This window comes from Gammaproteobacteria bacterium, from assembly GCA_029862005.1.
Lineage (GTDB): Bacteria > Pseudomonadota > Gammaproteobacteria.
In genome coordinates this window covers 1-41,057 of record JAOTYD010000029.1, presented here as the reverse complement: position 1 = coordinate 41,057, position 41,057 = coordinate 1, and the positions used below count along the sequence as shown (strand labels likewise).

The 41,057-nt window shown below is 54.2% G+C and carries 47 protein-coding genes and 1 riboswitch; of the genes, 27 read left to right on the top strand and 20 right to left on the bottom strand.

Annotated elements, in window-relative coordinates:
• The 14 genes from OES20_15150 to ubiB all read left to right on the top strand — a co-directional run.
• The coding region (locus OES20_15150) for a DUF3830 family protein (GenBank protein ID MDH3636037.1) at positions 1-159 on the top strand (159 nt) is incomplete at its 5' end.
• Entirely contained in the window at positions 156-647 is a 492-nt protein-coding gene (locus tag OES20_15145; protein MDH3636036.1) for a DUF402 domain-containing protein, read from the top strand. The genes OES20_15150 and OES20_15145, both read left to right, overlap by 4 nt.
• Positions 648-649: 2 nt before the next feature.
• Positions 650-1,288: a LysE family translocator gene (locus OES20_15140; GenBank protein MDH3636035.1), complete on the top strand. Its 639-nt coding sequence runs from the start codon at positions 650-652 to the stop codon at positions 1,286-1,288.
• Positions 1,285-1,416, top strand: coding sequence for a lipoprotein (locus tag OES20_15135; protein MDH3636034.1), 132 nt, complete (start codon positions 1,285-1,287; stop codon positions 1,414-1,416). Before OES20_15140 ends, OES20_15135 begins: the two co-directional genes overlap by 4 nt.
• A 2-nt stretch (positions 1,417-1,418) precedes the next feature.
• Positions 1,419-2,666: a diaminopimelate decarboxylase gene (lysA, locus tag OES20_15130; protein ID MDH3636033.1), complete on the top strand. Its 1,248-nt coding sequence runs from the start codon at positions 1,419-1,421 to the stop codon at positions 2,664-2,666.
• Positions 2,663-3,496, top strand: coding sequence for a diaminopimelate epimerase (gene dapF, locus OES20_15125; GenBank protein ID MDH3636032.1), 834 nt, complete (start codon positions 2,663-2,665; stop codon positions 3,494-3,496). The genes lysA and dapF overlap by 4 nt, the downstream gene beginning before the upstream one ends.
• Positions 3,489-4,193, top strand: a complete 705-nt coding sequence (locus OES20_15120; protein ID MDH3636031.1) for a DUF484 family protein — start codon at positions 3,489-3,491, stop codon at positions 4,191-4,193. The genes dapF and OES20_15120 overlap by 8 nt, the downstream gene beginning before the upstream one ends.
• 5 nt (positions 4,194-4,198) lie before the next feature.
• Positions 4,199-5,092 (top strand): tyrosine recombinase XerC, encoded by an 894-nt coding sequence (xerC, locus tag OES20_15115; protein ID MDH3636030.1) that lies wholly within the window; start codon positions 4,199-4,201, stop codon positions 5,090-5,092.
• A 104-nt stretch (positions 5,093-5,196) separates the two neighbouring features.
• Positions 5,197-5,736 carry an ATP-dependent protease subunit HslV gene (hslV, locus tag OES20_15110; GenBank protein ID MDH3636029.1) on the top strand — a complete coding sequence of 180 codons (540 nt, stop codon included), beginning with the start codon at positions 5,197-5,199 and terminating at the stop codon, positions 5,734-5,736.
• A 9-nt stretch (positions 5,737-5,745) separates the two neighbouring features.
• Entirely contained in the window at positions 5,746-7,092 is a 1,347-nt protein-coding gene (gene hslU, locus OES20_15105) for an ATP-dependent protease ATPase subunit HslU (protein ID MDH3636028.1), read from the top strand.
• Positions 7,092-7,448, top strand: coding sequence for a DUF971 domain-containing protein (locus tag OES20_15100; GenBank protein ID MDH3636027.1), 357 nt, complete (start codon positions 7,092-7,094; stop codon positions 7,446-7,448). The genes hslU and OES20_15100 overlap by 1 nt, the downstream gene beginning before the upstream one ends.
• A 144-nt stretch (positions 7,449-7,592) precedes the next feature.
• On the top strand, positions 7,593-8,345 hold the full coding sequence (ubiE, locus tag OES20_15095) for a bifunctional demethylmenaquinone methyltransferase/2-methoxy-6-polyprenyl-1,4-benzoquinol methylase UbiE (protein ID MDH3636026.1): 753 nt from the start codon (positions 7,593-7,595) through the stop codon (positions 8,343-8,345).
• 14 nt (positions 8,346-8,359) lie between these two features.
• Positions 8,360-9,019 (top strand): SCP2 sterol-binding domain-containing protein, encoded by a 660-nt coding sequence (locus OES20_15090; protein ID MDH3636025.1) that lies wholly within the window; start codon positions 8,360-8,362, stop codon positions 9,017-9,019.
• Positions 9,019-10,686: a ubiquinone biosynthesis regulatory protein kinase UbiB gene (gene ubiB, locus OES20_15085; GenBank protein MDH3636024.1), complete on the top strand. Its 1,668-nt coding sequence runs from the start codon at positions 9,019-9,021 to the stop codon at positions 10,684-10,686. The genes OES20_15090 and ubiB overlap by 1 nt, the downstream gene beginning before the upstream one ends.
• Here ubiB and OES20_15080 read toward each other — a convergent pair.
• Positions 10,683-11,411 carry a hypothetical protein gene (locus OES20_15080; protein MDH3636023.1) on the bottom strand — a complete coding sequence of 243 codons (729 nt, stop codon included), beginning with the start codon at positions 11,409-11,411 and terminating at the stop codon, positions 10,683-10,685. The genes ubiB and OES20_15080 overlap by 4 nt on opposite strands.
• A gap of 290 nt (positions 11,412-11,701) precedes the next feature.
• Here OES20_15080 and rimO point away from each other — a divergent pair, with 290 nt between their 5' ends.
• Positions 11,702-13,021 (top strand): 30S ribosomal protein S12 methylthiotransferase RimO, encoded by a 1,320-nt coding sequence (gene rimO / locus OES20_15075; GenBank protein MDH3636022.1) that lies wholly within the window; start codon positions 11,702-11,704, stop codon positions 13,019-13,021.
• Here the strand turns inward: rimO and OES20_15070 are convergent.
• Positions 13,000-13,344: a Rieske 2Fe-2S domain-containing protein gene (locus OES20_15070; GenBank protein ID MDH3636021.1), complete on the bottom strand. Its 345-nt coding sequence runs from the start codon at positions 13,342-13,344 to the stop codon at positions 13,000-13,002. The two genes, rimO and OES20_15070, sit on opposite strands and share 22 nt — an antisense overlap.
• A gap of 113 nt (positions 13,345-13,457) precedes the next feature.
• On the opposite strand from OES20_15070, the gene OES20_15065 reads away from it, so the two are divergent.
• The gene (locus OES20_15065; protein ID MDH3636020.1) at positions 13,458-15,155 is read left to right on the top strand and encodes a diguanylate cyclase; all 1,698 of its coding nucleotides are present in this window, start codon (positions 13,458-13,460) and stop codon (positions 15,153-15,155) included.
• Here OES20_15065 and OES20_15060 read toward each other — a convergent pair.
• Positions 15,152-15,382 (bottom strand): BolA/IbaG family iron-sulfur metabolism protein, encoded by a 231-nt coding sequence (locus OES20_15060; protein MDH3636019.1) that lies wholly within the window; start codon positions 15,380-15,382, stop codon positions 15,152-15,154. The genes OES20_15065 and OES20_15060 overlap by 4 nt on opposite strands.
• A gap of 65 nt (positions 15,383-15,447) precedes the next feature.
• On the opposite strand from OES20_15060, the gene OES20_15055 reads away from it, so the two are divergent.
• On the top strand, positions 15,448-15,852 hold the full coding sequence (locus OES20_15055; protein ID MDH3636018.1) for a flagellar basal body-associated FliL family protein: 405 nt from the start codon (positions 15,448-15,450) through the stop codon (positions 15,850-15,852).
• Positions 15,853-15,984: 132 nt separating this feature from the next.
• Here OES20_15055 and rnd read toward each other — a convergent pair whose 3' ends face one another.
• From rnd to OES20_15035, 4 genes are read right to left on the bottom strand one after another with little or no spacing between them, the layout of a single operon-like run.
• Positions 15,985-17,145, bottom strand: coding sequence for a ribonuclease D (gene rnd, locus OES20_15050; GenBank protein MDH3636017.1), 1,161 nt, complete (start codon positions 17,143-17,145; stop codon positions 15,985-15,987).
• 6 nt (positions 17,146-17,151) lie between these two features.
• On the bottom strand, positions 17,152-17,631 hold the full coding sequence (gene mreD, locus OES20_15045; GenBank protein ID MDH3636016.1) for a rod shape-determining protein MreD: 480 nt from the start codon (positions 17,629-17,631) through the stop codon (positions 17,152-17,154).
• A gap of 1 nt (position 17,632) precedes the next feature.
• The gene (gene mreC, locus OES20_15040) at positions 17,633-18,451 is read right to left on the bottom strand and encodes a rod shape-determining protein MreC (protein MDH3636015.1); all 819 of its coding nucleotides are present in this window, start codon (positions 18,449-18,451) and stop codon (positions 17,633-17,635) included.
• A gap of 22 nt (positions 18,452-18,473) precedes the next feature.
• The gene (locus OES20_15035; GenBank protein ID MDH3636014.1) at positions 18,474-19,520 is read right to left on the bottom strand and encodes a rod shape-determining protein; all 1,047 of its coding nucleotides are present in this window, start codon (positions 19,518-19,520) and stop codon (positions 18,474-18,476) included.
• A gap of 212 nt (positions 19,521-19,732) precedes the next feature.
• On the opposite strand from OES20_15035, the gene gatC reads away from it, so the two are divergent.
• From gatC to OES20_15005, 6 genes are read left to right on the top strand one after another with little or no spacing between them, the layout of a single operon-like run.
• Positions 19,733-20,020, top strand: coding sequence for an Asp-tRNA(Asn)/Glu-tRNA(Gln) amidotransferase subunit GatC (gene gatC / locus OES20_15030; GenBank protein ID MDH3636013.1), 288 nt, complete (start codon positions 19,733-19,735; stop codon positions 20,018-20,020).
• A complete protein-coding gene (gene gatA, locus OES20_15025; GenBank protein MDH3636012.1) occupies positions 20,020-21,471 on the top strand; it encodes an Asp-tRNA(Asn)/Glu-tRNA(Gln) amidotransferase subunit GatA in 1,452 nt (483 codons plus the stop codon). Before gatC ends, gatA begins: the two co-directional genes overlap by 1 nt.
• Positions 21,468-22,904 carry an Asp-tRNA(Asn)/Glu-tRNA(Gln) amidotransferase subunit GatB gene (gene gatB, locus OES20_15020; protein ID MDH3636011.1) on the top strand — a complete coding sequence of 479 codons (1,437 nt, stop codon included), beginning with the start codon at positions 21,468-21,470 and terminating at the stop codon, positions 22,902-22,904. Before gatA ends, gatB begins: the two co-directional genes overlap by 4 nt.
• Before the next feature lie 6 nt (positions 22,905-22,910).
• Positions 22,911-23,243, top strand: coding sequence for a hypothetical protein (locus OES20_15015; GenBank protein MDH3636010.1), 333 nt, complete (start codon positions 22,911-22,913; stop codon positions 23,241-23,243).
• 42 nt (positions 23,244-23,285) lie between these two features.
• A complete protein-coding gene (locus OES20_15010) occupies positions 23,286-24,032 on the top strand; it encodes an SDR family oxidoreductase (GenBank protein ID MDH3636009.1) in 747 nt (248 codons plus the stop codon).
• A 3-nt stretch (positions 24,033-24,035) separates the two neighbouring features.
• Positions 24,036-26,138 (top strand): DUF294 nucleotidyltransferase-like domain-containing protein, encoded by a 2,103-nt coding sequence (locus OES20_15005; protein MDH3636008.1) that lies wholly within the window; start codon positions 24,036-24,038, stop codon positions 26,136-26,138.
• Here OES20_15005 and OES20_15000 read toward each other — a convergent pair.
• From OES20_15000 to ylqF, 7 genes are all read right to left on the bottom strand, one after another.
• Complete coding sequence (locus tag OES20_15000; protein ID MDH3636007.1) at positions 26,135-27,013, bottom strand: DMT family transporter; 879 nt, start codon at positions 27,011-27,013, stop codon at positions 26,135-26,137. The two genes, OES20_15005 and OES20_15000, sit on opposite strands and share 4 nt — an antisense overlap.
• An 11-nt stretch (positions 27,014-27,024) precedes the next feature.
• The gene (locus OES20_14995) at positions 27,025-27,816 is read right to left on the bottom strand and encodes a phosphotransferase family protein (GenBank protein MDH3636006.1); all 792 of its coding nucleotides are present in this window, start codon (positions 27,814-27,816) and stop codon (positions 27,025-27,027) included.
• Positions 27,813-28,523, bottom strand: coding sequence for an ATP-binding cassette domain-containing protein (locus tag OES20_14990; protein MDH3636005.1), 711 nt, complete (start codon positions 28,521-28,523; stop codon positions 27,813-27,815). Before OES20_14990 ends, OES20_14995 begins: the two co-directional genes overlap by 4 nt.
• A complete protein-coding gene (gene thiP / locus OES20_14985; GenBank protein ID MDH3636004.1) occupies positions 28,516-30,090 on the bottom strand; it encodes a thiamine/thiamine pyrophosphate ABC transporter permease in 1,575 nt (524 codons plus the stop codon). The genes OES20_14990 and thiP overlap by 8 nt, the downstream gene beginning before the upstream one ends.
• A 4-nt stretch (positions 30,091-30,094) precedes the next feature.
• Positions 30,095-31,096, bottom strand: coding sequence for a thiamine ABC transporter substrate binding subunit (thiB, locus tag OES20_14980; protein MDH3636003.1), 1,002 nt, complete (start codon positions 31,094-31,096; stop codon positions 30,095-30,097).
• Between the two features lie 45 nt (positions 31,097-31,141).
• Positions 31,142-31,248: riboswitch (TPP riboswitch) on the bottom strand.
• 69 nt (positions 31,249-31,317) lie between these two features.
• Positions 31,318-31,785, bottom strand: a complete 468-nt coding sequence (locus OES20_14975) for a GNAT family N-acetyltransferase (GenBank protein MDH3636002.1) — start codon at positions 31,783-31,785, stop codon at positions 31,318-31,320.
• Positions 31,786-31,798: 13 nt separating this feature from the next.
• Positions 31,799-32,710, bottom strand: a complete 912-nt coding sequence (gene ylqF / locus OES20_14970) for a ribosome biogenesis GTPase YlqF (protein ID MDH3636001.1) — start codon at positions 32,708-32,710, stop codon at positions 31,799-31,801.
• Positions 32,711-32,788: 78 nt separating this feature from the next.
• Here ylqF and OES20_14965 point away from each other — a divergent pair, with 78 nt between their 5' ends.
• The 3 genes from OES20_14965 (at position 32,789) to OES20_14955 (ending at position 34,568) form a co-directional block, all read left to right on the top strand.
• Positions 32,789-33,232 (top strand): SRPBCC domain-containing protein, encoded by a 444-nt coding sequence (locus OES20_14965; GenBank protein ID MDH3636000.1) that lies wholly within the window; start codon positions 32,789-32,791, stop codon positions 33,230-33,232.
• Position 33,233: 1 nt separating this feature from the next.
• Positions 33,234-33,470 carry an RNA-binding S4 domain-containing protein gene (locus tag OES20_14960; protein MDH3635999.1) on the top strand — a complete coding sequence of 79 codons (237 nt, stop codon included), beginning with the start codon at positions 33,234-33,236 and terminating at the stop codon, positions 33,468-33,470.
• Positions 33,471-33,584: 114 nt separating this feature from the next.
• On the top strand, positions 33,585-34,568 hold the full coding sequence (locus OES20_14955) for a rhodanese-related sulfurtransferase (GenBank protein ID MDH3635998.1): 984 nt from the start codon (positions 33,585-33,587) through the stop codon (positions 34,566-34,568).
• Here OES20_14955 and OES20_14950 read toward each other — a convergent pair.
• Positions 34,565-34,783, bottom strand: a complete 219-nt coding sequence (locus OES20_14950) for a DUF2835 domain-containing protein (GenBank protein MDH3635997.1) — start codon at positions 34,781-34,783, stop codon at positions 34,565-34,567. The genes OES20_14955 and OES20_14950 overlap by 4 nt on opposite strands.
• A gap of 44 nt (positions 34,784-34,827) precedes the next feature.
• On the opposite strand from OES20_14950, the gene OES20_14945 reads away from it, so the two are divergent.
• A complete protein-coding gene (locus tag OES20_14945) occupies positions 34,828-35,526 on the top strand; it encodes an aspartate/glutamate racemase family protein (GenBank protein ID MDH3635996.1) in 699 nt (232 codons plus the stop codon).
• A 303-nt stretch (positions 35,527-35,829) separates the two neighbouring features.
• On the opposite strand, the gene OES20_14940 is transcribed toward OES20_14945, so the two are convergent.
• From OES20_14940 to OES20_14920, 5 genes are all read right to left on the bottom strand, one after another.
• On the bottom strand, positions 35,830-36,474 hold the full coding sequence (locus tag OES20_14940) for a ParA family protein (protein ID MDH3635995.1): 645 nt from the start codon (positions 36,472-36,474) through the stop codon (positions 35,830-35,832).
• 74 nt (positions 36,475-36,548) lie between these two features.
• Positions 36,549-38,015 carry a 4-hydroxy-3-polyprenylbenzoate decarboxylase gene (gene ubiD / locus OES20_14935; protein MDH3635994.1) on the bottom strand — a complete coding sequence of 489 codons (1,467 nt, stop codon included), beginning with the start codon at positions 38,013-38,015 and terminating at the stop codon, positions 36,549-36,551.
• Complete coding sequence (locus tag OES20_14930) at positions 38,016-38,684, bottom strand: SH3 domain-containing protein (protein MDH3635993.1); 669 nt, start codon at positions 38,682-38,684, stop codon at positions 38,016-38,018.
• A gap of 3 nt (positions 38,685-38,687) precedes the next feature.
• Positions 38,688-40,724 carry a M3 family metallopeptidase gene (locus tag OES20_14925; GenBank protein MDH3635992.1) on the bottom strand — a complete coding sequence of 679 codons (2,037 nt, stop codon included), beginning with the start codon at positions 40,722-40,724 and terminating at the stop codon, positions 38,688-38,690.
• Positions 40,725-40,781: 57 nt separating this feature from the next.
• The coding region (locus OES20_14920; protein MDH3635991.1) for a hypothetical protein at positions 40,782-41,057 on the bottom strand (276 nt) is incomplete at its 5' end.

Here is a 41,057-nt window from a genome sequence, read left to right as displayed (position 1 = left end):
GAAATCCTGATTGCCTACGGCAGCGTTCAGTTCGCATCGAAGGCAGGCACGCTCGCCGGCAACCATTTCGCCACGATCACTTCCGATCTGGACAAGCTGCGCGAGATTGGCATCGCCACGCTGTGGAAAGGCGCCAAACCGATCCTGTTTGAAATTTGACTTTGCCCGGCGCCCGTATCGTAGAAATAAAGACCACGCTTGCGGGTGAGCGCAAGGAATTTAACTGTGAGCTGCTGAAGCGTGCCAAGGGCGAGATCGCCATGATATATCGAATGCCTCGCGACATACAGCTTGAAGACCTGCTGCTGCCGAAAAACTCGATCAGCATCGGATATTTCTGGGAGGACCGGGCCTACAACGCCTACCACTGGATTGACCACCAATGCCAAACGCTGGCGTTATACTTTAATATCTGCGATAACACCCACATATCCACTGATCAGGTCGCGTGGCGCGACCTGGCCGTGGATGTGCTGATTTCGCCTGACCTGCGTTGCCGAGTGCTGGATGAAGACGAATTGCCCGATGACCTTGATCGCAACCTGCGCGCCTATATCGAAACTGCGCGCGATGCCCTGTGTGCGGATCCCGGCAGGCTGTTATCCGAGTTTGAAGCACGGCGGCGGGAGCTGTTGCCGGAGGCCTGATCATGCCGCTTGAACTCTGGCTAGCTTATGTCGCCACCAGTACTGTCGTACTGGCGATCCCGGGCCCGACCATCCTGCTGGTGTTGAGCTATTCGATTGCGCATGGGCGTAAGGCCACATTACCTGTGGTCGCCGGCGTAGCGCTTGGCGACTCGGTCGCAATCACGCTGTCATTGATCGGCGTGGGTACCCTGCTCGCAGCATCGGCTTTCTGGTTTACGATCGTCAAGTGGATCGGCGGCCTCTACCTGATCTACCTCGGTATTCTGCTGCTGCGTGCTGCCGGCAACCCGGTGCCCGAACAGGTCCAGCAAACTCCGGAGGTGGCAGCGCACAAGCTTTTCGGCAACGCCTTTGTCGTCACCGCCCTGAATCCCAAGAGCATCGTGTTTTTTATCGCCCTGCTGCCGCAGTTCATCAGCGCCGCACACCCGGTGATACCGCAATTGTGGATTCTCGGGGTAACCTTTGTCGTGCTCGCCACCATTGGTGCGACCAGTTACGCCCTGTTTGCAGCGTCAATTCGACGCCTGCTCGCGTCCCCACGCGCGCAAAGAATCTATAGCCTGGTCGGTGGTGGGCTGTTGTTTGGTGCCGGGATTTGGGCACTCGGTGCAAAGCGTGTAATCTCTGCGGCATGATGCGATTCCGTCTTATCAGCTTTCTGACCTGCTGTTGCCTGTTGCTGGTGCTTTCCGGCTGCGGTAACAAGGGCGCCCTGGTATTGCCCGAGGAAGAAGAGAAAAAGGCCAAGAATGTTAGCGGATAGGTATGGATCATTTCGAATATAAACAGGGTGAACTCTATTGCGAAGACATCGCGATTACCGATCTTGCCGCTAACTACGGTACCCCGCTGTTCGTCTATTCACGGGCTACGCTGGAGCGCCATTGGCATGCCTTCGATAACGCGCTTGACGGGCACGATCACCTGGTCTGTTACGCGGTCAAGGCAAACTCCAATCTCGCCGTATTGAACCTGCTGGCACGCCTCGGCTCGGGCTTCGATATTGTTTCCGGTGGTGAACTGCAGCGCGTGCTGCAGGCTGGCGGCAAGGCGGAGCGCATCGTCTTTTCCGGGGTTGGTAAACTGGCGCATGAAATCGAAACCGCGCTGGATCTGGATATTCTCTGCTTCAACGTCGAGTCCGCGCAGGAACTCGATCGCACCAATGAAATTGCCGGGCGCAAAGGCAAGACGGCGCGGGTTTCGTTTCGCGTCAATCCCGACGTCGACGCCAAGACACATCCCTACATTTCCACCGGGCTCAAAGAAAACAAGTTCGGCATCCCTTTCAGCGATGCCGAGCAGATTTACCTCGACGCATCCGCGCTCGATAACATCGATGTCATCGGTATGGACTGTCACATCGGTTCACAGTTAACCGAAATGTCACCGTATATCGATGCATTTGATCGACTGCTGGAGTTGATCGATCGCTTGCGACAACAGGGCGTCAATATTCATCACCTGGACCTCGGTGGCGGCCTCGGAATCCGTTATCGCGACGAGGAGCCGCCGCTACCTGCCGAATGGGCCAGCGCCCTGCGTGAGCACCTGCAAAAGTTCGATGGCACTATCATCATCGAACCCGGTCGCGCTATTGCCGGCAATGCGGGCATCCTGGTCAGCCGGGTCAACTATCTGAAGCACGGGCCCGACAAAAACTTCGCCGTAATCGATGCGGCGATGAACGACCTGATCAGACCTTCGCTCTACGGTGCCTGGCAGGAAATTATCCCGGTCAGGCAAGACAGCTCTGCTCGCGAGCAGACTTACGACGTGGTCGGCGCAATTTGTGAATCGAGCGACTTTCTCGGCAAGGATCGCAGCTTGAGCCTCGAGCAAGATGACTTGCTCGCAATTCGATCGAGTGGAGCTTACGCGTTCGGCATGGCGTCAAATTACAATACGCGAGCACGTGCGGCCGAGGTTATGGTCGATGGCGACATGCATTTCTGCGTGCGCAAACGCGAGAGCTTTGCCGACCTGATTCGCGGTGAGTCCCTGTTGCCGTGAAATTGAGATTTGCGAAGATGCACGGTCTCGGTAACGATTTTGCCGTTATCGATGCGATCAACCAGCATTTTGAACCGCGCCCCGAACTGGTGAGGCGTTGGGCCGACCGCTACGATGGCATCGGTTTTGATCAAATGCTGATCGTTGAAAAACCCGATAACCACGCCGCTGCATTCAAGTACCGGATCTTTAACGCCGATGGCGGCGAAGTCGCGCAATGCGGTAATGGCGCGCGCTGTTTCGCGCGCTTCGTGCGTGAACAGGGTCTGACCACGCTCGACGTTATCCCGGTGGAAACGAGCTCGGGCCTGTTGAAACTCGAAGCGATCGATACGACCCGTTACCGCGTCGATATGGGCATTCCGCGATTTGACCCGGCCGAAATTCCATTGCGGGCAGAGCGACGGCAGGATCTCTACCAGACCGATTACGAGGGCCATGAAATCAGTTTCAGCGCAATGTCGATCGGAAATCCGCACATGGTTATCCAGGTTGACGATGTAGATACCGCGGGCGTAGAGACCATGGGACCCCATTTCGAGGCAAACCTGTTATTCCCCGACAGCGTGAACGTCGGCTTTATGCAGATCCTTGCGCGCGATACTTTCAAATTGCGCGTTTTCGAGCGCGGCGTGGGTGAAACCCGCGCTTGCGGCAGTGGCGCCTGTGCCGCGATGGTTGCCGGGGTGCAGCTCGGCCTGCTGGAACCGGTCGCAAAAGCGGTGCTAGTAGGCGGCGAACTCAAACTGGAATGGCAAGGTGACGCAAACCCCGTTATGATGACGGGCGAAACGGCTATGGTTTATCAGGGCGAAATCAATTATGAGTGAAGTATCCGCTGAACAGCAGCAATCCGATCCAACAGACGAGACAAAAGTGGTTCAGTACCTGCGAGACAATCCCGAAGTGCTGATGTCTTACCCGGAGGTTTTTTCCTCCCTTGTGATTCCGCACAAGACCGGTGGCGCAACTTCGCTGGTGGAACGCCAGCTCAAGTTACTGCGCGAAGAAAACCAGACACTGAAGGCCAAAATCGACGAGCTGGTCGGTATTGCCCGCGAAAACGAGGAGCTGAATCAGCGTTTTCATCGCCTTGCACTGGAGCTGATGAATACCGATCAGTTGCACGACATACTGTCGATGGTGCAGGACCAGGTGCAAACCTTCTTTTATACCGATTTTGTCTGTTTCCGCTTTCTTCCGGGTGTTAGCGAGACAGAAAATATTCTTGACGGGCTTTATCTTGATAGCGAAAGCGGCATCGTCGATAGTGTCAAACCCTGGATTGAAGCGCGCAAACCGGTCTGTGGCCAACAGGACGAAAAGATCAACCGCGAGCTATTCGGCCCGGATATCCGCATTGGTTCGAGCGCATTGATCCCGCTGTACCACACTGGCAATCTCGGGCTATTGTGCCTCGGCAGCGTTAACGCCGATCGTTTCGGTGTCAGCATGGGTACTATCTTTCTTCAGCAGTTGGGCGAACTGGTCAGTACGCGTTTGCAGAGCCTGCTGCAGGCGGAGTAGCCCGGATGGACCAGGATCTGGACCTGTTCATCCAGATGTTACGCAGTGAAAAGTATTACTCACCGCATACCTGCACAAACTACCGGCGCGATCTGAATCAGTTCAGGCAATACCTGGCTGGCCAGGGGATTGAAACCTGGGCGCAGGTCGGCCATGCGCAGGTCAGCGGTTTTGCCGCCAAACGCCATCGCCTCGGGCGCAAGAGCCGCACTATTCAACGTGAACTATCCTCGATTCGCAGCTTTTACCAGTTTCTGATCCGCAGCGCGGTGGTTACAAAAAATCCGGCGCTCGACGTGAGTGCGCCTAAAAGAGACAAGCCCCTGCCCAAAACCTGCGATGCCGAAACCATCGACCGCTTGCTGTCTATTCCCGATGACAGCAACGCAGTTCAGGTTCGTGACGCGGCTATTTTCGAATTGATTTACTCCTCGGGCCTGCGACTCGCCGAGCTGGTCAATATCAATCTCGATGACATTGATTTGTCACAGCAGCAACTGGTGGTTACCGGCAAGGGAAATAAAACCCGTTACCTGCCGGTCGGCTCAAGGGCCGTTACCGCGGTAAAGCGCTGGCTAAAACTGCGCCAGGATTTCACCCAGGACAGTCAACAGGTGGCCCTGTTTCTGAGCAAGCAGGGCAAGCGTATCTCGCCGCGCAACGTGCAAAGCCGGCTCAACCAGTTGATCCAGTGCCAGGCACTCGATCAGCATTTGTCACCACACACGTTGCGCCACTCTTTTGCCACCCATATGCTCGAATCCAGTTCGGACCTGCGTGCGGTGCAGGAACTGCTCGGGCACGCGAATATCGCGACCACCCAGGTATACACGCATCTCGACTTTCAGCACCTGGCCAGGGTATACGACGGGGCACACCCACGCGCCAAGCGCAAATAAGGTCGGCCAGGCGCCAAACCTGTGGCGATGACCCTGAAAACTTGTATTTATTTCCGTTCGCCCATATATCACAATGTCCATAATGAAATTGCCGGGGCGGGATCTTGGAACAGTTCGAAGGCACTACGATATTATCGGTGCGTCGTAATAACAGCGTTGTGATTGGCGGTGACGGCCAGGTCAGCCTGGGTAACACCATCATGAAAGGAAACGCACGCAAGGTACGCCGGCTTTACCTGGATAAAGTCGTCGCCGGATTTGCCGGGGGTACTGCCGACGCATTTCTGCTGTTCGAGCTATTCGAAGGTAAACTCGAGAAACACAATGGCCAGATGGTTCGCGCCGCGGTCGAACTGGCGAAGGAATGGCGCTCCGATCGCGCGCTGCGACGCCTCGAAGCACTGCTTTGCGTCGCCAATGAAGAGGCTTCACTGATTATCTCGGGTAACGGAGACGTCATTGAACCGGAAGATAGCCTGATGGCAGTCGGTTCGGGCGGCGCCTATGCCCAGGCAGCCGCACGCGCGATGCTTGACACGACCGAGATGAGTGCACGCGAAATTGTCGAGAAGGGATTGCAGATCGCCGGCGAAATCTGTGTATTTACCAATCTCAATCATACTTTCGAAGCTATCGATTACTAGGTTAAAGCCTTGGATACCAAAACCATTACCCAGTCGCCGATGACCCCGCGCGAGATTTCGCAGGAACTCGATAATCATATCATCGGTCAGGACAAGGCCAAACGTGCGGTCGCAATCGCGCTGCGCAACCGCTGGCGACGCCAGCAAGTCAGCGAAGAGCTGCGCAACGAAATTACGCCCAAGAATATACTGATGATGGGACCCACCGGGGTTGGTAAAACCGAGATCGCGCGTCGCCTGGCGCGACTTGCGAACGCGCCTTTTATCAAGGTTGAAGCAACCAAGTTTACCGAGGTCGGTTACGTCGGCCGTGATGTCGAGTCCATCATCCGTGACCTTGTTGATGTGTCGATCAAGCAAATGCGCGAGTCGGAAGTCGGCCGGGTGCGCCACCGCGCCGAGGATGCCGCCGAGGAGAAGGTGCTGGATGCATTACTGCCCCGTCCGAAAGACATTACCGGGGAAGAGGATGCCAGCAGTGACGGCACGCGTCAGAAATTCCGCAAAATGCTGCGCGAGGGCAAAATCAACGACAAGGAGATCGAAATTGATCTGCAGCTGCCGTCGCTTGGTGTTGAGATTATGGCGCCCCCTGGAATGGAGGATATGACCAACCAGCTGCAGGGCCTGTTCCAGAACCTGGGTAACCAGAAAACCAAGACACGTAAATTGCGCGTCGAGGATGCGCTCAAAATGCTGACCGACGAAGAGGCCGCAAAGTTAATCAACGAGGATGAACTGAAACTGACAGCACTCGAAAACGCGGAACAAAACGGCATCGTTTTTATCGATGAAATCGACAAGGTTGCAAAGCGGGGCGAAACCAGTGGCACCGACGTATCGCGTGAGGGCGTGCAGCGCGACCTGTTACCCCTGGTCGAGGGCTGCACCGTAACTACCAAAGCCGGCATGATTAAAACGGATCATATTTTATTCATCGCCTCGGGCGCCTTTCACGTTGCCAAGCCCAGCGACCTGATCCCGGAACTGCAGGGGCGTCTGCCGATACGGGTCGAACTCTCGGCGCTGACCGTGAACGATTTCGTGCGCATCCTGCGTGAGCCGAACGCCTCGCTGACGGAACAGTACACTGCGCTGATGGAAACCGAAGGTGTCGGCCTGGTCTTTACCGATGACAGTCTTGCACGCATTGCCGAGGTTGCCTGGCAGGTTAACGAAAAGCAGGAAAATATAGGTGCACGCCGTTTACATACGGTGATGGAGCGACTGCTCGATACTGTCAGTTTCGAGGCTTCGGACATGGTCGATCAAACCATTACTATCGATGCCGAATACGTTAACGAGCATCTCGGTGAGCTGTCACTGGATGAAGACCTGTCACAGTACATACTCTGATGAAGCCGACCGAAATAAATTTGCATAAAATGTCGCGCGTGCTCGAACTCAGCTTTGAGGACGGTTCAAGTTTCAAGTTGCCGGTCGAGTACTTGAGGGTCTACTCGCCTTCCGCGGAAGTGCAGGGTCATGGTCCCGGTCAGGACGTGCTGCAGGTTGGCAAGGAGGACGTCAATATCAACAATATCGAACCGATGGGCCATTACGCGATCAAGCTGGCTTTCGACGATAATCACGATACCGGCATTTACAGCTGGGACTACCTGTACGAACTCGGCGTAACCTACGAAGAAAGATGGCAACATTACCTGGAGCGGCTCGAAGCCGAGGGCCACAAGCGCAAGCCAGGCGCTTAAAGAGCAACAATCTCGTGTGATCGGGAATCGTGTGAACCCTAAAGGCGCGGCCGGGGACTCCGTGTGGCGCAGCTAAAAGGGATGCGGCCATGGCGTTACCGGCGCGGGAATGACGCAATCGATGTCACGTGTTATGGTTCGATGATGCGCGAAAAATCTACCACAGACTTTGGTTTCGAAGAGATCCCGGTCACGGAAAAGCAGGGCCGGGTGGGTGCCGTGTTCAGTTCGGTCGCGCAAAAATACGACCTGATGAACGACGTCATGTCGCTGGGCGTGCATCACCTGTGGAAGCGCTTTACACTTGAAATGTGTGGTTTGCGACCCGGTCACAAAGTGCTCGACCTCGCCGGTGGCACCGGCGACCTGGCGTTTAAACAGGCACAGATGGTCGGTAAAGACGGTCTTGTTGTTCTGGCTGATATTAACGCCGAGATGTTACACCGGGGGCGAGACCGGTTGATCGACAATGGCGTCGTTAGTCGAGCCGAAGCCGTGCAATGTAACGCCGAGTTATTACCATTTGCTGACAATTATTTCGACTGCATCACCATTGCCTTTGGTCTGCGCAATTTCACTGACAAAGCTGCAGCACTGGCATCGATACAGCGCATTCTGAAACCCGGTGGTCGTCTTTGCGTGCTCGAGTTTTCCAAACCGCTTTACCAGCCATTGGATAAGCTCTACGATTTTTACTCCTTCAATATTCTGCCGCGCATGGGTGAATTTATTGCCGGCGACCGCGACAGTTACCAGTATCTTGCCGAGTCGATTCGAATGCATCCGGACCAGGAGGCGTTGAAACAAATCATTATCGAACAGGGTGGTTTTGACGAAGTCGAGGTGCATAATCTCAGCGGCGGTATCGTTGCCCTGCATCGTGCTTTCAAGTACTAGGTGGTCATTTCACCGTGCAATCTGCAGACAGCTTAAATGCAAACTTCCTCGAATCGATACAGAATTCGCTCCTCGTCGCAGCCGAAATCGGTGCCAATCGCCTGCTCGGTCTGGACGAGGATGCGCTCGCGGGTTGTCAGGAATTGCAAGGGTACTGCATTGCCATCGATATCACCGATCTCGATTTCCAGCTCTATTGTCATCCGGGATCCTGGGGTATTCGTCTGAGTCGAAGCGCGGGACCGCTCAATCCACCGGACGCGACGATTTCTGGACGCCTGATCAGCCTGGTCAACCTCGCGTCACTGGATGACAAGGTTTCGACATCGATGCAGGAACGCGTCAGCTTCCGGGGTAACGTGGCGCTGGCACAAAAAATGCAGAAGATTCTGTCCGACCTGGATATCGACTGGGAGGAAGCGCTGGCACGACGCACCGGGGATGTAGTGGCTTTCCAGGTCCATCAGCGCTCACGCGCGCTCGGAACCTGGTTGCGACAAAGTGCTGACTCATTGCTGCAGACCAGCAGTGAGTACCTACGCGAAGAGGCGCGTCTCAGTCCAACGGTGACCGAGTTCGAGGATTTTCAATCCCGGCTTACCGAGCTCAAGCATGATGTCGCGCGCGCCGAGGCCAGGCTGCAGCAGTTGCTCACAAAAACTGATCCGCGGTGATGCGTAACCTGTCACGCCTGATCTCGATCAACTTCACGCTAGCCCGTTTCGGGCTCGACGAAATCGTTTTATCGATGCATTTCTACCGCCCGCTATACTGGCTGGGCAAGATTAATCCGTTTAACTGGTTTCGAGGCAACGACCGCAGCGAGGCCGTGCGCCTGCGCTTATGCATAGAGTCGCTGGGGCCGATCTTCATCAAGTTCGGGCAGATGATGTCAACACGACGTGATCTGTTCGGTGATGAAATTGCCGACGAACTCGAGAAATTACTCGACCAGGTACCACCCTTCCCCTGGCACCAGGCACGCGACATTATCGAGCAACAACTGGGTATGCCGCTGGAGCGGGCGTTCGGCAAATTTGATGAACGTGAAATCGCCTCTGCCTCGATTGCGCAGGTATATGGCGCGCAACTGCCTGACGGCCAGGACGTCGTTGTCAAGATCGTACGCCCCGGCATCGAACAGAAGATTCGCCAGGATATCGAGGTGTTGATGCTGCTCGCGAAAATGGCCGATCGCTATTGGCAACAAGCCAGGCGGGTTAAGCCTATCCAGATAGTGCGCGAATTCGAAACCACTATCTTCAATGAGCTCGACCTGGTTCGGGAAGCCGCGAACGCCAGTGAACTGCGCCGCAATTTCGAGGATTCACCCGACCTCTATGTGCCATCTGTGCACTGGGATTATTGCCGCTCCCGCGTCATGGTCATGGAGCGCATCAGCGGTATCCCAATATCTGATATCAAGCAGCTGCAAAAACACGACATCAACCTCGAGGTTTTATCACGCAAGGGTGTAGAAATCTTTTTTACGCAGGTATTTGATCACAATTACTTCCATGCCGACATGCACCCGGGCAATATTTTCGTTGCTGCCAGCAATCCCCAGAACCCAAGGTATATCGCGGTTGATTTTGGCATCATGGGATCCCTGTCAACCAGCGATCAACGCTACCTTGCGGAAAATTTCGTTGCATTTTTCAATCGCGATTACCGGCGTGTCGCCGAACTGCATGTCGATTCGGGCTGGGTCGATCATGGCACCCGTATCGACGAATTCGAAGCCACTATCCGCAGTGTTTGCGAGCCCATGTTTCAACGCCCGCTGGCAGAAATCTCGTTCGGCCAGCTACTGCTGCGCCTGTTCCAGACAGCACGTGCATTTAACATGGAAATTCAGCCCCAGCTGCTGTTACTTGAAAAAACCTTTCTGCATATTGAGGGAATCGGCCGGCAATTGTATCCCCAGCTGGATCTCTGGGACACGGCCAAACCCTTTATCGAGCGCTGGCTTTCCGAGCAGCTGGGTACCGGCGCCCTGATCAAGGGCATGAAAAAAAACCTGCCTTACATCGCCGAACACTTGCCGGATCTTCCCCAGCTTGCTTTCAAGGCGCTTGATCGGATTGCCAACGATGAACTCCGGGTGGAACTGCGCTCGCAACAGATTGACGCGCTAAAGCACGAAATTCGCCGGGCAAACCGGCGCAGTATCCGCGCCGTTATCGGCGGCAGCTTTGTGATCAGCGCCAGTATCATTATGGGGCTCGACGGTATTGCTCCGATCATGGTGGGAAGCGGGCAAATCATTATGCCACTGCTGAGCGCGGCCCTGGCAATACCCGGAATTTACCTGCTAATCAGCAGCTATCTCGACGATTAGCACTGTTCCCTGGTCAGGTTTTTATTGAGGTGCTTGCCATGCTTGAAACCCTTCCAGTAGGCCGATTTAACTTCTTCGCGGAATTCTTCAGGAATGGATTCGAGATATTCGTTGTAATCTCGGTTGAAGACTTTCTCATCCTCGCAAAACTTGCGCTTGTAGGCGAGTTGGCCGGTCAATTCGGCGATACGTAAATGCCGGAATTTCGGGTCTTCGGGTGGCAGCTCTTCCTTGACTTCCTCGGCCTCGGATTCCGCCTTGGCCGTACTCTTGTCTTCGATCACATTCGCTTCGTCGGTCGGCTCACTTCGAACCCGTGAACGTGTCAGGCGCTCACATTCATCCGTCGACAATAACGGGGTTTCCTCTTTGCTTTTATCGAAACCTTCCTGGAAAGCATCACGCATGGGATCACGACTTTCTTCGGGCATCAATTGAACGCGCTGGGTAAATTCGGCCAGCACACCGGCTTCGCCGCACTGCAGGCGCGAATAACTTAGCGTACCAAGCGTTCTCGACAGGTTGACAATGGTGCTGGTGGCATTTTCGAGCGCCGCGGCATCCGCTTCGACACTGTCTCCGGTAGTTTGTTGGCCAAGTTCGACAATGGCCTTATCGATAATCTGCATGATCGAATTCAAGCCCTGATCCAGTAACTCGGCTCGAGCAGAAAACGACTGGCTCGACAGGATAAATAGTACAAGCAGTAATTTTATAGATTTCATGGCTTTACCGTAATCTGCTGATATGCAGGATTAAATCATGGATCACCGGGTTCATCCAGTGCCCAGCGCGCTCGATTTTTGCGCTGCATCACAAATTCGAGGATAATGCGGCCTCTTCCAGGCTGTATCACCGAATTGAAACACCAAAATAATCACTCATGGTACTGCCACAGGGTCATTTTCAACAACCCCGGGCACCGCGATTGCAGCCCGGCCGCGTGCTCGTTGTTCAGAACTGATAGCAAATCACTGCTGGAAAGCAAACTTTTTTTACCTTGCCTGATCCTGAAATGAAACCGACGTCGCCCCGAATCGGGTTTGTCAGCCTGGGATGTCCGAAAGCGACCGTCGACTCGGAACAGGTTATTACGCAGTTGCAGGCTGAAGGCTATGACATCGTACCTGAATTCGATAACGCAGATATGGTTATCGTAAATACCTGTGGATTTATCGATAGCGCCGTCGAAGAGTCACTCGACACGATCGGTGAGGCGCTGCTCCACAACGGCAGGGTCATCGTCACCGGCTGTCTCGGCAAACGCGCCGACTTGATCAACGATCGCTTTCCTTCGCTGCTCGCCGTCACCGGCCCCCACGCCCGAGATGAAGTCATGCAGGCAGTGCATCAACACTTGCCGGCGCCTCATGATCCGTTCCTGGACCTGGTACCAAAACAGGGCGTGCGCCTGACGCCGCGGCATTATGCCTACCTGAAAATATCCGAAGGCTGTAATCATCGATGCAGCTTTTGCATCATCCCATCACTGCGCGGTGACCTGGTAAGCAGACCCATCGATGAAGTCATGCATGAAGCACAGGTCCTGGTCGATGCGGGAATTCGAGAGATACTGGTCATTTCGCAGGACACCAGCGCCTACGGCGTGGATTGCAAATACACCACCCGATTCTGGCAAGGTCAGCCACTGCAGACCCGGTTTCTCGACCTGGCCCGCGCGCTGGGTCAGTTAGGTGTCTGGATTCGCCTGCACTACGTTTACCCCTACCCGCACGTCGATGACGTGATTCCGCTGATGGCTGACGGCGCTATCCTGCCTTACCTGGATATCCCGATGCAACACGCAAGCCCGCGCATCCTGAAGTCCATGAAAAGGCCTGGAAATCGTGATCGCATGCTCGACAGAATTCTGAAATGGCGTGAAATTTGTCCTGAAATTGTTATCCGCAGCACCTTTATCGTCGGGTTTCCGGGCGAAACCGAGGCCGATTTCGAGCAACTACTAGAGTTTCTCGAACTCGCGGCGCTCGACCGTGTCGGCTGTTTCACCTATTCAGCGGTCGAGGGCGCAAGCGCGAACGCATTTACCAACCCGGTACCCGAATCACTCAAGCAGGAGCGTTTTCATCGCTTCATGCTCAAACAGCAGGCGATCAGTGCGCAGAAATTGCAGCAGCGCGTCGGCCAACAAATGTCCATATTGGTGGAAACGGGTAGCGAGAATGGTTATATCGGGCGCAGTTATGCCGATGCGCCCGAGATAGACGGCGTGGTTCATATTGAAACGGATAGCAATTTACCCCTGGGTGAATTCTGCCATGTCGAGATTAGCGCCGCTGATGAGTACGATCTCTACGCGTCACTGAGCAAGTAGACTTTTTCACCTTGTACCCTGATCGGCAGGGACTCGAGGCTTTCCCCCGGACAGGGCCCCAGAACACATTCCCCGGTATCAATCAGAAAGCGTGCGTCGTGCACTGCACACTGGATCAACCTGCCCTCAATATCGAGGAACTGGTGATCAACCCAGTCCAGCGGTGAACCGGTATGCGGGCAGCTATTGCGATACCCAAAGCATTCACCGTCACGCCTTACCACGAATCCCTCGACAGTCTCTCCCGCGCAGTCCAGTGAAAATCCGTAGGAACCCGGATCGGACAACCTTTCCATCGTGCAAATAAACAATAAATTTTCCATATTTTTACTTATAAATCCTCGCTCAAAGCCGATAACGTGGGAGCCACAATAACAGGGCAAGAATCTGCATTCACCCCGGACCCGTTAAGGGAAGGGACACGGATACTGAACCGATGTTGCACGAGGTCGAACAAAATACCGACTGGGAGTCGAGATATCAAGACGCACTCAAGGATCTTGAGGCGCGCGAACAGCAGTGGGTGCAATGCGAGACGCTGCTGCGCATGGCGATCAGCCGCCTGAGTATTGCCGGCCGAGGGCTCGATGCCGGGCTCGACAAGCAGTTACGCACCATACAGGAGCTGTCGCGGGATAAGCATGACGATGAACTTGCCGCGGCACTACCACAGCTCGCTAAAATCGTAGCGTCGCTCGGAAATCCAAAAGCAGGCGCCAAATCGCGTCGTTCTGATCCCGTCATGCTAATGCTTGAATTGCTGCAGAACATTCACTTTAACGCAGCTCAACGTGGCCAGTTGAAGGATATCTGCTCGGAATTGCTGATCTCGGTCGCCAACGGTCATGATCGTGACTCGGTAAGCGCTTACATTCAGAAGCTTTCCGTGCTCATCAACGAAAATTTCGGCAGTAACAACATCAAGGGTACATCTTCCAGTTCTATCCTGCCGTTACTGCAGTTACTCGATCTCGACGAATCCACTTTAGAAAAGGCACGCGCATTGACGGGTGATACCGGTGAAGTAAGGGAGCAGGAACTGAATGCCCTGGCCAGTTTGATCAACACGCAAATCAACTCGAATTCCACCGGCGCTCAGTCCGATCAGATGATGACCACTCTGCTCGAAAAACTTGCGCTTATTCAAGGCGCAGACAGCGCCACCCAGGAGATCCAGACCCGCGTACACGAAGGCGTTGACGATGAACAATGGACCGATACTCTGAACGACATCGTTAACTCGATTTCGAGCTCACTTAAAAATCTCGAGCAGGAAAAACGCGGGCTTGAAAACTTTATTGTCAAGGTCACCGAACAGCTGGGTGATGTAACCCAGGCCATCAATGAAGATCAGAAGGACCAGGAGTCCAATTACGAGGATGCCAAATCGTTACAGGGTTTTGTGCAGGAAGGCATCGAGCTAATTCAGAAAAACTCCCGATCCAGCAATGACCTGCAGGAGTTGAAGTCCGAGATTTCAAAAAATATTGACGATATCAGTGGTGGCGTCGATGATTTTGCGGAACGCTTTGACGAGCGCCACGAGGCAACCGCAGAGCGCAACCTGAAGCTCACCGAGCAGCTCTCCCAGATGGAACAGGAGACTCAGGAATTACAGGTCATGCTGCAGGAGAACCGCACCAAACTGCTTTATGACGCGCTCACCGGTGTTTATAGCCGTATGGCCTACGACGAGCGTATTCAGCAGGAGCTCGCGCGCTGGACCCGTTACCAAACGCCGTTCAGCTACGTTATTCTCGACATCGATCACTTCAAACGGATCAATGATACCTATGGGCACAACGCGGGCGACAAGGCATTGAAACTTGTTGCGCAGCTGATGACGACCTATGTGCGCCAGTCGGATTATGTATTCCGCATCGGCGGCGAAGAATTCGTATTGTTGCTGACCAGCACCGCGCAGGACAATGCGAGCAAGTTGGTGGAAAAAATGCGTGCCGGCATTGCCGCCAGTAGTTTTCATTTCAAGGGCGAGCCGGTAACCCTGACATTGTCAGCAGGCATTACTGAAACCCGCGACGGTGATGATGTCGAGTCGATATACGAACGCGCCGATAAGGCCTTGTACAAGGCCAAGAATTCAGGGCGTGATTGCCAGTTTATTGCCGATTAGCCAGCCTCGGCAGCCGTCTTAGCAACAATGGTTAATGCATGCAATTCACCGGAAGCAATTTCATTGTTGACACAGGCGTAAACCAGCTGGTGACGTTTGATCGGGGACAGGCCCTCGAATGCATCGCTGATGACGTTGGCAACAAACTTGCCTTCGCCACCGCTGACTTCAACGGCCGCATCCGGCATCTGTGAGGCGATTAACTGTTGAATATGTTCTGGAGTCATGACCGGGGCACTTGAAGCGAGAATTTAATAAACAAACTATATTACATGAGAGGTAAGGAATAACCATGCAAAAGCTAATTTTAAGCGCAACGATACTAATGATGGTATTCGCCCAGGTAAATGCAGCAGATGACGAGGCAGAAGCCAGGGCGGCCTCGGCCTATATTTCACTGGGTGATCCGATGGTACTTAACCTGAGCGGCTCCAGGCGGCTCACTTTTCTGCAGCTCAGCGCCGATGTGCTGGTCAGTGATTCGGACGCAGAAGAGACCATCAAGACACATGTGCCGGCGATTCGGCATAGCCTGATCATGCTGCTCAGCGAGCAAAAAGCAGGCGATATCAAATCACCCGCCCGGCGCGAGGAAATCCGTCTGCAAGCGACATCACAGGTGCAGGCCTTAATTGCCGACCTTTCCGGCAGTGCGGTGGTCAGCGAAATCCTGTTCTCCAGTATTCTCGTTCAGTAATCCATTCGCGGCCCAACTCCACAAATTCCTACTGTAGGCTCGCGCGCAACTTCCCTGCTGCGCAGCGTCCCGCAAAGATATCCCGATACCCGCACCGTTAATGCCGTGTTGATCGATGGGACTGCGAATGGGTTATTTGGGATCGAGCTTAAGCGCTTCGTTATCCACGCTGATGATGGACTGGCCGTGCATAAATTCGAGCAACTGCTCACCCGCCATCGAAAAACGCCAACCCTGCATCAGGCGACTGCTTTTATAGTTCAGAATCAGGTTATCGATATCCTTGCGGGTTGCCAGCGTTGCGAGTGCAATCTGGTTCTGATCGGCGATCATCCTACATAAAGCCATCAGGCAGTCGCCCAGCGCCAGCTGTTGCTTGTTCAGACTTTTAAACCTGTCATGCTGTGGCCACTGTGCCGGGTCAACCTGAGCAGCATGCGCGATTATCTGCAATATCTCGTCGCCATAGCGCTTGGCGGTTTTATCACTCAACTCGGGAATTTGCACCAGGGCTTTAAGGTCAATCGGTTTCTGGCGCGCTATTTCAATCAGCGCATCATCCTTGGCGATCCAGCGGCGGGGTCGGTTCTGGCGCTGCGCCAGTCCCTCGCGCCATTGGCACAATTCACTCGCAATTTGCAGCTTTTCACCCTTGAGTTTCAACACCCCTTTGAGCCGCCGCCATAACCCCGCCTTGTCGACCTGGTAGGTTTTCGGGTCGCTCATAGCACGCAAATCTCTTTCGATCCAGCTGCTGCGCCCCGTCGACTCGAGCTTCTGGTTTAGTTCCTCGTAAACCGCCAACAGGTAGCGTACATCGTCCATCGCGTAATCGAGTTCATCCCGGCTCAACGGTCTGCGCAACCAGTTGGCGCGCGTATGTTTTTTATCGAGCGCCGTCCCGGTAACCTGCTGCACCAGCTCAGCATAGGAAATCTGGTAGTTGTAACCGAGCACCGCGGCGGCTAACTGGGTATCAAATACCGGTGATGGCACCGCTCCGAATTTCTGGTACAGGATTTCGAGATCTTGCGAAGACGAATGAAAAACCTTCAACAGGTTCTGCTTGACCAGTAACTCGGCCAACGGCGCAAAATCGTCGATGGCGAGCGGATCAACACAGGCTAAACGCTTATCGCTTGCGATCTGGATCAGCGCCAGTTCGGGGTAATAGGTGCTCTCGCGGATGAACTCGGTATCGATCGCACAATAGCCCGCTTCGCCCAGGCCGGCACAAAACTCGGCCAGCCTGGCATTGCTATCGATATATTCGTATTCATGCTGTCGAGTCAAAATGGATTATCTCATCAAGGCTTTGCGACGGATGTCGCGCAACACCACGAATACCCATGGCCAGATCAGCATGCCGATAAACGGCGCCCCGAAGAAAGTCAGCACCGGTGTTGGACGACCCAGAACACCCTCGACCCAGACAACGATCACCTGGTCAATTAACAGTAATGCGAATATGTAAATCGCTTGCTGCGCCAGCGCTAAAACGCGAATGCGCAGGTAAAGATTGAGGTTGATATAAATGATAATGATCAGCGGCAGGGTGTGTTGACCCAGCAGGGTTCCGAGGGAGGTATCAAGAATAATGCCGGTAAAAAATGCGTACCACAGACCGACCCGCTTGGGCAGGGCCATGCTCCAGTAAATCAGCGTCAGCGCTATCCAGTTCGGTCGATAGATCTGCACCCAGTCAGGTAAGGGCAGGATCATGAGCACCAGCGCTACCAGCAGACTCAAGTATATGACCAGATATTTCAGCTGCGACATGTTACTGTCTGGGCTTGATAACCAGCACTTCGCGACTGGAGTCAAGCCGTGCCTTCGGTTCGGCCAGAACCGAAACGAATCCGCGCACCTTGTCTTCATTGATTGCGGTAACCTTCGCTACCGGATAATCGGGTGGAAAGCGTCCGCCCAGGCCCGAAGTGACCAGTTCGTCATCGATCATGATATCCGCGGTCGCTGGCAGGTAGCGCAGTTCGAGCTGGCGCGTTGAGCCCCTGCCAAACGCAACCGAGCGCGTACCGCTGCGGATAAACTGTACCGGGATCGCGTGCTCCGGATCGGAAATCAGGATTATGGTTGCCGATTGTGGATTGACGTGTACGACCTGGCCCATGATACCGAAGTCGTCGATTACGGCGTGGCCTATCTCGACCCCATCGCTGCTCCCCTTGTTGATTTCGATGAGTTGACTATATGGATTCTGGTCTACCGATAAAAGCTCGGCGACGATAACATCATCGGCTATCTTGCGCGATGATCCCAGCAGGCTGCGCAAGCGCGCATTTTCTTCGGCCAGGATTTCGAACTTCTGCAGGCGCGCGTTGAGGATACGGCCTTCCGCTCTGAGTGCCTCGTTTTCTTTCAGTAATTCGGTATGTGAAGTGAACCAGTCGCTGAGCCAGTTGCCCCCGGTTGCCGGCAAGCTGACCATGTATATTAATGGGGAAATCGCCAGTGAAATCTTGGCGCGTACTATCTCGAGATGTTGAAAGCGATGATCGACGAACATCATCGCGAGACACAGCCCGATTAGAAACAGCGCCTGTAGTGTTGCGCCACGAACCTCTATTATTGTCTTCATTTAGACAGTGGCCGGTGTGCTTTTACTCTACCGCCAGGAAATCCAGTCCATGTTCATCGATCATTTCGAGCACCCGTCCACCCCCGCGGGCAACACAGGTCAGGGGATCTTCAGCGATAATGACAGGCAGCCCGGTTTCCTCCATGATTAAACGATCGAGGTCGCGTAACAACGCGCCGCCGCCGGTGAGCACAATGCCACGTTCGGCGATATCAGAGCCAAGTTCCGGGGGCGTTTGTTCGAGTGCATTCTTTACCGCGGAAATAATCCCGTAGAGTGGGTCCTGCAGCGCTTCCAGAATTTCGTTGCTGTTAAGCGTGAAACTGCGCGGTACACCCTCGGACAGGTTACGGCCCTTGACCTCCATTTCGAGCAAATCCTTGCCGGGATAAGCAGCCGCAATTTCCACCTTGATTCTTTCGGCGGTTGCCTCGCCGATCAAGATGCCGTAGTTGCGACGCACATAGTTGATAATAGCGTCATCAAATCGATCACCACCGATACGCACCGAGGCAGAGTAGACAATTCCATTCAGTGACATGACGGCAACCTCCGAGGTTCCGCCACCGATGTCGAGAACCATAGATCCCTGGGCTTCGTCCACCGGCATGCCGGCACCGATTGCAGCCGCCATCGGTTCTTCGATCAGGTAGACTTTGCGCGCGCCGGCACCGAGCGCCGACTCGCGGATCGCACGACGTTCAACCTGGGTTGCCCCGCAGGGAACACAGATCAACACGCGCGGGCTGGGTCGCATGAACTGGTTTTCGTGTACCTTGCGAATGAAATGCTGTAGCATTTTTTCGGTATAGGTGAAGTCGGCGATAACACCGTCTTTCATTGGGCGTTTTGCGGTGATATTCTCCGGGGTCCGACCCAGCATCTTCTTGGCGTCGGTACCGACTGCCTCGATCGACTTCGGACCACCGGGTCCACGATCCTGGCGTATTGCAACTACCGAAGGTTCGTTGAGAACAATTCCCTGACCACGGGAATAGATAAGCGTATTAGCCGTTCCCAGATCGATAGACAAATCATTGGATAACAAGCCTCGGATAGCTCCAAACATGTTGTGATTTTAACCTGCTATATAATATTTGAAGTGCGTCTGCACGAAATTTCCCAGCCCTGCGTAACTTTCACGCAGATCTAACATACTCTAGCAACGGTATATCATTTTCACAAGGTGAAATACCTTAAAAATCAGTCTTTTGCTTATACAAGCGGTGAAATTGTGGTAAGTTTGCGGGCTTTTCTCAGGCCCGGTGGAATTTTCCTGAAATGACCCTGAAATCCGACGACATCCGCAACATTGCGCACCTGGCGCGACTGCATATTGATGAAGATGCCATTGACGATTACGTAAACGATTTAACCAGCATCCTGTCGCTGGTTGACCAAATGAATGCAGTCGATAGCAGCGGGGTCGCTCCACTGTCAAATCCACTCGATGCGAGCCAGCGCCTGCGTAGCGATGAAGTCACTGAAACCAACCAGCGTGACAAGTTCCAGCAGATCGCTCCGGATGTCGCCGACGGATTTTACCGGGTACCGAAGGTGATTGAATAATGACGGACAGCGTCACCGGGATATGCCAGGGTCTGGCCCGGGGTGAATTTTCGAGCGTCGAAATCACCCAGGAGTACCTGGCACGCATTCAGCAGCACAACCCGGTACTTAATTGCTATATCAGCGTGAACGAAGAGCTGGCGCTCGAGCAGGCACGGCAGGCCGACGCGGCGCGATCCGCCGGCGACGTGAGTCCGCTCAACGGCGTGCCAATTGCGCACAAGGACCTTTTCTGCACAGACGGGATTAGAACTTCCTGCGGCTCACGTATCCTGGATAATTTTATCGCGCCCTACGATGCGACTGTGATCGAACACTTCAAGCGTGACGGCGCGGTGATGCTGGGCAAAACCAACATGGATGAATTCGCGATGGGATCCTCCAATGAGAATTCCTTTTATGGTCCCGTGGCCAATCCGTGGAATATCCAGCACGTGCCGGGCGGGTCATCGGGGGGTTCAGCTGCAGCGGTTGCGGCAGGACTCGCCCCCGCCGCCACGGGCACCGATACCGGTGGTTCGATTCGACAACCCGCCGCTTTCTGCGGAGTAACCGGTATCAAACCGACCTATGGGCGGGTGTCGCGATACGGCATGATTGCCTACGGTTCGAGCCTCGACCAGGGAGGCCCTTTTGCGCGTAGCGCCGGGGACTGTGCACTGTTGTTGCAAACCATGGCCGGTTTCGATCATCGTGATTCAACCTCCTCCGAGGAACCAGTGCCCGATTTCAACGGCCGGTTTTCACAGGGCATCGAGGGCGTGAAAATAGGGTTACCCACAGAATATTTCGCCGAGGGCCTGGACAGTCGCCTGGCTACCGTTATCGACACGGCGATTGGGGAGTTGCGCAAGCTTGGCGCCGAAATAAAGGAAATTTCGCTGCCGAATACCGGCCTGTCGATTCCGACCTACTACGTGATTGCGATGGCGGAATGTTCTTCCAACCTGTCGCGATTCGACGGCGTGCGTTTCGGCTACCGTTGCCAAAATCCGGTGGACCTAGAAGATCTATACAAGCGATCACGTGGCGAAGCCTTTGGTGCCGAGGTTAAACGCCGCATCCTGATTGGTACCTACGCGCTTTCAGCCGGCTATTACGACGCCTACTATCTCAAGGCGCAGCAGCTTCGGCGCATGATCAAGGATGATTTTCAAAACGCTTTCGAAAACGTCGATCTGATCCTGGGCCCGACCACGCCCGATGTCGCATTCGAAATCGGCGCCAAGACGGATGATCCTGTCAGCATGTACCTGCAGGATATTTACACGATTTCGCTGAACCTCGCCGGCCTGCCCGGCATGTCGCTACCGGTTGGCTTTGTCGATGGATTGCCGGTCGGTATGCAGTTGATCGGCAACTATTTCGATGAAGCCGGTTTACTGGCGGTTGCGCATCATTATCAACAGGTCACCGACTGGCATTTACAAACCCCGGATATAGGGCCATGAGCAATTGGGAAAGCGTCATCGGGCTGGAGATTCATGCGCAACTAGCAACCGTGAGCAAGATTTTTTCCGGTGCCTCGACCGCATTTGGTGCCGAACCCAACACCCAGGCCTGCGCGGTCGATCTCGGTATGCCCGGGGTATTACCGGTACTTAACCGCGAGGCCGTCAGCATGGCGATTCGCTTCGGGGTTGCGATTGACGCGGAGATTGATCGTCACTCGGTTTTTGCACGCAAGAATTATTTTTACCCCGATCTGCCCAAGGGTTACCAAATCTCGCAATTCGAACTACCGATTGTCGGCAAGGGGCATATCTCAATCAGCCCCGCCGAGGGTGAGCACAAGGAAATCGGGATTACTCGGGCACATCTCGAGGAAGATGCCGGTAAATCGATTCACGACCAGTTTCCAGATCAGACCGGCATCGATCTGAATCGTGCCGGTACGCCGCTGCTCGAAATCGTATCCGAACCGGATATGCGGTCGGCGAAAGAGGCGGTCGCATACGCGCGTAAAATTCATTCGCTCGTGCGCTACCTCGAAATATGCGATGGCAACATGCAGGAAGGTTCGTATCGTTGCGATGCTAACGTGTCAGTCCGGCGCAAGGGGGAAAGCGAACTCGGCACCCGTGCCGAGCTTAAAAATATCAACTCTTTTCGTTTTCTCGAGCGCGCGATCAATTTTGAAATTGAACGTCAGATCGATTTGATCGAGGATGGCGGGCAGGTGGTGCAGGAGACCCGGCTTTACGATGCCGAGCGCGATGAAACCCGCTCGATGCGCAGCAAGGAAGAGGCCAACGATTACCGCTACTTTCCCGATCCGGATTTACTACCAGTCACCATCAGCGACGACGATATTGCGCGCATCCGTGACGAACTGCCGGAGCTACCCGAAGAGAAAAAACAACGCTATATCGATGACCTCAAGCTGTCCGACTACAACGCCGAGCTGTTAACCGCTAATCGCGATACCGCGCTTTATTTTGAAACCGCGATCGCCGAATCCCCGGAACTGTCCGGGCCGCTTGTCAACTGGATTCTGGGCGACCTCGCAGGTGCTCTGAACAAGAGCGGCCTCGACATCTCGGCGGCACCGATTACACCGGTAATGCTAGCCCAGCTGGTGGCTCGTATCACCGACCAGACAATTTCGGGCAAGATCGCCAAGGAAGTGTTCGAAGCGATGTGGCAGGGTCAAGGTGGCGCCGATGAAATTATCGAGGCGCGTGGCCTGAAACAGATTACCGACAGCGGCGCCATTGAAAACCTGATCGATGCGGTCATCGCCGCGAACCCGGAACAGGTCGAACAGTTCCGCGCTGGCAAGGAAAAAGTCCTTGGCTTTTTCGTTGGCCAGATCATGAAACAGTCGCAGGGCAAGGCTAATCCGGCACAGGTTAATGTGTTACTGCTTAAAAAGTTAAAGTAAAACGCCATGCTTACGATCAAGCGCAGCTGCAGTTATAAAATCATCACCCGCGCCGTACACCGGGGAGACAAACCCCTGGTTGCACTGTTAATGCCGGGTGCTGACGATTGTGAAACCTGTCTTGATCAGGATCAACTGCAGGCCGGTCTCGATGCCAACCCCGGAGCGATTATCGTTTACAATCAACACGCCGACGCGCTGGCGCTGGTTGGAAACCTGCAGGTTACCAGCGACCAGATTTATATTGAAATTCGGCAAGACACCAAGGGTGTGCTGGGCCTGCAGGCGATACGTGATCGCGCACACGAGCCCGAGACCCTTGAACTGATCTACCAGTAACCCGGCAAAAACCTGGTTTTTGCTGGAAGAAGGGCAAACGCCATGTCGAAAGTATTACTCATCACCGGCGCAGGTCGCGGCATCGGCGCCGAAACCGCGCGCCTGGCGGCCGCGCACGGCTACTCGCTGTGCCTCAACTATTTACGAAACGAGCAAGCGGCCAGCGAATTGCTCGAGACGCTGACTGAAGGGGGTCACCAGGCAATCATCTACCAGGCGGATGTCGGCGTCGAGTCCGAAGTGGAGGCCATGTACCGTGCCATCGATCGCGACCTGGGGCGACTCGACGGACTGGTCAACAACGCGGGCATCCTCGAACCGCAAAGCGATCTTGTCGATATGTCGCCCGCGCGCTGGCGACGCATTCTCGAAACCAACGTCGTCGGCAGTTTCCTGTGTGCGCGGGAAGCAATCAATCGAATGTCGACCCGATCGGGCGGCAAGGGCGGATCTATCGTTAACTTGTCATCACGCGCAGCCGACCTGGGTGCACCTCACGAGTATATCGACTATGCCGCCGCCAAGGGCGCGATCGATGCGATGACGATAGGACTCGCGAAGGAAGTGGGCGACCAGGGTATCCGTGTTAACGCGGTCAAGCCGGGCCTGATTTATACCGACATTCACGCCGATGGCGGAGAAGCGGGTCGGGTCGATCGCCTCAAGGCGGGTGTACCGATGCAGCGAGGCGGTTATACCGCCGAGGTGGCTGAAGCAATTCTGTGGCTGCTATCGGATGCCTCGAGCTACACCTCGGGCAGTTTCATCGACGTTTCCGGTGGCCGTTAATACATGGCGAAGCAGCATAATCCTGCGTCGATCCCATTATTATCGCTGGATGCGCTCGCCTTCGACAGCGAGACCACCGGCCTGGATACCAGCAGCGCGCGTATGATTCAACTCGGCGCGGTGCGTATTGTGCATGGCGAGGTCGACGAGACCCAGAATTTCCAGCAACTGATCAATCCCGGGGTGCCGATTCCACCCGAAAGCCAGGCCATTCACGGTATCAGCGACGCTGATGTATCTGATGCCAGTGGCTTCAGCGAGGTGGTCAGGGCATTTGACGAATGGCGCGGTGATTCAGTCCTGGTCGGGTATGCGACCGGCTTTGACCTGGCGATGCTGAAACGTGAAACCGAAATTGCCGGGCTCGAATGGTCTGCACCACGTTGTCTGGACGTACGTTTCCTGGTCAATCTACTCTCTCCCAACCTGCCCGATTTTTCACTCGACACTATAGCCGGCTGGATTGGCGTTGAAACCAGGAACCGTCACAGCGCACTGGGTGACGCGATTGCAACCGCCGAAATTTTTGTCGCACTGATCCCGAGACTACGCGAGCGCGGGATTCGCACGCTGGCCGAACTCGAAAGAGCCTGTGAACGCTTCAGCGAGGCCAGTACTCGCGAGGCCCAGATCGGCTGGCTCGATATCCAGCAAGCGAAAAGCACGCGCACCGCATTGGCCCGAATCGACAGCTTTCCCTACCGGCATCGCCTGCGCGACCTGATGAACAGCCCGCCCCTGATCGTTGACCACGGCATCAGCCTGCGCGAAGCGCTGGCGACCCTGATCGACCGAGAGGTCAGCTCCGTCTACGTACATCCTGCGAAAACCGGTGACAAGTTGGGCATCGTGACCGAGCGGGATTTACTGCGCAAGTTTCGTGAACTTGGCGCTGCCGCTTTCGAACTTCCGGTCAGTGATATTGCGGTTTATCCACTGGCAAGCCTGTCTGCCGATGCCTTCGTTTACCGCGCCATCGCGCGCATGAAACGCATGCACGTCCGTCACCTTGGAGTACACGATAACCATGGCAATATTATCGGCGCGCTGTCGGCACGTGACCTGTTGCGCCAACGTGCCGATGACGCGGTACTGCTGGGAGACGACATCGACGCTGCCGATAGTACCGGGCAAATGTCCGCCGTATGGGGCAATATCGCACTGGTCGCCAAGAGCCTGGTTGCAGAGGATGTCGACGTCCGCGACGTGGCCGCAGTGATTTCGCGCGAACTCTGTGCACTGACGCGCCAGGCCTGCATCCTGGCCGAGCGAGAAATGTCGACCCCGCCACCCTGCCCCTACGCCATGCTGGTGCTCGGGTCTGGCGGTCGCGGAGAAAGCCTGTTGGCGATGGACCAGGACAATGCCATCGTATTCGCCGAGGGCGGACCTGGCGGACCTGAAGATCAGTGGTTTGCCGAACTTGGTCGCAAGGTATCCGATATGCTCGATGCTGCGGGCGTACCCTACTGCCAGGGAAAAGTCATGGCGAGCAATCCCGACTGGCGGCTATCGCTGTCGGGCTGGCATGACATGCTGCAAACCTGGATACGGCGCCAGAATCCCGAGGATATCCTGAAGTGTGATATTTTTTTCGACGCGGTCGGCGTACATGGCGATACCGGGCTTGCCGATGCCGTCCTCGACAATGCTTTTAAACTGGGCAGCGAATCGAAACTGTTTATCAAGCTGATGTCGATCAACGCCTGCAAGAATTCGCCGCCACTGGGACTATTTGGTCGCTTCAAACTCGACAATGGCCGCATGGATTTGAAAATGGGGGGCATCATGCCGTTGTTTTCGACGGCACGCGTACTGGCGATCAAGCATCGTCTGCGCGCACGCTCAACGCCGGCGCGCTACACCGCAATCAGTGCAGAAATCGATAACATGCAGATCACGCTGGAAAACCTCAGCGAGGCCCACCGTATTATTTTCCATACCATACTGGAGCAACAATTGCTCGATCTCGAAGCTGGGATACCGCTGTCGAACCGCGTCGCGCCGGGCCAGCTAGGCTCGGCCTCGCGCGATCAATTGAAATGGGCACTGGAACAGGTGCCGAACGTTTCCAATCTACTCGGAGACCCGCTGGCACGGATTTAACTTTGCCGTGAGAGCACAATATAGTTACCAAGCAGCACCATGGCGAAACCCAGCAGCGCCTGCAAAGTCCAGATGTAATTTTCAAACAGCGTTGACAGACCCAGCGCGATGACCGGAAATAAAACCGCGGCATAGGCCGCCTTGTCGGCTCCGATTCGTCCGACCAGCGTAAGGTATGATCCGAACGCCAGGATCGAACCGAAAACCGCAAGATAAATCAGCGAGAGGCTGTAACTCAAAGTGGGGTCATAGTTAAACGTGGCGCGACTGAACAACGCGAAAACGATCATGATCATCGTGCCGTAGGCCATGCCCCAGGCATTTGTCTGCACTACCGGTATACCGGATTTCTGATTTCGCGCTGAAATAATATTGCCTATCGAGGCAAAGAAGGTCGCGATCAGGCACATCCACAACCCACGCCAGGTATCGGCAATATTTTCGACCGAACTGACTTCGGACCAGAAAATTGCTGCGATACCACCAATACCAATACAGGCGCCCAGCATGACGCGCGGTCGGACCGGACTGCCCATGAAAACGGCACCGTTGACGATGTTCATCAAAATAACCGTGGAAAACAGCAGCGCAACAATGCCGGAGGTCAGCAGCGATGTCGCCCAGTAAAATACGAGGTAATTACTCGAGAATAGAAACAACCCCTGCAGTGCAATAAAACCATGCTCGCTCACCGTGAAGCGTAACTTGCGCCGCGTGAACAAACAGAATAACAGCAGGATTATCGCTGCCAGGCCAAAGCGGTAAACCAGTGAGATTTCAGCAGCAACCGTTCCGAGTTGAAATGTTATCGCAAACCAGGTGGAGCCCCAGATCAACACCGCGGCAAGGTACAGGCTTGCTGAATGGGTAACCATTGCGAATCTACTCAATCCGCAAATGCGGCCATCCAGCAATCACTGAGCAACCTCTGTAATCCTCGATAATCAAATAATACCGACTCATCCATCGGGCGCGCCCCCGCACAATAGGTGCGCAACAATCGCTGACTTTGTTCGAGGCCAAGGTTTGCCGCGTTGCAAATTGTCGCCAGGTCCCAGTAAGGCGATGCCATTGCCGAGAACTCCCAGTCGATTAACCATATCCGTTTATTGTCCAGCAACAGGTTATCGAGCACCAGGTCGTTATGCGAGGCAACATAAGAGCTGTCGCGGGCCTCGAGTAACGATAGTACGCGCTCGGCTTGCCGCATTCGCGGCCACAGGCTCTGCTGTTCCGCCTGGCCCAATATTTCGTAAAACCGGTGCAACAGGTCATTCAGATCTACCTTACCGCGAAATCGAAGCTGGCTACGATGCAGGCGCTGTATCGGCGCAAGAATCGCTGACAACAATTTATCGCTATCAAAATCGGCGGCGCGCAGTGCGCGACTTGAATTCAGCGTCGGCGTTAGCGTAATGCCCGCACTGTCTCGCCAACTTGCTTGTGGCGCGATGCCAAGATCGAATGCCAGCGACTGGTTGTGGGCTTCGGCGCCACGATCGATATATCGATTGGTTTTGGATTTCGGAATTCGCAATACCCAGTCGTGTGCCGGATTTTGAAGTCTAAAATTATGGTTGGTCAAGCCCGCTAACGGCGTTATCTCGAAATCTTCGGGTGCGAAGTCCTTCAACAGCGGCAAGCATGAGAATACCTTTTCAATTTCGGCCTGACTCACGGCGCCCCCAGGTAATCGCGTACTTCCGGCAGCTCGGATTGTTCGAGTAATGTCAACGTCGGTTCTACAGCAGCAACTTTACCATTGCAGATAAAAGCAGTCCGTGCCGATGCAATCAACGCATCACGGGGCTGGTGACTGACCAGCATTGCCACCATTTTACATTCATCAACCAGGTTTTTGACCAGCTCTATCAATTCAGCCCGTAGCGCCGGACCGAGTGCCGCGAAAGCTTCATCGAGCAGCAAGATTTTACGCCTGCGCACCAGGGCCCGCGCCAGCGCAACACGCTGCCGCTGCCCACCCGAGAGTTCACCAGGTTTGCGCAATTGCAGCCCGCCAAGTCCGAGTCGCGCGATGGCTGCATTTGCCTCGCTGACCTGTTGCGGTGCCAAACGCAAAGAGGTGTTGATTCCCAGTGCGACATTGGTAAAGACATCGAGGTGCGGGAACAGGTTGTGCTGTTGAAAAACAATTGACACCGGGCGCGATGCCACGGGCAGCTTTTCAATGCCCTCATCATCGAGCAGAATCCGCCCTGAACCCGGTGCCAGGAAACCGGCGATAAGCGCCAGCAGCGTCGATTTACCGGAGCCACTCGGGCCGATCAGGCTTAATACTTCACCCGGTTCGACCTTCAGATCGAAATACATGGGCGATGAATGTTCACCCGCGTAACGAAACGCCAGTTGCCTGATTTCAAGCATCGGGTTTCCCGCCAATACCCCGTTCCAGCAGCCAGAAAACGCCGAGGCACAGGCACAGCAGTACCAGCGCGGTCACTGTTGCATCCGGGATCCGATAGGCGCCGAGCTGTTGATATATGACCAGTGGCAGGGTTGCGGTTTCGGGAGTACCAAACAACGCAATGACGCCGAGGTCGCCCATCGCAAGTGCCGCGACCAGAGCAGCAGCCAATCCCAGCGAGCGGCGACTTAGCGGCCATTCGAGATAACGAAACCGGTTCCAACCCTGCAAACCCAGACTCTGACAAAGGTAATCGTAGCGGGCATAATTTTGTCGCAGTGTCGCGCCCAGGCTGCGAATGACGAACGGCAGTCCCATCAATGCGTTGATTATGATCACAATCGGGTAGACCCATTTAAAGACATCAACCCGCGATGATAACAGCACGAATATCCCGGTACCGATGACAAGTGGCGGCACCACGTAAACGATCGATCCGGCAAGATCGACCAACTTTGCCCGGCCCGTTTGTCCCGCATGAGCGAGGCTCGCGTTATATTGCAGCAGAAACCAGCCTGCGCAGACCGACAGTAACGCCGTCGATAAACCGATAAGCAGCGTCTTGCCAATTGCCAGCCACAGATAATGACTGGCGATAACCTGCACAACCGGTCCTGTAAAGGCATCGACTAACATCGACAACAGCGGTAAACCGACGTAAACCGCTGCCACCAGTATTAGTGCCACGTTGAGCGGATTATGCATAATGCGGTTCATCCGCGCCCCGGAATTCAGCGCGATTTCAACTTCGGGCAAACGTTGCAGTTTTAGCGTGGCAATGGCTACCAGCATGCATACCAGGAGCTGCAGCAGTGCCAGCACAACGGCCCTGGCAGGATTAAAATCAAAACGCAGTGACTGGTAAATCGCGACTTCCAGGGTCGTGCTTTTTGGACCGCCACCCAGCGTTAATACCACTGCAAAGCTGGTCAGGCACAACATGAATACCAGCAGCATAATCCCCGGTAATGCTTCGCGCAGGGCTGGCCATTCAAGCAAACGCCAGCGTTGCCACGCACTCATACCGAGCTGCTCGCCAAGCTGCCAGTGGTGCTCGGGAATCGTCTGCCATTGTGGTAACAGCAACCGCACCGCGAGCGGCAGATTGAAGAAAACATGCGCCAGCAATATGCCGTTCAGCCCGTACAGCGACCCGCCGAGCGATACCCAGCCATCGCTGCCATAAACGGAAACCACTCCCATCACGGCAACCACCGCGGGCACGACCAGTGGTAACGCGAAGAGTCGAAGTAACAGGGCGCGCATCGGGAAACTCGGTTGCAGTGCAAAGGCACGTGCAACCAGGATTGCCGGTAATACACTTAATAGTGTCGAAAGGCTCGCCTGCCAGAGACTGAACCATAAAACCCGTCGAATATATCTGCTATGCCAGAACTGCAGGTCGCCGGACTCGTAACCCGGCAGTCCACTGAGGTTTACCAGACTGATCAACGGCGCCAATATGATCAGCCCGAGCATTACCAGCACGATGCCTGCCGGTATTGCACGTGGATTTACCGGGGTCATCAGTCTAGCGCGACATGACCTCAAGCCATTCATCCACCCATCTTTTACGCTCGCTCGCAACCAGCTGGTCATCCAGCAACAGCGCGGGAGATGGGTCGATTAACTGCCCGAAGTCCGGTGGTAATCGATCGCTCGACAAGGCCGCGGGATACATCCAGTTAGTCGTCGGGATAATCGCCTGGAATTTCTCGCTCAGCATAAATTCGAGAAAGTCCCGCGCCAGTTTCTTTTGCTGGCTGCTTTGCACGAGGCCGGCGACCTCGATCTGCTGGTAGTGACCCTCGCTAAATTGCGCGGCTGCATACCGCGTGTCGTTCTCGGCGATGATGTGATAAGCCGGGGACGTGGTATAACTGAGCACCATGTCGGCCTCGCCTTTTAAAAACAGGCCATAGGCTTCACTCCAGCCCTTGCTCACGGTAACAATGCGCCTTGATAACCGGGCCCAGGCCTCGTCAGCCTCGTCGCCGTAAACCTTCTTTATCCATAGCAGCAAACCCAGGCCCGGGGTCGACGTTCGCGGGTCCTGTACCAGGATACTGGGCCCCTGCTCTGCCTCGATCAGTTGTCGCAAACTCGATGGCGGATTAGCCAGTTTTTCGCGGTTGTAGATAAAAGCAAAATAGCCGTAGTCATAGGGTAAAAATAAATCACTCAGCCATGGTTCCGGTAGCGTCGAGTTTTCAAAGGCAATGCCATGGGCCTCAAACAGACCACTAGCGCGCGCATCTGCGGTCAAGCTGGTGTCGATTCCGAGTAAAATATCGGCCCTCGTGTTTTTGCCTTCAAGCTTAAGCCGATTGAGCATCGATACCCCGTCTTCCAGGCCCACTAATTCGAGACTGCAATCGCATTGGGCTTCGAACGCTGTTTTGATCTGGGGTCCTGGCCCCCAGTCGCTGGTAAACGAATCATAGGTATACACTACCAGTTTGGGTGTTGCAGCCTGTAGTGCAAAAGACGACAGCAACAGGATGCTGCCGAGGCATCTTGTAATTGAACACATAATAATCTCCATTTAGCTGAACGTTAAAACGGAGAGATGGGAACCAGCTTTAGTACGCTCACATCCCTACGCCAGTATTAACTGGATCAGGTTCATCGAGTTGGTGTCGAAACAACACCTCTCAGCTCGCTAGAGCACCCCGTTGAGGAATGATGACTATATTATTAGTGCCATACCCGCGCAAGCGGGAATAACGTCGGACTGTAATGATGCTTGCGTAACTATTTTTTATATTCGAGGCCTGGTTTGAGTTCTTCGAACATCTTGTACACGGTTTCCGTCATGCCCAGCGAGGCGTAAGTCTTTTGCGCAACGGTATTCCAATGCTCGACGTAGAGGCGGAAGCCACAGACCGCGGGTTCCTGTTCGGCGAGCTCCTTGACGCGCTGATACAGCTCACGGTAAAGGCCCTGGCGGCGATACGCGGGGCGCACGTAGACGCTCTGAATCCACCAGAACCTGCCGTTGCGCCAGTCGCTCCATTCTGTGGTCACCATCAGCGACGCCTGGATGCCATTATCAAGCTCTACCACCAGGTAAAAGCCCATTTGTGGATTTTCGATCATCGCCTTTACTCCGGCACCGATGACCTCGGGTAAGAGTTCAATTCCTTCGGTTTCGTGCGCCATGCTAATGTTAAATTCCACCAGTTCTGCCGCATCCTGTAGTAGTGCCCTTCGAATAATCATGGCATCTCCCCGCTTACTGTTTCTGGCGCAGTGCTTTGCGCGCTTCTTTTTTGGCCGCCTTTTCGGCCCGAATAATCTCAACCTGCTCCCATTCGGCAGCAAAATCCGCGGGTGTTTCCAGGCAAACTCCACCCAGTTCCCCGCTACGCAACTCGTTGATCAACAACCGCGATACCTTTTCCAGGTCTACCCGGCCACCGGCAATAATGCAGCCCCGGTTGCGTGCAATCGCTTCCAGCAATTCTATCTCGGTCTGCGGCAGCGGCTCGATGCCGTAACGTTGCGTCAGGCGCTCGGGATAAGTTTTGAGCATAAATCCGGCGACAAAACTCGCAACCTCCTGAATCTCCAGCGCGGTATCACGTATCGCACCAGTGGCGGCAAGGCGGTAGCCGCTGGCCTCGTTTTCGATATTCGGCCACAGCATTCCAGGCGTATCGATCAGCGTCAGTTCGGATGATATCTCAACGCGCTGCTGCATGCGCGTGAGGGCAGCTTCGTTCCCGGTTTTGGCGATACGGCGAGCCGCCAACCGGTTGATCAGGGTTGATTTGCCAACATTGGGGATGCCGGCAATCATCGCATAAATCATCGACGTCCGATTGTTACGCCGCGGCACCAGGGCACGGCATAATCCGGGCAGCTCGAAAATAGAGTTATCACTGAGGCTGCAAACCAGCGTTTTTACAAGATTCTGCTGTTCCAGGCTAGTTATCCATTCGGCGAGTTGCGTTGGGTACGACAAGTCACTTTTGTTGAGCAGTTTGATGCAGGGCTTATCGCGCCGCAGCTCCGCCAGCATCGGGTTTTCGCTGGACCCGGGCAAGCGCGCATCGAGCACTTCGATCACAAGATCGACCTGTGGCAAGATCTTGGTGAACGCCTTGCTCGCCTTGTGCATATGGCCCGGATACCACTGAATCATGACGTATCTACTGTGAAAAGACTCCCATATTCTGGCTAACTCTATTCCCAATGTCATTAAAACGTTTAAACTACCGCCATGGCTGAAATCAGGCACCGCATCGGCGTTGGCGGCAGCGCTGCACAGGTTTACGAATTGCTGACGACCGATACCGGGCTGTCAAAATGGTGGACGACCGACACCCGGGGTGCCGGTGCCGTGGGATCGATTATCGAGTTTCGCTTTGGCGGTGGCGGTCCCGATTTTGAAGTCATCGAGTTAATTCCTGATCGTCTGGTCCGTTGGCGGCATTCGGGCGAGATGCCGCCCGACTGGATGGGCTCCGAAATCCTGTTTGAGCTCAATGAAGACGGCAAGCAGACGATTGTAAACTTCAGCCATTATAACTGGCAAAAATCTTCTGAGTTTCTGGCGCACTGCAGTACCAAGTGGGGAATTTTCATGATGAGCATAAAATCCTGTATCGAAACCGGCAGGGGTCAGCCTTACCCGGACGACGTCCATATCGACTTTGACGAGTAGCATGCCCGATTCCGATAACATTATTGCCGAGCTCGAATCCGAGTTTGTTGAACTCTACAAGATACTGAAATTTGAAGGTCTTGCCGACAGTGGCGGTAATGCCAAACAGGCAATAACCGACGGCCTGGTCAGCGTCAATGGCGAGATTGAAACCCGGAAACGCAAAAAGATCCGGCCGGGTGATCAAATCGACTTCATCGATCACCACATTGACGTCATCGAAAAAGCCGGCGGCTGATTTCGCCAATACTTACGCGGCGGTCCGCCGAAGCGGGATGACGCTCATTTTATTCTAGGCTAGAATAGCGACCCTTTTTAAACCCGGCTCTGGATTTACGCTCCAGGAGGCTAGATGACATCTCCCATCGTCATTGCGACGCTTTACCGTTTCGTGCACTTAGATAATTTTGCTGAATTACGCGAGCCACTGTTGCAGGTGATGCTCGACAAACAGGTCCGTGGTACCCTGCTGCTTGCCGCCGAAGGCATCAATGGAACCGTTGCCGGCAGCAGGGCTTCGATCGACTACCTGCTCGACACCCTGCAGCGGGATTCTCGACTGAGTGATCTCGATTGCAAGGAATCTTATGATGATGAAATGCCCTTTTACCGATCACGCGTCAAACTGAAACGCGAAATTGTGACCATGGGCATCGAAGGTATTGACCCTGACTACCGGGGCACCTATGTCAGCCCGGCCGACTGGAATGAATTGATCAGCGATCCCGAGGTAACCCTGATCGACACCCGTAATGAATATGAATCGGCAATCGGCAGCTTTGATAGCGCAATACACACCAACACACAGTCGTTCCGTGATTTTCCGAGCTACGCTGCGCACCACCTCGATCCGCAAAAACACCGCAAGGTAGCGATGTTCTGCACCGGTGGCATTCGCTGTGAAAAGTCGACTGCTTACTTGCGCCAGCAGGGCTTTGACGAGGTTTATCATTTACAGGGCGGTATTTTGAAGTATCTTGAAGAGGTGCCCGAAGCCGAGAGTCGCTGGCATGGCGAGTGCTTCGTATTCGATAATCGCGTCAGCGTGAATCACGCGCTTGAAAAGGGCAGCTATGACCAGTGTCATGCCTGCCGTTTACCGATTACCGAAGCCGACAAGGCCAGTGACAAGTACCAGGCCGGTGTCAGCTGCCCGGCCTGTTATGATTCCAGATCGAATCATGAACGCGGTCGCTTTCGTGAGCGCGAAAAACAGGTCAGGCTTGCCCTGGATCGAGGCGAAGATCACATCGGTGCCGACGCCGCCAGGCAGGCCGACCAGCGCAGGCAGGCCAAGCTGGCCGCCAAGCAAATCCAGCGTAGTACGGAGAATTAAAGTCGTCGCAACGCGATGATTTTATTATCGGCGTCGACATCGACGCTGAAACGCCCCTGGATCCCCTCTGCGGTAACGTGCCGGTAAAAATTGGACGCGGGCAGCTGCAGCTTTACCCCCTGGTCAGACTCAACCACGATGTAGCGTGCCTGGCCCTCGTAAATGGCCCGGGTCTTCATCGCCGATAGCGCCATGTCGAATTCAAAAGTATGCATGTGCTAACCTGTTATAGTGCATTTTTTTAGTTTAAATAAACCTGTTGAAAACGATCGGCTTAATCGGTGGCATGAGCTGGGAGAGCAGCCAGCTTTACTATCAACTTATCAATAGCGAGGTCAGGCAGCGCCTGGGCGGGTTGCATTCGGCGAAATTACTAATGTACAGCGTCGATTTTGCACCGATCGAGAAACTACAGCATGACGGGGACTGGGAAGCTGCAGCACAAATCCTGGTCGATGCAGCGTATCGAATCGAGGCCGGGGGGGCTGACTTCTTTTTGATTGGCACCAATACCATGCACCGGGTTGCTGACGTAGTCAACGCGGCGGTCGATATCCCGCTGCTGCACATCGCCGATGCGACTGCGCAGGTATTGAAACAGGAGGGTGTTGAACGCGTCGGTTTGCTCGGCACCGCGTTTACGATGGAGCTCGATTTTTACCGCGATCGTATCACCGGAGACCATGGTATCGAGGTTGTGGTGCCTGAAATGCACGACCGGCAAATGGTGCATGACATCATTTACCAGGAGTTATGTCAGGGTCAGATTGAACCCGAATCACGCGAGGTTTATCTCGCTATTATCGATCGATTGCGCGAACAACACATCGATGGCGTCATTTTGGGTTGCACCGAGATCGGTCTGTTACTGCAGCAACAGCATACCGATATCAAGCTTTACGATAGTACCGCAATTCATGCCAGCCAGGCGGTCGCCATGGCCATAGAATCAAACTAGGAACCTGGAAGCGACGGAATAATTAATTCAATGGTGAGATCCGACAAGGCAAAGGCGCTGCAGAACAAGGTATAGCCCTGTTCGGTTTGCGCCTCGGAAATTGCATCGGGCTGCCCGGTTGGATAATTGATTTCACCCCGGTGCAGCTTTCCCAGGCATGAACCACAGCGCCCGCCACGGCAACTATAGGAAATCAGGATATTGGCCGCATGAGCAGCCGCGAGAATAGACTGGTCAGCCGGACAAGCGAACTGCTCACCCGTCGGAATTATCGTGACCTGGTAAATCGATTCCGAGATGCGCTCAGCTCATTGGCAGGCTGCGCTTGCTATTGAGCCAGCGAATAATAGGATCCCATTGATCAAGATCCTTACGCACCGAATAAGGCGCCAGCTCGAATATACCGAGTCCGCGTTCCGCGGCGCGCACATAGTTCTGGGTTTCCCGTAATACGCTGATAAAGGGCGCCTTGCGCACTTTGCGCAGGTAATGATCAAGCTCATGATAAATATTGTAAGTTTCACGACAGCGATTTGCGATCAGGGCAACCCTCGCTTCCTTGCGCGCAATACGACCATTGTTGAGCACTTTCTGGATGAACGGGGTTGCTGCTCGCATATCGATTGGCGAGGGTAGTACCGGAATAATGATGCTTTGCGCGCGTCGCAAGAAATCACTTAACTCCCTGCCGTGGACCGCGGCAGGCGTGTCATATACGACATAGTCGGCACTTCGGGGAATCCGGAAGTGACCGCCGGATCCATCTACGCCAGTAATTGAACTGCGTCCGCTGGGTCTCGCTTCCAGCCATTCCAGACTGGAGGCCTGAGGATCGAGATCGACCAGCATGACCTTTTTTCCCTGGGTTGCATAGTAGCTGGCAATGCTCGTCGCTACCGTGCTCTTTCCCGAGCCGCCCTTGGAATTTAACACCATGATTGAGCGCATGTTACCTCCGGTTTCGTTTTTTATTGTGAGTACTGATTATCGTCGAATTTCTATGCCGGTGCAAAAGCTGGCATTCAATCAAGCCCGAGCTCGGACCATACCTGGTCGATCCTGTCGACAACGTCAGGTGACATGACGATCGGCTTGCCCCATTCACGCCCGGTTTCACCGGGCAGCTTGTTGGTCGCGTCCAGCCCCATTTTTGACCCCAGGCCGGATACCGGGGAGGCAAAGTCTAGATAATCGATGGGCGTGTTTTCGATCAAAGTAATGTCGCGCGCCGGATCGGCACGCGTTGAAATCGCCCAGATGACATCCTCCCAGCTGCGGGCATCGATATCGTCGTCCACGACGATGACAAACTTGGTATACATGAACTGGCGCAGGAACGACCAGACTCCCATCATTACCCGCCTGGCATGACCGGGGTACTGTTTTCTGATGCTGACGATCGCCACCCGATAAGAGCAACCTTCAGCTGGCAGGTAAAAATCGACGATTTCAGAAAACTGCTTTTGCAGGATCGGTATGAAGACCTCGTTGAGCGCTAGCCCGAGTACCGAGGGTTCATCGGGTGGTCGGCCGGTATAGGTGCTGTGATATATCGGATTTTCGCGTGTGCTCATGGACTCGACCGTGAATACCGGAAATTTCTCGATTTCGTTGTAATAGCCGGTGTGATCACCAAAAGGGCCCTCATCGGCTTCATCACCTGCATATATATGGCCTTCGAGTATGATTTCGGCGCGCGCAGGGATCTCGAGATCGGAAAGCAGCGACCGGGTTACTTCGGTTTTGGAGCCCCGCAGCAGCCCGGCAAAAGCATATTCTGAAAGCGCGTCAGGGATAGGCGTAACTGCCGCCAGGATGGTCGCCGGATCACATCCCAACACTACCGAGACCGGGAAAGGTTCATCACCTTTTTGCTGGCACCATTCCTGGTAATCCAGGGCTCCGCCGCGGTGCGATAACCAGCGCATGATGAGACGGTTGCGGTCGATCATTTGCTGACGATAAATTCCGAGGTTTTGCCGTTGCTTTGTCGGTCCCCGGGTGGTGACAAGGCCCCAGGTGATGAGCGGTGCAGCATCTTCCGGCCAGCAGGTCTGGATCGGCAGCCTGCCCAAATCGACCTCATCGCCGTCGAATCGAACTTCCTGGCATTTGCCTTTTTTTACAACCTTTGGCGACATATCGAGAACTTTTTTATAGATTGGCAGCGTTTTCATCGCTTCCCTGAAGCCTTTTGGTGGCGCGGGCTCCTTCAGAAAGGCCAGTAATTTCCCGACTTCGCGTAACGACGTCGCATTATTCTCTCCCAGCGCCAATGCGACGCGACGCTCGGTACCGAACAGATTGGCCAGCAGTGGAATCTCGCTGTCCCCGGGTCGCTCGAACAGCAGCGCCGGTCCGCCAGCGCGCAGGACACGAGCCGCAATCTCTGTAATCTCAAGATGGGGTGAGACTGTTTTGCTGATACGTTTTAGATCGCCACCCTGCTCGAGCTGGTCGATAAAGTCTCGCAGGTCCCGGTATTCCATTTACCAGATCTTGATGCCGTGAAATTTTCTTTTGATTCGAGCCTCGATGAATAACTTACTGACCAGGAAACTTAAAATTATTATGACGACAATTATCGGCACGATGATTTCCCAGTAACGCATAAACGTGTCCTTCAAAACAAAGATGGCGGGCGCGCTATCAGCATCTTTCAGATCAATTTCACGCTGTTTTGCCTCAACTTCTTGTTGCAACTCTTCGATCGATTTGGCTGACTTTTGTTTCTCGGATTCAAGCAGGTCTATTTTTTCGACCAGGCCGTCCATATCCTTTTCATACTGGTCGATGACGGCCTTGCTGTTGCTGAATTTTTCGATTTCTGAGGCAAGGCTTGCCGTCTTTTTTTGCTCTTCCTGGTATAAAATATTGAAGGTCGGCTTGGTCGACAGAAAACCGCGTTTAACCCATCCCTTGGTACCATCGGCCGTGGTAACAAACGCGTAGGGGCCCTGAATCTGCTCTATTTCGAGTATATCCCCCGATTGCAGCAGCTTAATAACCTGGCTGGACGAATTTGCCTGCTGGTACAGCGACAGGCGTAACTGGTCGGTGACATACTGCCTGTCCGTATCCTGATCGGTTGTTTCCTGGGCTGCAACCAGCACACAGTAAAAAACCAGGGTTAAACCCAGATATTTCATTTTTAACATTAGCTAGCCAATTCCACTATGTTTTAATAATGCATCGATTTCCGGCTCGCGGCCACGAAAACATCGGAAGGATTCCATTGCAGGACGTGAACCCCCCTGTTCCAGCACACATTGCAGAAATCTTTGCCCGGTTTCAGGATTGAATATTCCTTCTTCTTCAAATGCAGCAAAAGCATCTGCGGATAATACTTCCGCCCACTTGTAGCTATAGTAACCTGCCGCATACCCGCCTGCAAAAATATGTGAAAAACTATTCTGAAAGCGATTAATTGGGGGTGTTTTAACGACCGCAGTCTCGGATCTGACTAGGTCCAGAATCGACTGAATTTCCCCGGCTGAACTAATTTCCGTCTGCTGATGCAGGCGAATATCGAACAAGGCAAACTCTATCTGGCGCAACATCTGCAGGGCGCTTTGAAAATTCCGTCCAGCCAACATTCGTTGGTAAAGTTCGCCCGGTAGTGGCTCATCCGTCTGGTAATGCCGTGCAAACAGGTCAAGTGCCTCGCGCTCCCAGCAAAAGTTTTCCATGAACTGGCTTGGCAATTCGACCGCGTCCCACTCGACGCCGTTGATGCCGGCCACATCCGGTACGTCGACTTGCGTCAACATATGGTGAAGCCCGTGGCCAAATTCATGAAATAGTGTGATGACCTCATCGTGCGTAAATAGCGCCGGCTCTTCACCCAGCGGGGGCGTCAGGTTACAGGTCAGGTAGGCAACCGGTAGCTGGATTTTACCATCGATACGATAGCGATTGACGCACTCATCCATCCAGGCCCCACCGCGCTTGTTTTCGCGTGCATAAAGGTCCAGATAAAACTGGCCAATTGCCTCGGCCTGATCATTTAGTATCTGGTAAAGACTTACAGCTTCATCCCAGACATCGATTTCGGCGCTTACTCTCGAAATACTGACACCGTATAGCCTGGCGACGATATCAAACAAGCCCTTGATCACCCGGTGGTCAGAGAAATAAGGCTTCAGGTCTTCGTCGGATATCTGGTAACGATGTTGTTTCAGCTTTTCGCTGTAGTAAGCGTAATCCCAGGCCTCAAGCTCTCCGACAAATCCCAGTGACTCGGCGTAGGCCTGACGCTCATCAACCTCGGCCATCGCGGCGGGTTTTGAACGTTCGGCCAGATCGTTCAGAAATTCGATCACCTGGTCGACACTTACCGCCATCTTGGTTTCCAACGAGTATTCGGCGTAAGAGCTAAATCCCAACATCTTGGCTTTTTCTTGTCTTTTAGCGACAATTTCGACCATGATAGCTGCATTATCCCAGATTTTGTCAGTGAATCCCTGGTCTGAAGCACGCGTCACATAGGCTTCATAAAGCGCTTTTCGCAGATCCCGATTATCGGCATAGGTGATCACCGCGAGATAGCAGGGCATGTCGAGGGTAACCCGATAACCCGTTACTTCTTTCTGTGCAGCAAGTTGTCGCAACATGGCCAGCCCGTACTCGGGCAAGCCCTGTAATTCTGTCTTGTCTTCGGTCAGGTACTGCCAGGCTTGAGTGGAATCGAGCAGGTTATTTTCAAATTTCGACTGGAGGTCGGACAATTCCTTTTGCAACTGCTGGTAACGCGACCTGTCTTCTCCTTCAAGCTCGACCCCGCCCAGACGAAAATGCTTCAACGCGTCGGTGATCGCTTTTTGCTGGGCCGGGCTGAATTCGTCAAATTCTGCCGAAGCGGCGATGTTTCGATATCCCCGGTAAAGTTCGCGATTTTGACTGATCTCGGTCGAATATTCGCTGAGTAAAGGCAAGCAGTTATTGTAGGCGTCTCGCAGTGCCGGACTGCTCTTGACCGAGTTCAGATGCCGCACCGGTGACCAGGCCTTGTCGAGGCGATCGCCCATTAACTCCAGTGGTTTGATCAGGTTGTCCCAGTTTGAATCCGGTTGTTGGGTTAACTTTGCGATCGCGCCCCGATTTTTATCAATCAACTGCTTGATTGCGGGTTCAATTATTTCGGGGCTTATTTTGCTGAAAGCCGGCAGGTTGCCGGGTTCGAGTAACGGATTGCTCAAGGCTTCGGCCACATGGTCTATATCAAGTCGGGTAGTCTACTCAACTGGGGAGCGCATTCAAATGGAAAAGGGTGCGCGGATTGAAAACATCACGATAAGTGCAGTAAAGGCCAGAAACGCGGCCGATACCGACAAACCGGCACGCCATTTTTTATGTGACAGCAAATCCTCCTCCGGCGTTGCCGATAGAATATAGGGCTGGTCCCCGTTCTCGGGACGCGACATTACGTGGTGCTCCTTATGCTCACTGTTCAGCCGGTTAAGCACTAATTTGCGTGCTGCTGCCCGGATCGCTTTCCATTCCCGTTTCTCGATTTTCCCGTTCTGATCCAG

What these genes read in the sequence shown, in the direction of transcription:
- OES20_15140 (MDH3636035.1), top strand. Translation starts at nt 650, where the DNA reads ATGCCGCTTGAACTCTGGCTAGCTTATGTCGCCACCAGTACTGTCGTA.
- OES20_15135 (MDH3636034.1), top strand. Translation starts at nt 1,285, where the DNA reads ATGATGCGATTCCGTCTTATCAGCTTTCTGACCTGCTGTTGCCTGTTG.
- lysA (MDH3636033.1), top strand. Translation starts at nt 1,419, where the DNA reads ATGGATCATTTCGAATATAAACAGGGTGAACTCTATTGCGAAGACATC.
- OES20_15120 (MDH3636031.1), top strand. Translation starts at nt 3,489, where the DNA reads ATGAGTGAAGTATCCGCTGAACAGCAGCAATCCGATCCAACAGACGAG.
- xerC (MDH3636030.1), top strand. Translation starts at nt 4,199, where the DNA reads ATGGACCAGGATCTGGACCTGTTCATCCAGATGTTACGCAGTGAAAAG.
- OES20_15100 (MDH3636027.1), top strand. Translation starts at nt 7,092, where the DNA reads ATGAAGCCGACCGAAATAAATTTGCATAAAATGTCGCGCGTGCTCGAA.
- ubiE (MDH3636026.1), top strand. Translation starts at nt 7,593, where the DNA reads ATGCGCGAAAAATCTACCACAGACTTTGGTTTCGAAGAGATCCCGGTC.
- ubiB (MDH3636024.1), top strand. Translation starts at nt 9,019, where the DNA reads ATGCGTAACCTGTCACGCCTGATCTCGATCAACTTCACGCTAGCCCGT.
- OES20_15080 (MDH3636023.1), bottom strand. Translation starts at nt 11,411, where the DNA reads ATGAAATCTATAAAATTACTGCTTGTACTATTTATCCTGTCGAGCCAG.
- rimO (MDH3636022.1), top strand. Translation starts at nt 11,702, where the DNA reads ATGAAACCGACGTCGCCCCGAATCGGGTTTGTCAGCCTGGGATGTCCG.
- OES20_15070 (MDH3636021.1), bottom strand. Translation starts at nt 13,344, where the DNA reads ATGGAAAATTTATTGTTTATTTGCACGATGGAAAGGTTGTCCGATCCG.
- OES20_15065 (MDH3636020.1), top strand. Translation starts at nt 13,458, where the DNA reads ATGTTGCACGAGGTCGAACAAAATACCGACTGGGAGTCGAGATATCAA.
- OES20_15060 (MDH3636019.1), bottom strand. Translation starts at nt 15,382, where the DNA reads ATGACTCCAGAACATATTCAACAGTTAATCGCCTCACAGATGCCGGAT.
- OES20_15055 (MDH3636018.1), top strand. Translation starts at nt 15,448, where the DNA reads ATGCAAAAGCTAATTTTAAGCGCAACGATACTAATGATGGTATTCGCC.
- mreD (MDH3636016.1), bottom strand. Translation starts at nt 17,631, where the DNA reads ATGTCGCAGCTGAAATATCTGGTCATATACTTGAGTCTGCTGGTAGCG.
- mreC (MDH3636015.1), bottom strand. Translation starts at nt 18,451, where the DNA reads ATGAAGACAATAATAGAGGTTCGTGGCGCAACACTACAGGCGCTGTTT.
- OES20_15035 (MDH3636014.1), bottom strand. Translation starts at nt 19,520, where the DNA reads ATGTTTGGAGCTATCCGAGGCTTGTTATCCAATGATTTGTCTATCGAT.
- gatC (MDH3636013.1), top strand. Translation starts at nt 19,733, where the DNA reads ATGACCCTGAAATCCGACGACATCCGCAACATTGCGCACCTGGCGCGA.
- gatA (MDH3636012.1), top strand. Translation starts at nt 20,020, where the DNA reads ATGACGGACAGCGTCACCGGGATATGCCAGGGTCTGGCCCGGGGTGAA.
- gatB (MDH3636011.1), top strand. Translation starts at nt 21,468, where the DNA reads ATGAGCAATTGGGAAAGCGTCATCGGGCTGGAGATTCATGCGCAACTA.
- OES20_15015 (MDH3636010.1), top strand. Translation starts at nt 22,911, where the DNA reads ATGCTTACGATCAAGCGCAGCTGCAGTTATAAAATCATCACCCGCGCC.
- OES20_15010 (MDH3636009.1), top strand. Translation starts at nt 23,286, where the DNA reads ATGTCGAAAGTATTACTCATCACCGGCGCAGGTCGCGGCATCGGCGCC.
- OES20_15005 (MDH3636008.1), top strand. Translation starts at nt 24,036, where the DNA reads ATGGCGAAGCAGCATAATCCTGCGTCGATCCCATTATTATCGCTGGAT.
- OES20_15000 (MDH3636007.1), bottom strand. Translation starts at nt 27,013, where the DNA reads ATGGTTACCCATTCAGCAAGCCTGTACCTTGCCGCGGTGTTGATCTGG.
- OES20_14990 (MDH3636005.1), bottom strand. Translation starts at nt 28,523, where the DNA reads ATGCTTGAAATCAGGCAACTGGCGTTTCGTTACGCGGGTGAACATTCA.
- thiP (MDH3636004.1), bottom strand. Translation starts at nt 30,090, where the DNA reads ATGACCCCGGTAAATCCACGTGCAATACCGGCAGGCATCGTGCTGGTA.
- thiB (MDH3636003.1), bottom strand. Translation starts at nt 31,096, where the DNA reads ATGTGTTCAATTACAAGATGCCTCGGCAGCATCCTGTTGCTGTCGTCT.
- OES20_14975 (MDH3636002.1), bottom strand. Translation starts at nt 31,785, where the DNA reads ATGATTATTCGAAGGGCACTACTACAGGATGCGGCAGAACTGGTGGAA.
- ylqF (MDH3636001.1), bottom strand. Translation starts at nt 32,710, where the DNA reads ATGATTCAGTGGTATCCGGGCCATATGCACAAGGCGAGCAAGGCGTTC.
- OES20_14965 (MDH3636000.1), top strand. Translation starts at nt 32,789, where the DNA reads ATGGCTGAAATCAGGCACCGCATCGGCGTTGGCGGCAGCGCTGCACAG.
- OES20_14960 (MDH3635999.1), top strand. Translation starts at nt 33,234, where the DNA reads ATGCCCGATTCCGATAACATTATTGCCGAGCTCGAATCCGAGTTTGTT.
- OES20_14955 (MDH3635998.1), top strand. Translation starts at nt 33,585, where the DNA reads ATGACATCTCCCATCGTCATTGCGACGCTTTACCGTTTCGTGCACTTA.
- OES20_14950 (MDH3635997.1), bottom strand. Translation starts at nt 34,783, where the DNA reads ATGCATACTTTTGAATTCGACATGGCGCTATCGGCGATGAAGACCCGG.
- OES20_14940 (MDH3635995.1), bottom strand. Translation starts at nt 36,474, where the DNA reads ATGCGCTCAATCATGGTGTTAAATTCCAAGGGCGGCTCGGGAAAGAGC.
- ubiD (MDH3635994.1), bottom strand. Translation starts at nt 38,015, where the DNA reads ATGGAATACCGGGACCTGCGAGACTTTATCGACCAGCTCGAGCAGGGT.
- OES20_14930 (MDH3635993.1), bottom strand. Translation starts at nt 38,684, where the DNA reads ATGTTAAAAATGAAATATCTGGGTTTAACCCTGGTTTTTTACTGTGTG.